Source organism: Chromobacterium haemolyticum DSM 19808 (assembly GCF_000711885.1).
Lineage (GTDB): Bacteria > Pseudomonadota > Gammaproteobacteria > Burkholderiales > Chromobacteriaceae > Chromobacterium > Chromobacterium haemolyticum.
Window position 1 is genome coordinate 57672 of the sequence record NZ_JONK01000016.1, and the last position, 57635, is coordinate 115306.

48 protein-coding genes and 1 tRNA gene (1 of these 49 only partly in view) are annotated in these 57635 nt (G+C 63.7%); 22 read left to right on the top strand and 27 right to left on the bottom strand.

What is annotated here, in order from left to right; genetic code table 11:
* Together BR71_RS11195 and BR71_RS11200 are read right to left on the bottom strand one after the other, a co-directional pair.
* Nucleotides 1-1194: the 5' portion of an MBOAT family O-acyltransferase gene (locus tag BR71_RS11195; protein WP_043637052.1), read on the bottom strand. 207 nt of this gene lie to the left of the window's left edge; the window shows 1194 of its 1401 coding nt (coding positions 1-1194); the start codon lies at nucleotides 1192-1194; its stop codon lies off the left edge, out of view.
* Between the two features lie 105 nt (nucleotides 1195-1299).
* Nucleotides 1300-2121, bottom strand: a complete 822-nt coding sequence (locus BR71_RS11200) for a symmetrical bis(5'-nucleosyl)-tetraphosphatase (protein ID WP_043637055.1) — start codon at nucleotides 2119-2121, stop codon at nucleotides 1300-1302.
* A gap of 129 nt (nucleotides 2122-2250) precedes the next feature.
* On the opposite strand from BR71_RS11200, the gene BR71_RS11205 reads away from it, so the two are divergent.
* A complete protein-coding gene (locus BR71_RS11205) occupies nucleotides 2251-4266 on the top strand; it encodes a UvrD-helicase domain-containing protein (RefSeq protein ID WP_043637059.1) in 2016 nt (671 codons plus the stop codon).
* 372 nt (nucleotides 4267-4638) lie between these two features.
* Here the strand turns inward: BR71_RS11205 and BR71_RS11210 are convergent, their stop codons facing one another.
* Complete coding sequence (locus BR71_RS11210) at nucleotides 4639-5382, bottom strand: c-type cytochrome (RefSeq protein ID WP_043637062.1); 744 nt, start codon at nucleotides 5380-5382, stop codon at nucleotides 4639-4641.
* A gap of 137 nt (nucleotides 5383-5519) precedes the next feature.
* On the opposite strand from BR71_RS11210, the gene BR71_RS11215 reads away from it, so the two are divergent.
* A tRNA-Arg gene (locus BR71_RS11215) sits at nucleotides 5520-5596 on the top strand.
* A gap of 169 nt (nucleotides 5597-5765) precedes the next feature.
* Here the strand turns inward: BR71_RS11215 and BR71_RS11220 are convergent.
* The 8 genes from BR71_RS11220 to BR71_RS11255 form a co-directional block, all read right to left on the bottom strand.
* A complete protein-coding gene (locus BR71_RS11220; protein ID WP_043637065.1) occupies nucleotides 5766-7628 on the bottom strand; it encodes an ABC transporter ATP-binding protein in 1863 nt (620 codons plus the stop codon).
* Nucleotides 7629-7820: 192 nt separating this feature from the next.
* Nucleotides 7821-8003, bottom strand: a complete 183-nt coding sequence (locus tag BR71_RS11225) for a hypothetical protein (RefSeq protein WP_141111266.1) — start codon at nucleotides 8001-8003, stop codon at nucleotides 7821-7823.
* A 387-nt stretch (nucleotides 8004-8390) separates the two neighbouring features.
* On the bottom strand, nucleotides 8391-9275 hold the full coding sequence (locus BR71_RS11230) for an NUDIX hydrolase (protein ID WP_052370506.1): 885 nt from the start codon (nucleotides 9273-9275) through the stop codon (nucleotides 8391-8393).
* Nucleotides 9276-9451: 176 nt separating this feature from the next.
* Nucleotides 9452-11149, bottom strand: coding sequence for an exodeoxyribonuclease V subunit alpha (gene recD, locus BR71_RS11235; protein ID WP_043637067.1), 1698 nt, complete (start codon nucleotides 11147-11149; stop codon nucleotides 9452-9454).
* Between the two features lie 66 nt (nucleotides 11150-11215).
* Nucleotides 11216-11950, bottom strand: coding sequence for a substrate-binding periplasmic protein (locus BR71_RS11240; protein ID WP_043637070.1), 735 nt, complete (start codon nucleotides 11948-11950; stop codon nucleotides 11216-11218).
* Nucleotides 11925-13409: a polyphosphate:AMP phosphotransferase gene (gene pap / locus BR71_RS11245; protein ID WP_043637073.1), complete on the bottom strand. Its 1485-nt coding sequence runs from the start codon at nucleotides 13407-13409 to the stop codon at nucleotides 11925-11927. Before pap ends, BR71_RS11240 begins: the two co-directional genes overlap by 26 nt.
* 262 nt (nucleotides 13410-13671) lie before the next feature.
* Nucleotides 13672-17265, bottom strand: a complete 3594-nt coding sequence (gene recB / locus BR71_RS11250; RefSeq protein WP_043637076.1) for an exodeoxyribonuclease V subunit beta — start codon at nucleotides 17263-17265, stop codon at nucleotides 13672-13674.
* Nucleotides 17266-17350: 85 nt separating this feature from the next.
* The gene (locus BR71_RS11255; protein ID WP_043637079.1) at nucleotides 17351-18067 is read right to left on the bottom strand and encodes an SDR family NAD(P)-dependent oxidoreductase; all 717 of its coding nucleotides are present in this window, start codon (nucleotides 18065-18067) and stop codon (nucleotides 17351-17353) included.
* Nucleotides 18068-18204: 137 nt separating this feature from the next.
* Here BR71_RS11255 and BR71_RS11260 point away from each other — a divergent pair, with 137 nt between their 5' ends.
* Complete coding sequence (locus BR71_RS11260; protein ID WP_043637081.1) at nucleotides 18205-18900, top strand: S4 domain-containing protein; 696 nt, start codon at nucleotides 18205-18207, stop codon at nucleotides 18898-18900.
* Here BR71_RS11260 and BR71_RS11265 read toward each other — a convergent pair.
* Both BR71_RS11265 and BR71_RS11270 read right to left on the bottom strand, forming a co-directional pair.
* Nucleotides 18873-20039 (bottom strand): glycerate kinase, encoded by a 1167-nt coding sequence (locus BR71_RS11265; RefSeq protein ID WP_043637084.1) that lies wholly within the window; start codon nucleotides 20037-20039, stop codon nucleotides 18873-18875. The genes BR71_RS11260 and BR71_RS11265 overlap by 28 nt on opposite strands.
* A 37-nt stretch (nucleotides 20040-20076) precedes the next feature.
* The gene (locus BR71_RS11270; protein ID WP_244269615.1) at nucleotides 20077-21396 is read right to left on the bottom strand and encodes an MFS transporter; all 1320 of its coding nucleotides are present in this window, start codon (nucleotides 21394-21396) and stop codon (nucleotides 20077-20079) included.
* 184 nt (nucleotides 21397-21580) lie between these two features.
* Between BR71_RS11270 and BR71_RS11275 the strand changes: the two genes are divergently transcribed.
* Nucleotides 21581-22717 (top strand): sugar diacid recognition domain-containing protein, encoded by a 1137-nt coding sequence (locus tag BR71_RS11275; protein ID WP_043637087.1) that lies wholly within the window; start codon nucleotides 21581-21583, stop codon nucleotides 22715-22717.
* 3 nt (nucleotides 22718-22720) lie between these two features.
* Here the strand turns inward: BR71_RS11275 and BR71_RS11280 are convergent, their stop codons facing one another.
* Together BR71_RS11280 and BR71_RS11285 are read right to left on the bottom strand one after the other, a co-directional pair.
* Nucleotides 22721-22954: a hypothetical protein gene (locus tag BR71_RS11280; RefSeq protein WP_043637090.1), complete on the bottom strand. Its 234-nt coding sequence runs from the start codon at nucleotides 22952-22954 to the stop codon at nucleotides 22721-22723.
* Nucleotides 22954-23238: a hypothetical protein gene (locus tag BR71_RS11285; protein ID WP_043637093.1), complete on the bottom strand. Its 285-nt coding sequence runs from the start codon at nucleotides 23236-23238 to the stop codon at nucleotides 22954-22956. The genes BR71_RS11280 and BR71_RS11285 overlap by 1 nt, the downstream gene beginning before the upstream one ends.
* Nucleotides 23239-23416: 178 nt before the next feature.
* Here BR71_RS11285 and BR71_RS22955 point away from each other — a divergent pair, with 178 nt between their 5' ends.
* The 6 genes from BR71_RS22955 to BR71_RS11310 all read left to right on the top strand — a co-directional run bounded on the left by BR71_RS22955 (nucleotide 23417) and on the right by BR71_RS11310 (nucleotide 30355).
* Nucleotides 23417-25981, top strand: coding sequence for a hypothetical protein (locus tag BR71_RS22955; RefSeq protein ID WP_052370510.1), 2565 nt, complete (start codon nucleotides 23417-23419; stop codon nucleotides 25979-25981).
* Between the two features lie 93 nt (nucleotides 25982-26074).
* Entirely contained in the window at nucleotides 26075-26308 is a 234-nt protein-coding gene (locus tag BR71_RS22960; RefSeq protein WP_052370511.1) for a DUF485 domain-containing protein, read from the top strand.
* Nucleotides 26305-27816: a sodium:solute symporter family transporter gene (locus BR71_RS11295; RefSeq protein ID WP_052370512.1), complete on the top strand. Its 1512-nt coding sequence runs from the start codon at nucleotides 26305-26307 to the stop codon at nucleotides 27814-27816. The genes BR71_RS22960 and BR71_RS11295 overlap by 4 nt, the downstream gene beginning before the upstream one ends.
* Nucleotides 27813-28436 carry a glutathione S-transferase family protein gene (locus BR71_RS11300; protein ID WP_043637096.1) on the top strand — a complete coding sequence of 208 codons (624 nt, stop codon included), beginning with the start codon at nucleotides 27813-27815 and terminating at the stop codon, nucleotides 28434-28436. The genes BR71_RS11295 and BR71_RS11300 overlap by 4 nt, the downstream gene beginning before the upstream one ends.
* A gap of 19 nt (nucleotides 28437-28455) precedes the next feature.
* Nucleotides 28456-28971 (top strand): cupin domain-containing protein, encoded by a 516-nt coding sequence (locus BR71_RS11305; protein ID WP_043589867.1) that lies wholly within the window; start codon nucleotides 28456-28458, stop codon nucleotides 28969-28971.
* A 1-nt stretch (nucleotide 28972) separates the two neighbouring features.
* Entirely contained in the window at nucleotides 28973-30355 is a 1383-nt protein-coding gene (locus BR71_RS11310) for an FAD-binding oxidoreductase (protein ID WP_043637099.1), read from the top strand.
* Between the two features lie 9 nt (nucleotides 30356-30364).
* Here the strand turns inward: BR71_RS11310 and BR71_RS11315 are convergent, their stop codons facing one another.
* Nucleotides 30365-32215 (bottom strand): tetratricopeptide repeat protein, encoded by a 1851-nt coding sequence (locus tag BR71_RS11315; RefSeq protein WP_043637102.1) that lies wholly within the window; start codon nucleotides 32213-32215, stop codon nucleotides 30365-30367.
* 121 nt (nucleotides 32216-32336) lie between these two features.
* On the opposite strand from BR71_RS11315, the gene BR71_RS11320 reads away from it, so the two are divergent.
* Entirely contained in the window at nucleotides 32337-34031 is a 1695-nt protein-coding gene (locus BR71_RS11320; RefSeq protein ID WP_162179211.1) for a type III secretion system effector inositol phosphate phosphatase, read from the top strand.
* Nucleotides 34032-34042: 11 nt separating this feature from the next.
* Nucleotides 34043-34414, top strand: a complete 372-nt coding sequence (locus BR71_RS11325) for a CesT family type III secretion system chaperone (RefSeq protein ID WP_208854864.1) — start codon at nucleotides 34043-34045, stop codon at nucleotides 34412-34414.
* A gap of 210 nt (nucleotides 34415-34624) precedes the next feature.
* Here the strand turns inward: BR71_RS11325 and BR71_RS11330 are convergent, their stop codons facing one another.
* The 4 genes from BR71_RS11330 to BR71_RS11345 all read right to left on the bottom strand — a co-directional run bounded on the left by BR71_RS11330 (nucleotide 34625) and on the right by BR71_RS11345 (nucleotide 40540).
* Nucleotides 34625-36502: a methyl-accepting chemotaxis protein gene (locus tag BR71_RS11330; RefSeq protein ID WP_167604373.1), complete on the bottom strand. Its 1878-nt coding sequence runs from the start codon at nucleotides 36500-36502 to the stop codon at nucleotides 34625-34627.
* Between the two features lie 402 nt (nucleotides 36503-36904).
* Nucleotides 36905-38533 (bottom strand): 3-(methylthio)propionyl-CoA ligase, encoded by a 1629-nt coding sequence (locus BR71_RS11335; protein ID WP_081556599.1) that lies wholly within the window; start codon nucleotides 38531-38533, stop codon nucleotides 36905-36907.
* 205 nt (nucleotides 38534-38738) lie between these two features.
* The gene (locus BR71_RS11340; RefSeq protein WP_043637108.1) at nucleotides 38739-39263 is read right to left on the bottom strand and encodes a response regulator transcription factor; all 525 of its coding nucleotides are present in this window, start codon (nucleotides 39261-39263) and stop codon (nucleotides 38739-38741) included.
* A complete protein-coding gene (locus BR71_RS11345) occupies nucleotides 39263-40540 on the bottom strand; it encodes an ATP-binding protein (RefSeq protein ID WP_043637197.1) in 1278 nt (425 codons plus the stop codon). Before BR71_RS11345 ends, BR71_RS11340 begins: the two co-directional genes overlap by 1 nt.
* Before the next feature lie 120 nt (nucleotides 40541-40660).
* Between BR71_RS11345 and BR71_RS11350 the strand changes: the two genes are divergently transcribed.
* Nucleotides 40661-42637, top strand: coding sequence for a TonB-dependent copper receptor (locus tag BR71_RS11350; protein ID WP_043637111.1), 1977 nt, complete (start codon nucleotides 40661-40663; stop codon nucleotides 42635-42637).
* A gap of 50 nt (nucleotides 42638-42687) precedes the next feature.
* Entirely contained in the window at nucleotides 42688-43113 is a 426-nt protein-coding gene (locus tag BR71_RS11355) for a hypothetical protein (RefSeq protein ID WP_143330345.1), read from the top strand.
* 125 nt (nucleotides 43114-43238) lie between these two features.
* On the opposite strand, the gene BR71_RS11360 is transcribed toward BR71_RS11355, so the two are convergent.
* Together BR71_RS11360 and BR71_RS11365 are read right to left on the bottom strand one after the other, a co-directional pair.
* A complete protein-coding gene (locus BR71_RS11360) occupies nucleotides 43239-44591 on the bottom strand; it encodes an ATP-binding protein (protein WP_043637114.1) in 1353 nt (450 codons plus the stop codon).
* The gene (locus tag BR71_RS11365) at nucleotides 44588-45250 is read right to left on the bottom strand and encodes a response regulator (protein WP_019104203.1); all 663 of its coding nucleotides are present in this window, start codon (nucleotides 45248-45250) and stop codon (nucleotides 44588-44590) included. Before BR71_RS11365 ends, BR71_RS11360 begins: the two co-directional genes overlap by 4 nt.
* 219 nt (nucleotides 45251-45469) lie before the next feature.
* On the opposite strand from BR71_RS11365, the gene BR71_RS11370 reads away from it, so the two are divergent.
* The 3 genes from BR71_RS11370 to BR71_RS11380 all read left to right on the top strand — a co-directional run bounded on the left by BR71_RS11370 (nucleotide 45470) and on the right by BR71_RS11380 (nucleotide 48828).
* Nucleotides 45470-46300 carry a UDP-2,3-diacylglucosamine diphosphatase gene (locus BR71_RS11370; RefSeq protein WP_043637118.1) on the top strand — a complete coding sequence of 277 codons (831 nt, stop codon included), beginning with the start codon at nucleotides 45470-45472 and terminating at the stop codon, nucleotides 46298-46300.
* Nucleotides 46288-47328 carry a glycosyltransferase family 4 protein gene (locus BR71_RS11375; protein WP_043637122.1) on the top strand — a complete coding sequence of 347 codons (1041 nt, stop codon included), beginning with the start codon at nucleotides 46288-46290 and terminating at the stop codon, nucleotides 47326-47328. The genes BR71_RS11370 and BR71_RS11375 overlap by 13 nt, the downstream gene beginning before the upstream one ends.
* Before the next feature lie 717 nt (nucleotides 47329-48045).
* A complete protein-coding gene (locus BR71_RS11380) occupies nucleotides 48046-48828 on the top strand; it encodes a ferredoxin--NADP reductase (protein ID WP_019104206.1) in 783 nt (260 codons plus the stop codon).
* Between the two features lie 112 nt (nucleotides 48829-48940).
* Here the strand turns inward: BR71_RS11380 and BR71_RS11385 are convergent, their stop codons facing one another.
* The 4 genes from BR71_RS11385 to xth form a co-directional block, all read right to left on the bottom strand.
* Complete coding sequence (locus BR71_RS11385) at nucleotides 48941-50068, bottom strand: pyridoxal-phosphate-dependent aminotransferase family protein (protein WP_043637127.1); 1128 nt, start codon at nucleotides 50066-50068, stop codon at nucleotides 48941-48943.
* Between the two features lie 373 nt (nucleotides 50069-50441).
* The gene (locus BR71_RS24805; RefSeq protein ID WP_081862625.1) at nucleotides 50442-51062 is read right to left on the bottom strand and encodes a hypothetical protein; all 621 of its coding nucleotides are present in this window, start codon (nucleotides 51060-51062) and stop codon (nucleotides 50442-50444) included.
* 157 nt (nucleotides 51063-51219) lie between these two features.
* On the bottom strand, nucleotides 51220-51927 hold the full coding sequence (gene rquA / locus BR71_RS11395; RefSeq protein WP_043637131.1) for a rhodoquinone biosynthesis methyltransferase RquA: 708 nt from the start codon (nucleotides 51925-51927) through the stop codon (nucleotides 51220-51222).
* 124 nt (nucleotides 51928-52051) lie between these two features.
* Nucleotides 52052-52825 carry an exodeoxyribonuclease III gene (gene xth / locus BR71_RS11400; RefSeq protein ID WP_043637134.1) on the bottom strand — a complete coding sequence of 258 codons (774 nt, stop codon included), beginning with the start codon at nucleotides 52823-52825 and terminating at the stop codon, nucleotides 52052-52054.
* 220 nt (nucleotides 52826-53045) lie between these two features.
* On the opposite strand from xth, the gene BR71_RS24150 reads away from it, so the two are divergent.
* Nucleotides 53046-53222, top strand: a complete 177-nt coding sequence (locus BR71_RS24150) for a hypothetical protein (protein ID WP_156038958.1) — start codon at nucleotides 53046-53048, stop codon at nucleotides 53220-53222.
* A gap of 209 nt (nucleotides 53223-53431) precedes the next feature.
* On the opposite strand, the gene BR71_RS11405 is transcribed toward BR71_RS24150, so the two are convergent.
* On the bottom strand, nucleotides 53432-55465 hold the full coding sequence (locus tag BR71_RS11405) for a M3 family metallopeptidase (RefSeq protein WP_043637137.1): 2034 nt from the start codon (nucleotides 55463-55465) through the stop codon (nucleotides 53432-53434).
* 59 nt (nucleotides 55466-55524) lie between these two features.
* Here BR71_RS11405 and BR71_RS11410 point away from each other — a divergent pair, with 59 nt between their 5' ends.
* The 4 genes from BR71_RS11410 to BR71_RS23550 all read left to right on the top strand — a co-directional run.
* Nucleotides 55525-56070 (top strand): gamma carbonic anhydrase family protein, encoded by a 546-nt coding sequence (locus BR71_RS11410; RefSeq protein WP_019104212.1) that lies wholly within the window; start codon nucleotides 55525-55527, stop codon nucleotides 56068-56070.
* A gap of 2 nt (nucleotides 56071-56072) precedes the next feature.
* Nucleotides 56073-56600: an RDD family protein gene (locus BR71_RS11415; RefSeq protein ID WP_043637139.1), complete on the top strand. Its 528-nt coding sequence runs from the start codon at nucleotides 56073-56075 to the stop codon at nucleotides 56598-56600.
* 247 nt (nucleotides 56601-56847) lie between these two features.
* Nucleotides 56848-57315 (top strand): DUF1842 domain-containing protein, encoded by a 468-nt coding sequence (locus BR71_RS11420; RefSeq protein WP_043637141.1) that lies wholly within the window; start codon nucleotides 56848-56850, stop codon nucleotides 57313-57315.
* Between the two features lie 36 nt (nucleotides 57316-57351).
* Nucleotides 57352-57635, top strand: a 284-nt coding sequence (locus tag BR71_RS23550) for a transposase (protein ID WP_244269617.1), incomplete at its 3' end; no start/stop codon positions are given.

Here is a 57635-nt window from a genome sequence, read left to right on the forward strand (position 1 = left end):
TTCCTGATCGGTGCCGGCCATGGCTTCCAAGAAACTCCAGGCGTCTTCCAGCGACGCGGCGCGGAAAAACACCCAGGCCAGACAAACGTAATGGAAGGTCAGTAGGCGCGCCAGCCAGGTCAGCCGCCGCGACACAGCCTCCTTGCCAAGCAGCTTGTCTCCCAGATTCAAACCCACCACGCCCAAACCGTGCATGCCGCCCCACGCCAGGTATTTCAGGCTGGCGCCGTGCCACAGGCCGGACAACACCATGGCAAGCAGTAAATTGAGCTGGGCGCGGGCAAAGCCCAGCCTGTTGCCGCCCAAGGGAATATAGATGTAATCGCGAATCCAACTGGACAGCGACATATGCCAGCGCCGCCAGAAATCGCGTAGATTGTGGGCCAGATACGGCGCGTCGAAATTGCGTGGCAACTGGATGCCCAGCAACAACGCCAAGGCGGTGACCAGATCGGTATAGCCGGAGAAATCCAGATAGATCTGGAAGGCGTAGGCGTAGAACGCCGCCCAGACCTCCAGCGCGTGGTAGGTTTCCGGCGCGCTGAACACCGGGTCCACCCAGGCGCTGGCCAGCCAGCCGGCCAGCCACAGTTTTTTGGCCAGGGCCAGCACGATCAGCCCCAACGCGCGGTCCAGTTGCAAGATGTGGCGGCGTTCGCCGCTGCGCAACTGCTCCAGCAGACCGGTGGCCCGGCAGATAGGCCCGGCCAACAAAGTGGGGAAGAAAGCCAGGAACAGCCCCAGTTCCCTGGCCCGGGCGAAACGCAACTCGCCGCGGTACAAGGACACCAGATAACTGACCGATTGAAAAGTGTAAAAGGAGATGCCCACCGGCATCAGGAAATCCACCGCCGGCAATATCGCCGCAATACCCAGCGCATGCAAAGCCGCTTGCGCGCTTTCACGGAAGAAGTCGAAATATTTGAATACCGCCAGATTGCCCACCGCCATCAGCAGCCCCATGCGCAACCAGCGCTTGGGACGGACGGAATCAAGCATCCGCGACGATATCAGGGTCAATAACAGGGTATAAACGGCCAGAATCAGCGCAAAACGCCAATCTAGCTTGGCATAAAAGGCGTAACTGCCCAATAACAGCAAACCATTCTGCCAATCCGTGCGCTTGCGGCACAGCCAATACAGGGCGAAAAAGGCGAGGAATGCCAGTGCGAACTCAATCGAAAGGTAACTCATACAAATAAAAAACGGCTCTGGCAAGAGCCGAGATTATGACAGCCATAGGGCCCGGCTGACTATGGCTTGCCAATATTTTATTTACAGCGCCGCCGCCAATATTCTTTACGCGGTTATTTCGCGATATGCGGAACACGGCAAGGAAAATAAAGCTTGGTCGCCCAAACGCATCGCGGTCAGGCTGCCGCCCCACAAACAACCGGAGTCGATAGCCGCCACATCGTCGGTGATATGCACGCCCAGCGCAGACCAATGGCCGCAGATAATGGGCATCTCGCCTTGCCAGCGTCCCGGCGCCTCGAACCAGGGCGTCAGGCCGGCCGGTGCGTTCTCCAGCTCGCCCTTATAATTAAGATCGATCTCTCCGTCGCGGTTCAAGAAACGCATCCGGGTCATCGCGTTGACGATCACGCGCAAACGGTCCGAACCGCGCAGCTCCTCGTTCCAGCGCGTCGGCCGGTTGCCGTACAAACGCGACAGGAATTCACGATGCCTGGGACCGGACAGCCCGGCTTCCACTTCCTCCGCCAGGTCCAGCGCGCGATCTATGCTCCACTCCGGCAGCAGCCCAGCGTGCACCATCGCGTAGCCCTGGCCGGCTATCATCATTGGCTGACAGCGCAGCCAATCCAGCAGGACCTTGCCATCGGCGGCGTTGAGGATGTCCAGCACCGTATCGCTGCGGTGCAGTTTGCCGAAGCCCTCGGACACCGCCAGCAAATGCAGATCGTGGTTGCCCAACACGATCTCGACATGATCCTGATGCTGGAACACCCAGCGCAGGACTTCCAGCGACTGCGGCCCGCGATTGACCAAATCTCCCGTCAACCACAAAGTATCCTTGCCGGGATTGAAATCGATTTGCCGCAGCAACTGCTGAAACGGCTGGAAACACCCTTGAATGTCGCCAATAGCGTAGATGGCCATATGCACCCCATAAGTGGCGGATCGATCTGAGATGTCATCCGCGGATAGCGCCATGATACCGCATGCTACAATGCACTGGCTGAGTTACCGATTTACTGCGCCCTGCCGGGCCCCTTCCCCCATACCGCCATGTCCGCTCCCTTGCTCAATCCGCCGCAACGCGCGGCGATCCAGTATCTTGACGGCGCCTTGCTGGTGCTTGCCGGCGCAGGTTCCGGCAAAACCCGAGTCATCACCTTCAAGATTTCGCACCTGATCCGCGAAGGCGGCATCAATGCGCGCAATATCGCCGCCATCACCTTCACCAACAAGGCCGCGCGCGAGATGCTGGAACGGGTGGGCAAACTGATGACGCCGGCGGAAATCCGCGGCATCACCGTATCCACTTTCCACTCTCTGGGCATGCAAATGCTGCGCCAGGAAGCGCCGCACCTGGGCTATAAACCGCAATTCTCCATTCTCGACGCCTTTGACGCCGGCAAGATCATCTCCGACATTCTGAAAACCACCTCAAAGGATGAGGTGCGCAAGGTGCAGAGCCAGATCTCACTATGGAAGAACGATCTGAAAACACCGGACCAGATGCTGCTGGAGGCTCAGGGCGAATGGGAAAGCATATGCGCCACCACGTATGTGGCCTATCAAGACACTTTGAGCGCCTACCAGGCGATGGACTTCGACGACCTGATCCGCCTGCCGGTGCAACTGTTCCAGAGTAATGAAGAAGTGCTGCAGAAGTGGCAGCACAAGCTGCGCTACCTGCTGATAGACGAATACCAGGACACCAACACCTGCCAATACCAGCTGGTCAAGCTGCTGACCGGCCTGCGCGGCATGTTCACCGCGGTGGGCGACGACGACCAGTCCATCTACGCTTGGCGCGGCGCCAATATGGAAAACCTGAGGCTGCTGCAAAGCGACTTCCCCAAGCTCAAGGTCATCAAGCTGGAGCAGAACTACCGCTCCACCGCCCGGATCCTGCGCGCGGCCAACTCGGTGATCTCCAACAACCCCAAGCTGTTCGAGAAACAACTGTGGAGCGAACTGGGCCTGGGCGAACCCATCCACGTGGTTCAATGCAAGGACGAAGAGCACGAGGCTGAGACCGTGGTGCAAAGGCTGTTGGCGCATAAATTCGAATACCGCACCGAGTTCAAGGACTACGCCATCCTCTATCGCGGCAACTACCAGGCGCGCATCTTCGAACAAGCCTTGCGCAACCAACGCATTCCTTACCAGATGGCCGGCGGCCAGAGTTTTTTCGACAAGCCGGAAATCAAAGACATGCTGGCTTATATGCGCTTGATCGCCAATCCCAACGACGACCCGGCCTTCATCCGCGCGCTGACCACGCCCAAGCGCGGCGTAGGCGCCACCACGCTGGAACGTCTGGGCGCCTGGGCCGGCGAACGCGGCAAGAGCCTGTTCGCCTGCGCCCATGAAGAGGGTTTCCGCCTGCAAGTGCAAAAAGCCCAACTCGAGCCGTTGGAACAGTTCTGCGACTTCATCGCCAACCTGCAATACCGCGCCACCCGAGAGGACGGCGGCCCGCTGGCGATGGAGATGATGCAGGCCATAGGCTACGAAGCCTGGCTTTACGATAGCGAGGACAGCCCGCGCATCGCCGAAACCAAGTGGAAAAACATCCTGGAAATGGTGAGCTGGCTCAGCCGCAAAGGCGAGGACAGCGGCAAGAATCTGGTGGAGCTGACCCAGACCATCGCGCTGATCACCATGCTGGAAGGCCGCGAGGAAGGCGAGGTGGACGCGGTGAAGATGTCCACGCTGCACGCGTCCAAGGGCCTGGAATACCCTTACGTGTTCCTGGTAGGCACCGAGGAAGGCATCCTGCCCCACAGCGAATCGGTGGACAACGGCATGGTGGAGGAAGAGCGCCGGCTGATGTACGTCGGCATCACCCGCGCACAGCGCATGCTGACGCTCACCTATTGCGTCAAGCGCAAACGCGCCGGCGAATGGCAGTTTGTCGAGCCGTCGCGCTTTATCTCCGAGATCAACGGCGATGATCTGCGCCACTTCGGCAAACCCGGCGCCGAACCCATCGTCAGCAAAACCGAGGGCAAATCGCGGTTGGCCAGCCTCAGCGCCATGCTGGCCAACAAGGAGAAACCGGCGGATTCATGAAGGCGCCGGCGACGCAGGCGAGAACTTGCTTCCGCGCCGACGGTCTATACCGGCCGCCAAAAAGAAAATGGCGCCAGCGGCGCCATATGAAGAATGAGGAACATCTCTGGGTGAAGCGAAAGTGGAAGCCCACTGAATCCCCACACCAAGCCGCGAAGCGCCTGACGCTTCACGACCTAAACAGATGAAGCCATCATGCACTATGCGCCTCCGAAGGGCACCTGTCCCTTCTTACAGCGGGGTTTTGTTGACATAGCACATTGCCATTTCATCCGGCAGAAATTTCCCAAAAAACATAGAAATCCTCGCTTTTAGGCGATAAAAAACGCCTTGCGGTATTGCAAGGCGTTTTTTGCTGCGCTGATCAGCCGATTATTTGGAATTATTCACCATGTACTCGACAGCAGAGCGGAACTCGGCGTCGCTGCCGGTGTAACCGCCTTTGGCCGGCATCGCGTTCAAGCCCTTGATGCCGATCTTGACCACTTCGTCCAGGCCCGGCTTCAGACGCACGGCCCAGGCCGCCTTGTCGCCGAACTTAGGCGCGCCGGCGATGCCTGCCGCGTGGCAGGCCATGCACACGCTGTCGTAGATCTTCTTGCCCACCACGGCCGGATCGGCCGCCGCGGCCGCGCCGCCAGCGCCGCCCACCGGCGGCTCAGTGAACTTTCCGCCCGCGGAGTTGCCCATATAGGCTACCGCGCGCTTCACTTCGTCATCGCTCAAGTCGGTTGCGCCGCCCTTGGCCGGCATCGCGTTGAAGCCCTGCAGCGCGTGCTGGGTCAACATGTCCCAGCCTTTGGCGATGCGCGAGCCCCAAGCGGCGGTGTCGCCAAACTTGGGCGAGCCGGCGAGGCCGGTGCCGTGACAGGAGATACAGATGCCTTTATATACCTGTTCGCCAGTGCGCATTCCCGGAGGCGCGTCGCTGGCCTTGGCTTCGCCGACCGGTTTCAGGCGAGACGCGACGGCCTCCTTGGTCATTACTTCGGCATCCACGTTGTAACCGCTGGTGGCCAGCTTGGCCAGAAGCCAAATTGCCACCACAAGAAAGACAACGACGCCAACCAGCACTTTGATGACCTGGCCGGGAGCCATTCCGTTCTCATTACTCATTACGAGCCTCGCCTGGAATTAATGACATTTAAAATAGGATAATTATACGGTAAGCCTGAAGGCAAGGCAAAACCATACACTGGACTCGGGTAAGGAAGTTGCGCTATGATGCGGGCCTGCCTCAAAGCAAGCACAGCGCACCCGTAGCTCAGTTGGATAGAGTGTCAGTTTCCGAAGCTGAAGGTCACAGGTTCGATCCCTGTCGGGTGCGCCACAACTCCTCGAATTTTTCTGTTTTTCCCGCTTTTCCCTATTATTTCCCACGCTTAACGTCAAAACCATGTTTTCGTCGAAACACGTCCTGCGCGGCCATGCTGCTCTAGCGTCGCCGCAATGAAAAAGCGGGCCGCCCACGCGTCCCGCTTCGCTCCATTCGTCTAGCCTCAGGCCAACGTGGCCATCGGCTCGGCGGCATCGTCGTCCTCTTCGCCGAGAAAGCCTCCGCTCTGGTGCGCCCACAGCCTCGAATACAACCCGCCCTTGGCCAACAGGCTGCGGTGATCGCCCTCTTCCACGATGCGCCCCTTGTCCAGCACGATCAGCCGGTCCATCGCCGCGATGGTGGACAAGCGGTGAGCGATAGCCACCACGGTTTTGCCTTCCATCAGCCGGTACAAGCTGCGCTGGATCGCAGCCTCCACTTCCGAATCCAGCGCGCTGGTGGCTTCATCCAGCAACAGGATGGGCGCATCCTTCAACATCACCCTGGCGATGGCGATGCGCTGGCGCTGCCCGCCGGACAGCTTGACCCCCCGCTCTCCTACATGGGCATCGTAAGCGCTGCGACCTTTCGGATCGGTCAAGGTCAGGATGAAGTCATGCGCCTCGGCGCGGCGCGCGGCCGCCTCCATCTCGGCGTCGCCGGCGTCCGGCCTGCCGTAGAGCAGGTTGTCGCGCACAGAGCGGTGCAACAAGGAAGTATCCTGCGTCACCATCCCCACCTGGGCGCGCAGGCTGTCCTGCGTCACATGAGCGATGTCCTGGCCGTCAATCAAAATGCGGCCGCCGTCCAAATCATAGAAACGCAACAGCAAGTTGACGATGGTGGACTTGCCCGCGCCCGAACGGCCGACCAGGCCGATCTTCTCGCCCGGGCGTATCGTTAGCGACAATTGCTCGATCACGGTCTTGCTGCCGCCGTAACTGAAGTCCACTTGGTCGAAGCGGATTTCTCCCTGCTTCACTTCCAAGGGCTTGGCGTCGGCCCGGTCATTGATCGACACCGGCCGCGACAAGGTGGCGATGCCGTCCTGCACCGTGCCCACTTGTTCGAACAGCGAAGCCATCTCCCACATGATCCAGTGCGAAATGCCGTTCAACCTCAAGGCCATCGCGGTGGCCGCCGCCACCGCGCCGACGCCGACTTCGCCCATGCTCCACAGCCACAAGGTAGCGCCGGCGGTACTGGCGATCAGCAACATGCTCAGGCTGTGGTTGATGATTTCGAAGCCGCTGATCAAACGCATCTGACGATAGGCCGTGGCCAGGAATTCCTGCATCGCGCCGCGGGCGAAGCCGGCCTCCCGCTGGGCGTGCGAGAACAGCTTCACCGTGGCGATATTGGTATAGGCGTCGGTGATGCGGCCGGTCATCAGGCTGCGCGCGTCGGCCTGGGCGGTGGCGGCCAGACCCAGGCGCGGCACAAAGAAATACAGCGTGGCCACGTACAAGGCCAGCCAGGCCAGGAAGGGCCACAGCAAACGGCTGTCGAAACTGCCGACCACGGCGATCATGGTGATGAAGTAAATCACCACGAACACCAGAATGTCGGCGACGATCATCACCGTTTCGCGCACCGCGATCGCGGTTTGCATCACCTTGGCGGATACCCTGCCGGCGAACTCGTCTTGATAAAAGTTCATGCTCTGCCGCAGCAGGTGGCGATGGAAATTCCAGCGCAGCAGCATCGGAAAATTGGCGGAAATGCCCTGATACTTGATCAAGGCCTGCAGGGCGATCAGCAACGGGCTGGCCAGCAGAATGCCCGCCAGCAGCAACAGATTATGGCGCTGCGTGTCCCACAACAGCGCGGGCTTGACCAAGCTTAGCCAGTCCACGACGGAACCGAGCATGGAGAACAGCAAAGCCTCAAAGGCGCCGATGCCGGCGGTCAACAGAATGACGGCCGCAATCAGACCGCGCAAGCCGCGGGTGCAGAACCACAAAAATGGGAAAAAGCCCTTGGGGGGTTGGGCGGGAGACGTGTCGGGATACGGATTGATCCGCTTTTCGAACCAGTTGAACAAAGATCGCTCCAGTGCAGAGGCCGCCGCTTGGGCCGCGCCTGCTTTGGGTTTAATAGGAAGTAGGACAATAGCCAAGGGCTGGAAATCACGCAATGGAAAATTAGCGTCGACCACGACCCCATTTGTCATATTCAGCCAATGAACACGAACGTAGTTTATTTGTCGTCAACTACATTGGCTAAAACGCGACAGTCAGCAAAACTCCTCAAGCTTTTCCGTCTTGCGGCTGCGCAGGTCCACCACTCTGTGAATCTCGATGCGCAGTTGGCCGCGGTAGACGTTCCACATCACCAGTGCGGCCCGCCGCGCCTGCTCCTGGCTGGGATGCAGCGGCCCGCTGTCGTCGACGCCGAACTGCTCCGAGATCAGTTTCAAACGATACATCCCCCTTGAGCCCCCCAAGGCCGCGGCGGCTTCCATCGCCGCCGACAAAAAGTGAGAAATTCGCCATGCCGCCGTTTCGTTAATCCTGCCAAAATGAACCCAATGGCATAAATCAATACAAGCCAAGCGCCGTTTCGTAGATGACGGCGTGTGGTGGCTCGGTGTTTGGCGTGGGAAAACGGCGCGGGCCTTTAGCCCATGGCATTTATTGACGGCTTTTGCCGCTCTTGTGAATGATTCTACCCATTACTAGCAGTATCAGGCAAAGATTCCTGAATTAATTCACGCAGTTGTAACATAAACCAAGGGGAGTTATTCCAATGCCGCGCCGGGCCAGGCGGAACCGCCGCTGAGGCGGCCCGGCGCTTTCGAAACCGGCTAGTGAGCCAGTGCGTGCACGTCGTGCAGCTGCGGACGGCGGATGCGCGCCAAGGCGGCGTCTATCGTCGGGGTGTGCTCTCCCCAATAGCCGTGGCGCGCCAGGCAGTCGGTAGCCACCAGCGCCGCATCTATCATGAAACGCTCTTCCAGCAGCAAACGCTCGACTTCGGCAAACGGCGTCAGGATGTGCTCGGCCACCTCGCCGTCCTGATTACAGGGGATTTCGCCGGACTCCAACCACAGGTCGAAAGCGTAAATCCATTCGCGATGCAGACCTCGCTGCACAGGACGCTCGGCCAGCAGCAAGCTGGATTGCGGCAAGCCCAGCACCTGATCGCGGCGCACGCCGGCTTCCTCCCAGCCCTCGCGCTCCAGAGCCAGTTCAATGGTCTCTCCGGCGGCCACCCCGCCGCCAACCAGATTGTCCATGCGATTGGGGTCCACCGCCTTGTGCGGACTGCGGCGCCCCACCCACATCCGCACTTCGCCGGACGGCAGCCGGGTCAGCCCGTTCAGGTGCACGGCGCGGCTGGTCAGGCCCAGCGGACGGAAGGCGGCCCGCTCCAGCTCAAAATACGGGGATCCATCGTGACGGAAGGCGGTGAAGTTTTCATTGCGCCAGCCATTGAGCCAGCCTGCCTGCTGCCAGCGCCGCGCCGCTTGGGCCAGCGCGTGACTGATGCTGCGGTAACTGCCGTCTAGACGGCAATGCAGTTTCTGGTATTGCTCCTCGAACAGCTGGGATTCGCTGTTCAGCAAACGTTCCTTCCACGCCGCGTTGACCCAACCCAAACGCTCCTTGCCGATATACAAGGGCGTGAATTGCTGACGATCAAAACGGGTGATCTTGTCGAGATAGGCCAGAACCGCATCCACTTGCATTGCCGACTCCGCTGCGATGTGTTTCGGGAAGGCTGCATCTTAGGATGCTTCTTCGGCTTTGACTATATCTGGCGTAACAGCCGGCAAATAAACAGATTATTTTGCGGTAGGATGTTGCGGAATTGTCTCGGTGGCCAATACGAAAACCGCGTCGCCCATTCAATTTAACAACAACGTCATTTCAGTTTGTCGGCCAGCCCGGAGTAACGTTGCGGCGCCGCCTCTGCCGCCTGTTCCCACACCGGCTGCGCGCCGGACACGACGAAGCGCTCCCGCGCCCGGGTGATCGCGGTATACACCAGCGCCCGGTTTAGCAGCGGCCCCGCCGCCTCCGGCAGCTGCAAACAGACTTCGCCGAACTCGGACCCCTGGCTCTTGTGCACCGTCATCGCGTACACGGTATCGTGCTGCGGCAGGCGGCCGGGAGCGAACTCGCGCCAGCCGCCGTCGTCTCCGGGAAAAGCCACCCTCAAACCGGCCTCGCCTTGCACCGTGAAGCCGATGTCGCCGTTGAACAGGCCCAGGCCGTAATCGTTCTCGCTGATCATCACCGGACGCCCCGGATACCAGTCTCGGCCGGCCGGCTTGTCCCCATCGGCTTCCAGTTGTCGCTCAATGCGCAGATTGAAGGCCTCTACCTGCCGCCGCTCCGCCGCCAGCAACATGAAACCGGCGAAGGCTCGCTGGCGCTCGGCCAGGGGCTCGCCGGCGCGCACCGCCCGCCAATACGGCCGCCAGCGCGCCAGCACTTCCGCCGCGTCCAGCGTCGGCACCGCCTCCACATCGCGCCAAGCCGGATCTTGCAACACCGCCCAACTGCCGGTGCCATCGCCGGCGTTCACCCTTCTCGCCAGTTCGCCGATGCCGGAGTCGGCGCCAAAACGATGGCTGTGAGTGAGCAGCGCCACGCAATCGGTGAGTTTGCCTCCCGCGCCCGGCGTGGGCGGCAAAGTTTCGCCGCAGTTCACCCGCAGCCACTCCAGCGTGTCCGGCCGGTAATGGATGTTGGCGCACAGATCGCCCAGCACCGCGCCGGCGTCCACCGAGGCCAACTGATCGCGATCGCCCAGCAGAATCAGCCGCGCTTGGGACGGCAGGGCCTCCACCATGCGCGCCATCAAGGACAGATCTATCATCGACGCCTCGTCCACCACCAGCACGTCCAGCGGCAAAGGGTTGCCTGCGTGGTGGCGCGGCGCCGCCGCGCCCGGACGCAAGCCCAGCAGGCGGTGCAGAGTCTGCGCCTGCTGCGGCAATTGCCGCAGTGTTTCCTCGGCCAAGTCCAGCCGCTCGCGCGCGCCGCGGACCGATTCCGACAGCCGCGCGGCGGCCTTGCCGGTGGGCGCTGCCATCGCCATGACCAGCGGCCGCGGCGACAGTCCGGCCAGCAAGGCCAGCAACTTGAGCACGGTGGTGGTCTTGCCGGTGCCCGGACCGCCGGAAATGACCATCAAGCGCTGGCGCGCCGCCAGAGCCGCCGCCAGCTTCTGCCGGTCCGGCCCCGTCGCGGATGCCGAACCGAACAAGGCCTCCAGCAGCGGACGCAAGCGCGCGCCGTCCAGCGCCGGTCCCGGCTCGGCCAGGGCGGCCAGGCGCTCGGCAAGTCGTGCTTCGTCGAACCAGTGACGGGCAAAATACAAGCGGCCGGCCGCGTCCAGAATCAAGGGAGCGTAATCGCCGGGGCGGCCAACCAGCGCGCTGGCCTGCAAGGCTTTGCGCTCCGGACGCTGCGCCAGCGGCAGGCAGACATGGCCGGCCTGATTGGCGCTGGCCAGTTCATGAATCAGCGCCAACGCGGCCTCGTCCACGCCGGGATCAAGGCGGGCGAACAAGTGAGCCAGTTCGGCGGGCAACAGGGCTTGCTGGACAGACATGGGCGGGAATCCGGATGCTTTGCGCTCCGCGCGGCGCGGAGCCTGAATGGAAAGACTGGAAGCGCTTCAGCGCAATTTGCCGTTATCTTGCAACTGCTGAATCGCCTTGTCCAATTGCGGCAACAGTTGCCGGTATTGCGGATGCAGACGCAACATCACCGGCACGCTGCCCACGGCGTCGCCGGCCGCGCAGGGCTGCGCCTCCGGCGCGCGGTTCAGCAGCGCGTCCAGCTGACGCTGGCTCAGGACGATGGCCTGCATGCTGCCCTGACGCAGGCCGCTGAGCAGATCGCTCTCGCTGGCGGCCTCCATCCGCTTGAGCTGACCGCTTGCGAAACCAGGCTCCAGCACAGGGTAGGTCCTCCCCTGCAGCACGCCCAGACTCAGGCCGTTGAGGCTGGCCGGCGTCGCCCCCTTGCGCCGCTTGCCGGCGGCGAAGCACAGCCGCAGCGTCTGTACGTCGATGGGCCGAGTGTAGAAGCCGGCCACCGGGGACAAGGCGCGCCAGGCCGGATTGACCCCCACCTCCACATCCACCTTGCCCACCTCGAACAATTGCTGCAGCCGCGACGACGGGTAGTACTCCAGTTCGAAGCGGACGCCGCTGTGCCGGCCGATCAGCTCCAGCGCGGCACGGTACTGGGTGGCCAGCGCGCCGTCCTGCGCGCTGTACAGCGGGCCGAAGCTGTCATTGGCCACACCGGCGCGCAGGCTGGGCGCCGCCGCGGGCGCGGCCTGCGCCGCCAGCAGCAAGGCAATCAGGCTGACGCCGCGCTCAAGCAAGCCGGGCTTCCAGCGCATCGCAAATGGTTTTGAGAATTTTGATGCGTGCATAGTATTTATTATTGGCCTCCACCAGCGTCCAGGGCACTTTGCTGGTGCTGGTGCGGTCCACCATATCGCTGACGGCCAGCTTGTAGGCGTCCCACTTGTCGCGATTGCGCCAGTCTTCCTCCGTGATCTTGAAGCGTTTGAAACCGGTTTCCTCGCGTCCTTTGAAGCGCGCCATCTGCTCTTCCTTGCTGATGGCCAGCCAGAATTTAACGATGACGGCGCCGTTTTCGCTCAGTTGATGCTCAAAGTCGTTGATTTCGTAATAGGCGCGCATCCAGTCCGCCTCTTTGGCGAAGCCTTCCACCCGCTCCACCAGCACCCGGCCGTACCAGGTACGGTCGAAAATGGTGATGCCGCCCTTGCCCGGCACATGACGCCAGAAGCGCCACAACCAGGGCTTGGCCTTTTCTTCCTGGGTGGGCGCGGCGATGGGCACCACTCGGTAGCGGCGCGCGTCCAGCGCCTGGGTGATGCGGCGTATGCTCCCGCCCTTGCCGGCGGCGTCGTTGCCTTCGAAAGCCAGGACCAACGAATGCTGGGCGAAGCGCGGATGTCGGGTCAGCCGGTGCAGCCGGCCCTGCAATTGCTCCAGTTCGGCCTTGTACTTGACCTTGTCCATGGATTGGTCCAGTTGCAGGGTGTCCAGCAACAGCTTGTTGTCTATCGGCGCCAGCAACGGCGGCGCGTCTATCAGCTCGGCCTTAGAACCCTGCGCCTGCGCCAGCCGGTTGCGAATGGCGTTGAGCAGGGTGTTGCCCACCGTCAGGCTGCGGTAATTGGCGTCCTCGCCGTCCACCACCACCCAGGGCGCGGCGGCGGTATTGGTCAGCCGCAAAATGTGCTCGGCGGACTTGCGTATCTTGTCGTAGCGCTCGTAATGCTCCCAATCGGTCTTGGTCACGCGCCAACTGCTGGCTGGATCTTTTTCCATCTGCTTGAGCCGCTTGTGCTGCTGCTCCCGAGTCAGATGGAACCAGAATTTCAGCACTAACGCGCCGTCCATGGTCAGCATGCGTTCAAAGCGCAGGATGTCGAATATCTGCTTGTCCAGCGCGTCGCGGTCGCTGCGGGCGAACACCCGGTCGAACAAGGCGTCGGAGTAATAGGAGCCGAAGAACATGCCGATGCGGCCCTTGGCCGGCAATTGCATCCAGTAGCGCCACATCCAGGGACGAGCGCGGGCGTCGTCGTTGGCCTCGGCGAAAGCCACGGTGTCGATCAGGCGCGGGTCCAGCCATTCGTTGATCAGATTCATGGTTTCGCCGCGACCGGCGCCGTCGAAGCCGTGAATCAGGATCAGCACTGGAAAGTCGGCCTTTTCCTTTAAATCGTATTGCAGGTCCAGCAAGGCCTCGCGCAATTTGGGCATGGCTTCGCGGAATGTCTTTTTATCGATGCTGTGGCCGATTTCGGCGGATTCAAACATGATGCGTCCTTGGTTTTAACCTGCTCCAAAGTCTCGCGAGCAAGAACGAGACAAGGCGAAAACAGCTGAGAAAGCGGAATGCACAGGTGGTACATGAGCATTCCGAAGCTGTACTCACCGTGTGACGTCTCACGACGCTCAGCGGACTTTGAACAGGTTCTTATTGTCGGCCCGCGCCCGGTGCCACTTTCCCCTTCCGGCCGCGTTCCACTCCAGATAGTTCAGCTTAGTCCTATGACCGCGGCTTGCGCACTCCGCATTCCTACGCATGCCCGGCGAACCATTGGTCCAGCGCCTCCAGCAGGGCCGGCGCGGGTTGGTCGCTCCATATCCCGCAAGCCTCGACGCCGACGCCGCGCAGATAAAGATAACGCACGCCGCCGAAGCGGGCGGCGAAGTCCACGCCGCGGACGCTGAAATAGCGCCGCAGTGCCACGCAGTAAATCAGGTATTGCAGGTAATAATGTTCTTGGGCGATGGATTCCGCCAGCCGCTCGGCGCGATAGTCTTCGTGCCGCCCTCCCAGGTGGTTGGATTTATAGTCCACTAAATAGATGCGGCCGCCGGACTCGAACACCAAGTCCATGAAGCCCTTGAGAAAACCGCGCACGGTGGAAAAATCCAACTGCGCCGCCGCCGCGCGCAAAGGGGCGGCCAAGCCGTGCTCCGGCGCGGACAGGATGGCGGCCAGCTTCGCCACTTCCAACCTGGGCGCCGGCAACATGAACTCCATTTCCACCAGCCGCTTGCCGTCCGGCACTTCAGCCAGCCTCACGCCCGGGTCCAGTTCCGCGTTCAGCGTCGCCGTCACCATTTCGCAAGCGGCGTCGCCCCACTCCGGCGCGAAGCCGTGCTTGGCCAGAGCCAGTTCCACCGCCTGCCGCAGCCCGGCCGCATCGACGCCGAAGCTGATGGTTTCAAAAATCTCGTGCAGGCAGGTACCGGCCTTGGCGCCGCGCGGAAAACCGAAACGATCCAAGACCGGGGGCGCTTGCAGTTCCGCCGCCACCGCCGACTGACCCGCGTCGTGGTCCGGGCTTTCCTGCCATTTGCCCGCCGCCTGCGCATGGGTCAACGAGGTGAAACTGGCTACCCGCCACGGCGCGGCCAGCCGGCGCGAGAATGTCTGGGCCAGATAATTCCGTCCTGTTTCGCGCCGCGCGGCCAAGGCCGGCCCCACGCCGCTCTCCTCCAGCACCGCGCACGCGCCCGACGCCTGGGCGTTGGCCGCGGCCGCGAAAGCGCCCAGCTCTCGCCTTAGCACCTCGGCGTCCAACTCCAGCGCCTCCAGTTCCGGCAGCGCGCGCGCGCCGCGGCCATGCAGCAGCCAGCTCAAAGCCGCCGTCTCCATGCCCCGCACCCAGCCCCAGCACAGGTATTGGCGATACTGCGCCCGAGTCAGCGCCACATAGAGCAGGCGCAGCTTCTCCGCCAACAACTCGCTGCGCGCCGCCAGTTTCACCCCGGCGTCGGCCGCGGCGTCCGGCGCCAGCCAGGATTGATCTTCAGCGTGGTAGCGCCAGAACGCGGCGTCGCACCGTTCCAGCGCCCCGCCCCACAGAAAGGGACAGAAGGCCACTGGATACTGAAGGCCCTTGGCGGTGTGGATGGTGACGATCTTGACCAGGGCCGCGTCGCTCTCCAACCTCAACACCGCCTCCTCTCCGCCCGGCGGCTGCGCCACTCGCGTTTCCAGCCAGCCCAGCAGCGGCGCCATGCCCTGACGCTGGTCGCTCTCTTGTTGCAACAATTCAGCCAGGTGCGACAAGTTGGTCAACCGTCGCTCGCCGTCCGGCAGCGGCAACAAGCGTTCCGCCACCCGTTCCCGAGCGAAGAAATGCCGCCAAGCCGCCATGAATCCGCGCTCGCGCCAAAGCAGATGGTCTGCGGCGTTGGCCTGCAGTTGCGCTTCCCAGCGCGTCTCGTCCTCCACCCTGGCCAGCAATTCGCCGGCGTCGACCCCGGCCAGTTCCGTCACCAGCGCCGCGCGCAGACGCGCCTCGCTGGCCGGCTCCGCCCAAGCGCGCAGCAAGGCCAGCATCTCGCCGGCCTCGCGGCTGGCGAACACGCTTTCCTGGGTCAGCGCCACGCTGGCCACGCCGCGCTCCGCCAAGGCCTGGCGCACCCGGTCACCCTGACGGTGGGTGGACACCAGTACCGCGATATCGCCGCCGGCCAAAGGCCGTCGGGCATCGCCGGCGACGATGGCGGCGCGGCCGTCGGCGGCCAGCGCCAGCAAGCGCGCGATCTCGTCGGCGCTGGCGTTGGCCGCCAGTTCGGCGGCGTTCTCGCCGCTGGCGGCCTTGTCCGCCTTCTCCGGCTGCAGCCATTGGAAGCAGAACGGCGGCCTGTCGTCGTCGACCTCCAGCCGGCCGCCGGAGGCCGGTTGCGCCGCCACCGGCTGATAGGCGATGCCTTCGATCAGAAACGGCAGCTCGCGCGCGAACAAGGCGTTGACGGTGCTCACCAGCGGCGCCTCGGACCGACGGTTGGTGTCCAGCGTGTAATGATGTTGCGCGTCTCCGCGCGCCGCCAGGTAGGCGAAGATGTCTGCGCCGCGAAAGCTGTAGATGGCCTGTTTCGGGTCGCCCACCAAGAAGACAGGCCGCTGCTGCGCGACGAAGCAATGTCGGAAGATCGAGTACTGGATGGGGTCCGTGTCCTGAAACTCGTCGATCAGCGCCACCTGAAAGCTGCGGGCCACGTGAGCAGCCAGCAGCGGGCCGCTGATCGGATCGGCCAGGGCCGCCCCCAGGTCGGTCAGCAAATCGTCGAAGCTGCGGCTGCGCTCGCCCGCCCGGCGCGCGCTCAGTTGCTGGTTGGTCCAGGCGATCAGTTCCAACTTGAGCTGGGCCACGGACAGCGCCACTTCGTCCAGATAGGCGTCCCAGGCCCCCAGCCAGGCCTCCGCCAGCCCGAACAAGGGATGTTCCGGCGCGGCGTGGCCTTTTTTCATTCCCTTGGCCAGCGAAGCCGGCAGCAGCTTGTCCAACTGGCGACGGCTTTCCTTATCCAGCACCGGCGTGGTTTCCGGCGCCGCCAGCAGGCCGTCCAAAGCGCCTATGGCGCGCTCGATGATGGCGGGGCTGTAGCTGCGCGCGTTGAAACCGGCGGCGGAGCGCAGCAAATCGGCCGCCTCCGCCGCGTATTCCGGCCGCGCCGCCAGCGCCCGCCAGCCTTGCTCCACCGCGAGCAAGGCGCGCTCCAGGCCGGCGGTGTGCGGCGCGCGCATGCGCAGATAAGGTTTGGACAGATAGGGCCGGATGTCGGCCAACCAACCGTCCGGGGTCTCCCCGTTGTCCACCAGCACTTGGGCAAGCAAGGGGTCGTCCACCACCCGTCGACGCCAAAAATCGTCGACGATTTCGATCAGGCGATCCTCGTCGTCGCTGACCAGTTCGGCGTCGAAGGTCTGGCTGCTTTCAAAAGCGGCGTCGGTCAGCACCCGCTGGCAGAAGCCGTGGATGGTGTAGATGGCGGCGGCGTCGAAGCCGGTGATCGCGGCGTTAAGCCGCTGCGACGCCTGCTCCCGCGCCGAGCCGGGCGGAAAGCGCGCCGCCAGCGCCGACAGGAAGGGATCTCCGCCAACCTCGCCGTCTCCCGCCAGCGTCTGGGCCAGCTCGCTCAGCCGTCGGCGCAGGCGCTCGCGCAGCTCGGCGGTGGCGGCCTTGGTATAGGTAACCACCAGCACTTGATCGACAGTGGGCGGCGGCTGGCCGTCGCGCTCTTCCAGCAATAGCCGGGCGAACAGGGCCGCGATGGTCCACGTCTTGCCGGTGCCGGCCGAAGCCTCGATCAGGTTGATGCCGGTCAGCGGGCAGTTCAGCGCATCCAGCGCTTGGGGAAGCAGGCTCATAATGGCGACACTTTAATGCGATTTGAGCATTTAAACGACCCGGAAAACGAGATTAGATGCGCTTGTCCACACCGCGCGCCCACGTTCAGAAGCGCTCGTCCAAGATCGCGGGCAGGACGATTTCCCGCGCGAAGGAAGCATCGGACAAATTCAGCAAAGCCCGCGTCAAGCTCACTACGTCATGCAGCGGGATCAGATGACCGGCTCCTCGTTCGGCGGCTTGCTCGCGGGACACGGACAAATCGTCCTCCGTGTTAAGGTAGCCCAATTGCAGGCACGTCACGGCCAGCCGCTGTTCGCGGTACTCCTCTCGCAGCGCGTCGGCCATGCCGCTCAAGGCGAACTTGCTAGCGGCGAAAGCCACTTCGGGGCGGCCGCTGCGCGGAAGGCCCGATGTCGACCCGGTCAGGAACAACTGCGGTTTGGCCGCGCCCGACATGCGCGGCAACACATGCTTGAGCAAGAGAATGGTCGAAGCGATATTGACCTGGACCACTTCCATCAGCTCCAGATCCGAACAACGGGAAAACGCATAAGACGGCTCGAACGCCTCCCGCTCCCAAATGCCCACATTGCACATCACCACGTCCAAGTGTTCCGGAAGCGCGCTAATGACCTGTTGCACGGCCAGGGCCGGATTGGACAAGTCGGCTTCGATCCAGTCCACGCCAACGCCGGTTGGCGGCTTCAAGCCCTCCGGCCTGCGCCTGGAAACGCCGATCACCCGGTCCCCTTTTGTCCCCAGCCCTTCGACAAAAGCCTTGCCAAGCCCCCGGCTCGCTCCAATGATCAGTATATTCACGGCTTCTCCAAAATGAATCCGCGCGGCGGTCCCGCGGCAGTACCAAACGAGAAGGATACTCGATTCGTCGAATTTGTCGGCTGCGCCGACAAAGGGGATAATCGCCGCCCGACCACCCGCACTCAAGGCCAGACACAATGAGCGACGCCGCAATCCGACTTTCAAAACGCATGGTCGAGCTGGGCCTGTGCACGCGGCGCGAAGCCGACGCCTGTATCGAACAAGGACTGGTGAAAGTGGACGGCCAGACCGTGACCGCGCTGGGCAGCCGGGTGGAACCGCAACAGCGCGTCGAACTCATGGGCCGGCCCGACGCACAGCGCGAAGCGGCGGTCACCCTGCTGCTGCACAAGCCCGCCGGCGCCGAGCCGCTGGCGCTGCTGGGGCCGGACAGCCAGTTGCCGGGCGACATCAGCGGGCTGAACTGGCTGCCGCGGCATCGCCAGCATCTGCAAGGTTTCGGCGCCATCGCCGACCACGCTCACGGCCTGGTGGCGCTGACCCAGGACCGCAAGCTGGCGCAGCGGCTGGCCGATTGCCAGCTGGAGTTCCTGATCAATGTCGACGCCGCGCCCGCCGCCGGCGACCTGCAGCAGCGTCAAAAAGGCTTGCGCCCCGGCGGCAAGCCGCCGCGCGACCTCAAGGTTTCGCGCCAAAGCGACCGTCAGCTGCGCCTGGTGCTCGCGGCGCGCGACGCGCGCTGGCTGGACGATATCTGCGCCGGCCTGGGCGTCAGCCCTCTGGCGCTGCGCTGCATCCGCATCGGCCGGCTGGCCATTGGCCAGTTGACCGCGGGGCAGTGGCGTTATGTGCCGGACTTCGAGCGTTTCTGAGAGCTTAGTTTCATGCCCAGGGCCAATGCCGCCGCCGCGTTGCGCGCGGCGCGGCTCACATTGTCCGCGGCCTCGGCCAAAGCCTGTTCCTGACTGCACGGGCGGCTGACCGCGGCGAACACGGCGTCCAGCCCGTGTGCGTGGGTCAGTTCGCTGCCCGCGCCCAAACACCCCCCTATCGCCAGCACCGGCACGCCATATCGCTGAGCGACGCGGGCGACGCCAATCGGCGTCTTGCCTTGCACGCTCTGGCTATCGATGCGGCCTTCGCCGGTCAGCGCCAGATCGGCGTCGGCCAGCGCCGCGTCCAGGCCGACGGCCTCCGCGACGATGGCGCTGCCGGAACGCAGACGGCCGCCCAGGCAAACCAGCAGCGCGGCGCCCATGCCGCCGGCCGCGCCAGCGCCGGCCTCCCCTGCCGCGGCCACTCCCGACGCGGCCTCCATCAACACCGCGAAATGCGCCAGCGCCGCGTCCAGTTCCGCCACCATCTCCGGCGTCGCGCCCTTCTGCGGCCCGAAAACCGCCGACGCGCCGCGTGGGCCAATCAGGGGGTTGTCGACATCGCAAGCCACATCGATGCGGCAGGCGGCCAAACGCGGGTCCAGTCCGGACAGGTCCAGCCGCGCCAGTCTCGCCAAGGCCGCGCCGCCGGCCGGCAGGTCTCGTCCTTCCGCGTCCAGCAGCCTGGCGCCCAAGGCCTGCAACATGCCGGCGCCGCCGTCGTTGGTGGCGCTGCCGCCTATGCCCAACACGAAGCGACGCGCCCCCGCGTCCAGCGCGTCGCGAATCATGTCGCCGGTGCCGTGGCTGCCAGTCAGCAAGGGGTTGCGTCGCGCCGGCGGCAACAGCGCCAGACCGCTGGCGGCGGCCATTTCAATCACCGCCACGCCGTCCGCGGTCAAACCGTAGCTCGCGGACAGCGTCTCGCCCAGCGGGCCTCGCGCCGTGGCCTCGCGCCGCTGGCCGCCCAGCGCGTCCAACATGGCCTGCACCGTGCCCTCGCCTCCGTCCGCCATCGGCAGCTTGTGGTAGAGAGCGGCGGGGAATACCTGGCGGAAGCCGTCCTCTATCGCCTGAGCCACCTGCAGCGCGCTCAGGCTTTCCTTGTAGGAGTCCGGGGCAATCACGATTTTCATGCGGTTTTCAATCACAAAAGATGACAAGAGCAAGATATTAGCGATTGACCAGCCGCGGCGGAATCCTCAGCACCAGCAGCGCGCCGGCCAGCATCACTCCGGACAGAATGTACAGCGCCGGGTCCGTGCTATGGGTCAGGTCCTTGATCCAGCCCACCAGGAAGGGGCTGACGAAACCGGCCACCTGTCCCAGCGAATTGATCAAGGCCAGCCCGCCGGCGGCGGCGGCGCTGCCAAGAAAGGCGGTGGGCAGCGGCCAGAACATGGACAGGCCGGCCAACGCGCCCATGGTGGCCAGGGTCAGACCCAGCATGGACAGCCAGACCGCGCCGCCGCTATTGGCCGCCAACAGCAGGCCAAGCACGCCCATCAGCAGCGGCAGCACCACGTGCCAGCGGCGCTCCCCGCGCCGGTCGCCGGAACGGCCGACCCAGACCATGAAGAAACAAGCGGCCAAGTAGGGCAAGGCGCTAAGCCAGCCGATAACGCCTGCACTCTGGAACCCCAGGCCCTTGATGATGGACGGCAGCCAGAAGTTGATGGCGTACACCCCCATCTGGATGGCGAAGTAAATCGCGCCCAGCATCCAGACGTTGGCGTTGCGCAACACGCTGGCGAAAGACTGCTCCATTGGACGCTGCGCCGCGCGCCGCGCCTCATCGTCGATCAGAGCCTGTTGCATCGCCGCCTTTTCTTCCGCGCTCAGCCAGCGCGCCTGGGCGATGCCGTCGTTCAGATAGAAATACACGCCCAGGCCCAACAGCACCGTGGGCAGGCCCTGTAACAGAAACAGCCATTGCCAGCCGGCCAGGCCGCCTTGTCCGGCGGCGAAATGTTGCAGCATCCAGCCGGACAAAGGCCCGCCCAGCACGCCGGACACCGGGATCGCCGACATGAACAACGCCATCACCTGACCGCGTTTGTCGGCCGGGAACCAACGGGTGAAGTACAGCACGATGCCGGGGAAGAAACCGGCCTCGGCCACGCCGGTGAAAAAACGCAGCACATAAAAAGATTGCGGCGTGGAAACAAACATCAGGCAGGCGGACAGCGTGCCCCACACCAGCATCAGCAGCGCGATCCAGCGCCGCGCGCCCACCTTGTGCAGCATCAGGTTGCTGGGCACGCCGCACAACACATAGCCGATGAAGAAAATGCCGGCGCCCAAGCCGTAGACGGTTTCGCTCAAACCCAACGCGTCCAGCATCTCCAGCTTGGCGAAGCCGACGTTGACGCGGTCCAGGTAGTTGAACAGGTAACAGACAAAAATAAAGGGAATCAGCCGCCACACGGCTTTCTTGTAAGCGCCGGCCAGAATGTCTTGCCGCAGCGCGCTCAGGGTGTCGCTAGGGTTCAAATCCATCTCCTCTGCGCACGGGGGCCGTCCCTCCGGCGCGTCTCCTTGGTTCTGATGAATATTGTTTTTGTATTGTGCCGCCCATTCTGGTCAGCGCGCTCGGAAAATGCTTCATGCAAACGCACTATTTATATCGGATCAATCCACGGATATATTGGGCAAAAGCACATCAACAGGAGTGTTCATGTCCATTCTGACCACGGAACTGGCGCAAGACATCGTCAGCCGCACCATGCGCATCATCCCTTTCAACGTGAATGTAATGGATGCCCAAGGCGCAATCCTGGGCAGCGGCGACTCCGACAGGCTGGGGCAATTGCACGATGGCGCGCTGCTGGCGCTGGCGCAGCGGCGCACGGTGGAAATCGACGACGTCACCGCCGGCAAACTGCACGGTTCCCGCCCCGGCATCAACCTGCCCTTGCATGTGGACGGTCGTATCGCGGGCGTGGTCGGCCTTACCGGCCAGCCGGAGCAGGTGCGCCAGTTTGGCGAATTGGTACGGCTCACCGCCGAGATGATTCTGGAGCAGGCCCAGTTGCAGCGGGCGCTGCAACACGATGCGCGCCAGCGCGAAGCCTTTGTGCTGGAATGGATACGAGGCGAACCCGGCCCGGCGCTGGACGCTTGGGCGCAGCGGCTGGGGCTGAGGCTGGAACAACCTCATGTGGTGCTGAGCCTGCAACTGGACGAAGATAACTTGGCCGCCGATCAGGCCCAGGCAACGCTGCAGCAGTTGCAATCAGCGTTGGCCACACGCTGGCCGCGACTGCTTAGCGCGGCCACCGGCCCTTACGAACTGGTGCTGGTGGAGGCCTGCGAGGAAGACGGCGAAGCCGAGCGCGAAGCGCTGCTGCAACGCCGGCTGAGCGCGCTGGCAGGCTGGCTGGAGGAGATGGACACTCCCGGCTTCCGCCTGGGCATGGGCATTGCGCTACCCGGCCGGGACGGCGCGGCCCAATCCTGCCTCAGCGCGCGCGCCGCCGTGCGCATCGGCCGGCAACGGCAGCCCAAAAAGCGGGCTCACAGCTATTACGAACTGGCGCTGCCCGTGTTGCTGTCCGGCCTCGACCACGGCTGGCAGGCCCAACAATTGCGCCAGCCGCTGCAACGGCTGGAGCAAGCCGGCAAGAGCGGGCTGCGCCGCACCGCCGAAGCCTGGTTCGCCCATCAATCGCATCCCGGCGCCACCGCGCGGGCGCTGCACATCCACCGCAACACGCTGGACTACCGGCTGGACCGCATCGCCGAAATCACCGGCCTGGATCTGGAGCGCCACGAGGACCGTTTCCGGCTCTACGTCGCGCTGCTGCTGGGCTGAAACTCACTCGCCGCCGGCATCGGCTTCAGGCTGCCGGCCTATGCGCTTGAGCCGCGCCGGCTTGGCCCCCTGCTGCGCCAGCGCGATTTCCAGCAGAGTCTCCAAGCGGATCACGCGCTCGGTCAGGCTTTCAATCTTAGCCTGCTGGCTTTTCATCGCGCCGGCCATGCGCTCCACCTTGTCGTTCATCTTGATCACGGTGGTCAGCGCGTCCCACATCTTGTCGCCCACGCCCATCACGCCACCCGCTTGCCGCTGGCGCGCGCTTCCATCGCGGCGATGCGGCGGTTGGAAGCTTCTACATAGTTCAAGGCCTCATCGATGGCAGCACCGGCCTGGGCGGTGGTTTTCTCCATCTGCGCCATCATGCCGGCCAGCAAGGCGTCGTCGTCCCCGGGCCGGAAGGCATCTGCGGCGCGACGCATGAATTCGCCCACCGGCAGGCCTGCGGCCTCGGCCAGCGCCTTGTAGCGCTTCTTGTCCTCCGCGGTGACCAGCACCGGAATCCGCTCCATTGTCATTGCCCAAGCTCCCTGATAGATGGTCATGTGCAGCACATGACCATGGTAGGCATCCTGCTGTGACGAAACAAGACCAAGGCTGCATATGGACACTTTTTGAGAGGCGGGCTTCCAGCCTGTCTCTAATATTGCCCCTGTCGCGATGCCCAAGATCGCCCTCATTGCTCAGGACTGCCATATGCCTTCCATTCCCTTTTTCTCAAGTCGCCCCTCCCAACAGCCAAGCCCGATTGAAGCTCAACTGCTCGCCAACGCGAAAACCCTGGCGGAACGCCGTGAAGCGGAAAATCTGTTTGCTCAGGTGAAACAGATACGCAATACATCCGATTCGTCAGCATCCATGCCGCCGCCCGCCGCCTTTCCACTCACCTTGAAAAACGTTCTGCTGAGCAGCCTGTATGTCCAGGCCGGGGTCCAGCCGCTGCTCAACCGAGAATCAGGGTTGCTTCCAGCGTCTTCCGCGCCGTCCGCCTTCCCCTCGGCGCTGGTCCAGGCCCACAGCCAGCCCTCTCCCCTTTCCGCGCCTCCGCAGCCGGAAACGCCGCTGCTCCGCCAAGCGCGCCATGTCGTTCCCAAACCCAAGACCACGACCACAACCGCCGCGCCTGACGACGTCAAGATCGTGAAGATGTTTGATTTTTCCTGCATGAACGAAGGCGAGAATCTGTCCTTCGCCCAAGTTCTGCGCCAAATCGGCAAAACCTTGCGCAATCCCATCACCGCGCTGGCCACGGAAAGCAAGCATGTCGACAGCTGGAGACACGGCCGCAGCTGCGCCACGTCCGAGGAGATCTCGGCCATCACCGACATCACAGAGAAAGTCGATGCCATCACCTCTCAAGTCCTGACTCTGCTGCCAGGCAGCCAGCCCTTGGCCATAGCCCAATACATCGTCGGTCCTCTGCTAGAGCATGCCGCCAATGACCTGGAGGGCAAACCCACCTCGCGGGAAGAAGAGCTTAACCTGCTGCAGCAAGTGACCCAACAAGCCCGCTTCAGCATTGAAGGGATGAGCCATGCCGAGCGGCAGCGCTTGCAAACCGCGCCTCAGCCTGCCAACAAGGCGTCAGGAATAAACCTGCCGGTATTTCATCTCAAAAATGGTCGTAACCACATCAAACTCAAAGCCAACGGCAAGCACCATGACGTGGCCTTGTTGGAGAAAGATGGCCGCAGCTTTGCGCAAATCCCGGCCAAGCAGCAGGGCAAGTTCGCAAACCGCGAAGTCTACTTCAACCATCTCGCACAGGAATGGCGCTTGCTGGGTGATGGCAAATTCCGGCATTTCAGCAAACAGGAACAATTAGCCGCCCATACACTGGCACTGGGTCCGCATCACTTGCATCGCTCCAGCAGTGCGGGCACGCCTCACGTCTATAACGTTCACAACTCCTTAGGGGCGCAACCGGCGCGGCTAGAAGCCATTGAGCTGTTTGGCCGCCTGGTGCCCTACCGTCACGAGCTCGCCACCGGCAAGGAGTACATCTACGATGCCCGCCGACCGGACGCCGCGCCCCAGGAAGTGGAAAACCGCCTAGGCGAGTGGCATCTCAAGCACGAGCTCACTCGACAGGCCACCCCCGAACTGCGCGCGGCCATCGCCAAGCACGATATCGCGCCGCTCGCCCTGGACGAGCGCCAACTCTCCACACCCAATCACTTTGGCATCCAGCGCACCGGCGATGGCCAATATGTCCTGGCCATCGACCAGCGGTACTACCCCGTTCAACGACACGGCAAGCACATTCAGCTTGGGGGCGCCCGCAATCTGCACATAGAGCTGAGCGCCCACGGTAAGCGCATCGAGGTGGGGCTGACCAAATCAGCCAACCTGGACAATCCCGCATTCAAACTGGTTGATATGCCCATCATCGGCAAGCCGCTTAAAATCCGGGCCGCGCGTAAAGCCATAAACAAAGCGCTGCCGATTGCGCAAACCAAAATCGCCAATGCGATCCAAGCTTTGAACCGCTCCGACCTTCGCCCCCAGGTCCAGTTGGCGGAAGAGGCCTATTTTGGCAAAACCTTCCATCAGGAGCCGAAACGCTTGGCTCAGCTGACCAAGTATCTGGACCAGATCCGGAACGATCTGGCACGCATCGACACCGCCAACTTCAATTTCGATAGCCGGGTCGGCTCTCCCACCACGGTGGCGGAACTATCCAGGGAGCAATACCAGATGCTGGGCCGCAAACCCAATTCAAAAATCATCAATGTTGGCCGCGATGGCTTCTACGCCTATTACGAACGGATGGGCAAAAACCCGAGCGCGGTCGCTGATGTACTGATCCATGAACTGTCACATGGCGGCCCCAACACGCTGGACTTCGCTTATGTCGGCACACAAAAACAGGCCCGGGTCGGTGATGTCGATGTATTCGAACTGATCAATCTGGCGAATAAGCATATCGAGAAGGATAGCCGCTACGGCGGCGCCGATCTGGCGCAGATCAACAACATCAACATTGAGTTCAAAGGACTCAAGAACGCCGACTCCATCGCCCAGTTCGTCTCCTTTCTGGGCAAGGCGGATAGCGACCCTGAGGGTTTCGAGCGCGACTACCAAACGCTGAAGGACGCCGCCGAGCGCTCTGACCATTTTCAGCAACGCCTGCCTGAAGGCGTGCCGGTAAGCCGCAACCGCCGCGCCATCGATACCTCGGCCCCGTCACTACCCCCGCTGCTGCTGTTGGCGGAACGGCAAAGCGGCCGTTATCACTTGTATCGTCCGCTAGCAGGCTGATTCACGTGGCCCGCCGCCGGGCATGGTCTGATGTCCCTGCCCGGCCCGCCGATACGCTAAACTGCTCGGTTTAGACTTCTGGCGTAATCCCACATGGGCCAGCCCTCTGCTCCCCTCTCTCTCTCCCGCCGGCTGGCCTGGACCGCCGCCGCAGGCTGCCTCGGCTACTATTTGCTGCTGGCGCTGCGCCCGTCCTGGCTCGGCGCCAAGTTCGCCGGCTGGCCGGCGTCCGTTCTGCTGGCGCTAGCCATGTTCCTGCTGTTCTTCCTGCTGGCCGCCGGTTACGCGCTGGCCGCCGGCCGCGCCGACGACTCGGAGCGCCGATGAACCACGCCTCCGCCTTTTTCCTTTTTTTTGTGTTGCTGACCCTGGCCATCACCGCCGCCGCCGCGCGGCGCACCGCATCGGCCGGCGATTTCTACACCGCAGGCGGCCGTATCCGCGGCTGGCAGAACGGGCTGGCGCTGGCCGGAGACTATCTATCCGCGGCGGCCTTTCTTGGCGCCGCCGGCATGTATCTGTCCCAGGGCTACGATTCGCTGGCCTACGCCGTCGGCACCCTGGCCGGCTGGCCGCTCTTGCTGTTATTGCTGGCAGAAAAACTGCGCGGCAGCGGCTGCTACACCGCCGCCGCGGTGCTGGGCCGACGCTTCGACCACGACGGGGTGCGGCTGGCCGCCAGCGTCAACTCGCTGACGGTGACGCTGTTTTATCTGATCGTGCAGATGGTGGGCGCAGGCAAGCTGATCGAACTGCTGTTCGGCCTGCCCTATCTGGCCGCCGTGAGCCTGGTGGGGGCGCTGATGGTGCTTTACGTGGCGCTGGGCGGCATGCTGGCCACCACTTGGGTACAAATGGTCAAAGCGGTGCTGATGTTCGGCTGCGCGCTGCTGCTGGCCGGCGGCGTGCTGGCGCGCTTCGGCGGCGACCCGGCGCGGCTGTTCGCCGCCGCCGAGGCGCTGCGCGGACCGCAAGTCTTCCTGCCCAGCCCGGCGCTGAGCGATCCGCTGGAAGTGCTGTCGCTGGGCCTGGGCCTGTGTCTGGGCCTGCTGGGCTTGCCCCATGTGCTGATGCGCTTCTTCACCGTGCCGGACCACCGCGCCGCGCGGCAGTCCGCCTGCTTCGCCACCGGCCTGATCGCGCTGTTCTTCGCCGTCAACATCGTCATTGGCTACGGCGCCCTGGCCTTGGTGACGCCGGAGCCCGGCTTCCACGACGCCGCCGGCAAGCTGCTGGGCGGCGGCAATATGGCCGCCATCCATCTGGCCACCCTGCTGGGCGGGCCGGCCTGGCAGGGCCTGGTGGCGGCGGTGGCTTTCGCCACCATCCTGGCGGTGGTGGCCGGCCTGGCCATGGCCGGCGCCAGCGCCATCAGTCACGACCTCTACGCCGCCTGGTGGCGGCGCGGCCGCGCCGATGCCAACGCCGAACTACGGGTATCGCGATGGGCCACCGTCGGCCTGGGTCTGCTGGCGCTGCTGCTGTCCACGCTGTTCCAGCAGCAAAACATCGCTTTCCTGATGGGCCTGGCCTTCGCCATCGCCGCCTCCGCCAATTTCCCGGTGCTGCTGCTCGCCCTGCACTGGCCCGGCCTCAGCGCGCGCGGCGCGCTGTGGGGCAGCCTGGGCGGGCTTGTCGCTGCGGCGGCGCTGATCGTGGCCGGCCCGGCTGTGTGGGTGGGCGCGCTGGGCCACGCCAAGCCGCTATTCCCTTACGCCAACCCGGCGCTGTTCTCGGTGCCGCTGGCCTTTGCGCTGGCTTGGCTGGGTTCGCGCCGCGGCGCAACGGCGGTATCATCGGCTAGCCAAACTTCGAATCGATCCCAACGCTCATGACCACACTGACTCTTTACGGCAACCGCCTGTCCGGCCACAGTTACAAGGTGCGCCTGGCGCTAATGCTGGCCGATGTTTCCCATGATTACGTTCACGTGGACCTGACCGTGCCGCGCGAGCAGCGGCCAGAGGATTTTCGCGCCGCCAGCCGCTTCGGCGAAGTCCCTGTATTGGTGGCCGACGGCACCGCGCTGTGCCAGTCCAACGCCATTCTGCAATGGCTGGCCAATAATTTCGGCCAGCTCAGCGGCGAGCACGGCAGCCGGGAAACCGTGCGCGAATGGCTAAGCTGGGAAGCCAACCGCATTGGCCTGTCGGTGCCCAATCTGCGCTGGTCGCGGCTGAATCGCCTCCCGCAGCCGGAGGTGGAGGCCTGGCTGGAACAGCGCGCGCGCGCCGATCTGGACACTCTGGACGCCGCGCTGGCCGAACAACCCTATCTCGCCGGCCAGCGGCCGAGCATCGCCGACCTGTCCGCCAGCGCCTATCTATGGTGGCTGGCCGACGCCGGCCTCGACATCGCCGGCTGGCCGCGGGTCCAGGCCTGGCTGGAACGCATCGCCCAACAGCCTGGCTGGCAGCACCCAGACGTGCTGATGGCCCCGGATATTCCCGACTGAGCGCCCACGGAGCCCCGCCATGTCCCCCCGTCCCGATTGCATCCGACACTGGAGCGAGTTGATCGAAGCCGACTCCCAAAGCTACCCCGACAGCCGGGAGCCGCTGGCGCGGGGTGCGGCGCTGGGCAAGCATTACGGTTTCGCCCGGCTGGGCATCCATCACGAACTCTTGGCACCGGGCCAGCGCACCAGTTGGCCGCACGCCGAAAAAACCGAGGATGAATTCGTCCATGTGCTGGAGGGCGAGCCCGACGTCTGGCTGGACGGCGCGCTGCACCGGCTGCGGCCGGGCGATTCAGTCGGCTTCAAGGCCGGCACCGGCCTGGCTCACACCTTCATCAACAACACCGCGCAGCCCGTGCGCCTGCTCTGCGTCGGCGACGTCAACCGCGCCGACAACCAGGTGCACTACCCGCTGCACCCGGCGCGCAACGCCGCCATCGGCCCTCTGCACTGGAGCGACGCGCCGGAGCGGCCCTTGGGCGACCACGACGGCTTGCCCGACCTGCTGCGCGCAGCCGGAGGCCCTTTCTGACATGCACGATTTTCTCCAGGCCGTCGCGGCTCTGATCGGCCCGGCCCATCTGCTGACCGACGCCGCCGACACCGCGCCTTATACCCTGGACTGGCGCCGCCGCTACCAGGGCCTCCCGCTGGCGGTGGCGCTGCCCGGCAGCACAGCCGAGGCCGCCGAGCTGGTCAAGCTCTGCCGCCGCCATCAGGTGGCCATCGTGCCGCAAGGCGGCAACACCTCCACCTGCGGCGCGGCCACGCCTGACGCCAGCGGCCGCCAATTGGTGGTGGCGATGCGGCGCCTGCGCGCCGTGCGCAGGCTGGACGCGGACAACAACGCCATCACCGTGGAGGCCGGCACCACCCTACGCGAAGTGCAACTGGCGGCGGAGCAGGCCGGCCGGCTGTTTCCTCTGTCGCTGGCCTCGGAAGGCAGTTGCCAGATCGGCGGCAACCTGTCCACCAACGCCGGCGGCGTGGCCGTGCTGCGCTACGGCACCATGCGCGAACTGACGCTGGGCCTGGAAGTGGTACTGCCGGACGGCAGAGTGCTGGACGCGCTGGCCGGCCTGCGCAAAGACACCACCGGCCTGGATCTGAAGCAATGGTTCATCGGCGCAGAGGGACAACTGGGCCTGATCACCGCCGCCACGCTCAAGCTGTTCCCGCTGCCCAGCGCCCGCGCCACGGCGCTGATCGGCGTCGACGACATCGAAACCGCCATTCGCTGGCTCAACGGCCTGCGCCAACGCTTCGACGACCGCCTTACCGCCTTCGAGGTGATCGAGGCCGATTGCCAACAAGCGATAGCACGCCACCGGCCCGGCCAGTTGCCGTTCACCGCGCCGTGGCTACTGTTGATCGAGTTGTCCGACGGCGGCGACGACGCCGCGCTGAACGAGGCGCTGCTGGACTGGCTGGCCGGGCAGACCCCGCGCGATGGGGTGGTGGCGCAAAGCGAGGCCGAGCGACGCAAGCTGTGGCTGCTGCGCGAGGAGATTTCGGAAATCCAAAAACAGGACGGCCCCAGCATCAAGCACGACATCGCAGTGCCCACCTCGGCCTTGCCGCAACTGGTGCGCGACTGCGGCGCCGCCCTGCGCCAGGCTTACCCCGGCGTGCGCATCGTCGCCTTTGGTCACGCCGGCGACGGCAATCTGCATTACAACATCAGCTACACCCGGCCCGGCAACGTCGATCTGTTCGACGACGAGCCCGCGGTCAACGCCATCGTCTACGACCACGTCTACCGGCTGGGCGGCACGCTGGCGGCCGAACACGGCATAGGCCAGCTCAAACCGCAATGGCTGGAACGCTACAAGGACCCGCTGGCGCTGGAGTTGATGCGCACGCTCAAAGCCGCGCTGGACCCGGAGCGCTTGATGAATCCGGGCAAATGGCTGTAAGCCGCCGGCTCAGGCGCTAGCGCCGAAGCCCGCCGACAGAACCCGCGCCAACGGCTCGGTCCAATCGCCCGGCTCGCTTTGGCGGAACAAGCGATGCTCCGGATACCAGGGCGTGGTTTCGCTGTCCAGCCCCCAGCGCCAGTCGGTGTGATCAGCCGACAGCAACAAGGCGCAGGGCAGTCCCAAGGCGCCAGCCAGGTGGCCGAAGGCGGTGTCCACCGTCACCAGCCCGTCCAATTCCGCCAGCAAGGCGGCGCTGGCGGCGAAGTCCGTCAGTTCATCTCCCAGTGCCTCCACGCCGCGCGCGCGCAGCCAGTCGCGCTCCTTCTCGTTCAACTCCGGCTGCAAGGCCAGCCAGGTGATCCCTGGCGCTGTCAGCAAGGGATTCAGCGTTTCCAGATCCGGTAAAGAGCGGCAATGGTCGAATTCATGCTCCGGTCTGCCGCGCCACACCAGCCCCACTTTGCGTCCGCCGGCCGGCAAGCGCGCGCGCCAGGCGGCGCGGCCGGCGGCGTCGGCGCGCAGATACGCCGGCTCCGGCATCGGCTCCGGTTGCAACAAGCCGGGCAAGCTCATCGAAAATACATGACAATCGTGCTCGGGCCACGGCCCGTCCAGGTCGGATATCGGCAAGCACTCCACCGGCCAGCCCTGAGCCGCCAACAAGGGCAGCAAGGCCGGCCGGCAGGCGGCGACCACGCACCCTGGCGAACGCTGCAACAGCTGCGGCAAGTAACGCGCCATCTGCAAGGCGTCGCCGTAGCCCTGCTCGAACCACAGCAGCAGACGACGTCCGGTCAATGCCTCGCCGCGCCAGCGCGGCGACGTCAAAGCCGGAGACGGCGCGTTTTCCAGCCGGGCCTCGTGCAAGGGCCAGCCTTCTCCCCAGCGCCGCAGGGTCAGCAGCAGATAGCCCAGATTGCGACGCAGCCCGGCGTGCAGCGGCTGAGCGTCCAAACCGGCTCGCAACGTCGCCTCGGCCTCATCCCAAGCGCCTTGCTGCGCCAGAGCCAGCGCCAATTGCTGATGCGCTTCCGCGCCGGCCGGTTCCAGCGCCAAGGCCCGGCGCGCCAGCGGCTCCGCCTCAGCGCTGCGCCCTTGGCGCCACAGGCACAAGGCCAGATTGCCCAGCACCTGCGCCTGTTCCGGTGTTCGCTCCGCCGCCGCGCTCAAGCAGGCTTCCGCCTCGGCCCAACGCCGCTGAGCCTGTAACAGCAAACCCAGATTGGTCAGCGCCCCGGCATGGCTCGCCTCCAGCGCCAACGCCCGGCGCAACAGCGTTTCCGCCTCGCCCCGCTCGCCGCGCTCCGCCAGCAGCTGTCCCAGCAGATTGAGCGCGTCGACATCGTCCGGCGCGCAGGCCAATGCCCGGCGCAAGCAGTCCTCGGCCTCTTCCGGTTGCTGCCGGTACAATAAACGGCCCAGGTTGAAACAATGAGCGGCGGACTGCGGCCGCAAGCGCAAGGCCTGCCGATATTGGGCCTCGGCCTCATCCAGCCGCCCCGCCTCCTCCAACAACACCCCCAGATTGCCTTGGCAGGCGGCGTGCTCCGGGCGCTGCGCCAGTTCCGCGCGGTAATGCGCCTCCGCCTGCGCCAGCTGGCCTTGCGCCATCAGACAACGGCCCAGATTGTAATGGGCGTCCGGGGTCCACGGGTCGCATTGCAACGCTTGGCGCCAACACTGCTCCGCCATCGCCAGTTGCTCCAGCCGCGCTGCGCACACACCCAGCAGGTTCCACAATTCGGCGTTGTCCGCCTGTGCCTGTAAACCGCTTTGCGCGGCCAGCAGCGCGCCGTTCAGGTCGCCGGCCGCCAGCAAGGCGCCGGCGCGCAAGGCATAGGAAGTCGATTCGGTCATAAGTTTTCAGCGCCCGAAACACAACCGTCCGGCCCCGTTTCGATAAGCGCTTTTTGAAATCCGCTGAATATCGTCTCCCGCATAGTAACCAGCATCTCTTCTTGATGAAATGTCCTTTATCATGCTCCGCCTGAATTTCCTCCAAGCACTACGCCCCTCTCACTGGATGCACGGCAATAACGCTCAAGCCGCCACCCAAACCCAGACCGGTCCCGTTGCCGGCAATGCGCCGGCGCCGCGCAAACTCAGCGCCGCCGACATCCAACGCGTGGAACCCGCCGGCGGCTGGCTCAGCCACCTGAGCCAGCATGCGCAAACCGCGCAGGCATCCTCCCGTTCCTTGCATGGTTTGTACGCGCTACAAAGTCACAAACTGGAAGCCGCCCACCTGGCCCTGCATGGATTCGGCCTGGGCGACAGCACCGAGGCCAAGACCTTGCACGCGATGGCAGAGCAATTGCAAGCCGCCCGCTTCAAAACCGACCGCGCGGTGCAGCCGCGGGAAATGACCGCCAATGCTAAGCTGAGCCACGATGTGAGGACGGTGATCGCCACGGCCCTGACTCGCGCCGGCCTGCCGGCAAAGCTGGCGCAGCGCGAAGCCAAAGCCTCATTGCAGCAGGCCAGCACCCGCTTATTGAACCAACGTCCATGGCAGACGGTGGAAACCCGACTGCAACACAATGGGCGCGAATACAGCTGCACTCTGATTCCTGCCGGACAGATGAAACTGGGCGCCGCCGACATCTTCCCGCAAGGCTATGACAATAACGGCGTCTGCTCCGCGTCCACGACTGAAACCCGCCACGCGGCCAACCTGTGGTTGTCCGAGCTGAAGGACGAAGCAGACCAGACGCGGTTCAAAGGCATCCGCCACGGCATTCTGTCGCCTTACGGCGTGGAAGACGCACAGCAACGCCAAGCCGGCGCGCTGCTGCGCGCCACCGAAGTCGCCACCGCCGCGCTGTTCTCGCAGCCGGGCACACTGCAACAAGCGCTGGCCGGCGACACCGTCACCCTGCGGCTGACCTCCACCGCGCTGGTGACGCCGGGTCTGGGCGGTGAAAGCGGCATGCTGCGCGACCAGATCGGCGCCTGGCGCGCTTTGACATCGGCGCCGCAACCGCTGACGCTGCACATCAAAAACGCCGATGGCGAGCTGCAATCCGTCAGGGTGAACCTGGAGGTGGCCGCCTTCAATTTCGGCGTCAACGAACTGGCACTCAAGCTGGGCATGGGCCACAAAGAATCCGACAAGCTCAACCTCGAAGCCTTGCATCAATTGTTGGGTCCGGATCTGAAGCCGGGTACAGCCCCCGGCGGCTGGGTGGGCGACTACCTGGCGCAAAACCCGGCCAATAAGAAGCAGGTCGAAATCATGGCCATGCAGCTTCAGGAAATCTGGGCAAAGCAATCCCACCGCAGCGACGGCGGTGAGCCTTACAAGGCTGCGCAACGGGTAGCGATGCTGGCTTTCGAGATCGGCGCGGTGCCGTGCTGGAACTGCAAGAGCGGCAAGGATCGCACCGGCATGCTGGACGCCGAGATCAAGCGCGAAGCGATTGCCCAGCATCAGAGACACGTGCCTAGCCAACCCGAGGCAGCGCTGGACGAGGACATGCGTAAATTGTTCGGCAAGGTGCTGACTCAGGGCGGCAACCTGGAGGTGCAGGCCTACAACACCGGCGCGCCCGGCAACAAGGTAATGAAACAGTTGCCCTTTGGCTCGCTGCTCAATTTGTCCTACAGCCAACGCATCGGCGACGCAAACGCCTGGCTACAGGCGCAGGGCTTGTCCACCCTGCTCAAATCGTGAGGGCTCACACGATGAACACACTCTTGCTCAGCTTGTACGATACCTTGGGGCTGGTTCTGGACGACGAGGCACCGGTGCTATTCTTCGGCGACGAGTTCGCGGTGCACTTCGAGGAAAGCGCCGCCGGACTGGAAATGGCTTGCCCGCTTGGCGTGCTGCCCAGCGACGCCGCCACGCTGCAGCGCCTGCTACAGCACAATTTCGCCAGCCCGGTGACACTGGCGGCGGACGCCGATGGCGAGTTGCTGCTGGCCTTGCTGCGGCTGCCGGACAGCAGCAGCGGCGCCGAACTACAGGCCGGGCTGGAATGTCTGCTTGGCGTCGCCCGCGGCCTGCAAACCGAGCTGGGGCTGGGCGGCCGGCTGGATGCTGAGGCCTACTGAGCCGCCACGCGTGACAACGGCCGGGGAGCATGCTCTCCGGCCGTGTTTTGTTTCCCACGCAACCTTAGAATCTGTTTACGATCTGCTGCGCGTCGTGAGGCACCCCACGGTGGGTAAGGCTTCCAAATGCTCATGCACCACACGTACATCCGGCTTTCTCAGCCGTTTTCGCCTTGTCTCGCTCTTGCTCGCGAGGCTTTGAACAAACTCTTACAGGCGGAACTTGTTGAACTCCGCATTCATCTTGCTGGCATTGAGCGACAAGCCGGTCAGCGTGCTGCTGACATTCTGCAAGGCATCGTCGTTTTCCAGCACATGGCCGTTGATCGCCTCCGAGCTTTGCGCAATCAAGGTCGTCGCCTTGTGCTGTTCGCTGGTGGAATCGGAAATCTCGTTCATCTTGGCCACCACGTCCAGCATAGAAGCGCGGATGTCCTCTATCTTGGCCACGGCCTCGCGGGTCAGTTCCACGCCCTCGTCCACCGCGGCCACGGTCTGGTTGACGTCGTTGACCGCGCGGCCGGTTTCGTCGCGGATCGCGCTGACCATATTGGAGATTTCAAGCGTGGCCTGGGCGGTGCGCTCGGCCAGTTTGCGCACTTCGTCGGCCACCACGGCGAAGCCGCGGCCCTGCTCGCCGGCGCGCGCCGCCTCGATCGCCGCGTTCAAGGCCAACAGGTTGGTCTGGTCCGCGATGTCGCGAATTACATTGGTGATGCCGGAGATTTCCTGAGAGCGCTTGTCCAGCGAGGACAACATGGACTCCAGGCCGCGCACCGACTGCACCGTGCCCTCCATGCCGCTGGACAGGCGCTGCATATTGCTGGCGCTGGCCTCCAGGCTGGCGCCGGTCAGACTGGTCAGTTCATCCGCCTGACGCGCGCTGTCCGCGATGTGAGAGATCGACACCGTGATCTGTTCCAGCGTGGCGGCGTTGGACGAGGACACGTCGGAAATATGGCGCGAGCTGTCCGCCACGCCGGCCACCAATTGACTGGCGTCCTGCACCCCGTTGACCACTCCTGCGGCGTCCTGCTTCAGGCCGCGGAACAACTGTGCCAACTGGGCGACGAAGGTGTTGAAGGCGCGCGCGGTGGCGGCTATCTCATCCTGGCCGTCGTCCTTCAACCGCAAGGTCAGATCGCCTTCGCCGTGGGAAATGTCCTCCATCGCGTTTTTCAGGCGCACCAAACCAGCCAACATGCGGCCGATCACCAGGCTCGCCAACGGAATCATCAGCACAAACACCAGCGCGGAAAGGCCGGCGATGGTGTACAGCAAGGTGGTCAACGGCGCCAGCACGGTGGCGCGGTCCGCAGCCAAGGCCATCACCCAGTTGGTGCCGGGGATTTCCTGCGCGGACAACAGCATGGCCTGGTCGCCGATCTGCACTTCCGACGCCTGGTTGTGGCTAACGATATCGGCCAAGCGCTCCGGCGTCAGTTCCGGCGCCACGCTGGTGATGGACTTCAAGGCCAGGTCGGTTTGCGGGTGGGCGATCACCGTGCCCTTCTTGTCCATGATGAAGGCGTAGCCGTTGCCGCGCACTTTCAAGCCCAGCACCGATTTCACCAGCGCGTCCACCATCACGTCGCCGCCCACCACGCCGGCGAAAGCGCCGTTGTGGTTGAAGGGAGCGGAAATCGTCACCGTCAGTTTCTTGGTGGCTTCGTCCAGGTACGGGTCGGTCACCACGGCCTGGCCGCTATCCTTCGCGCGCTTGTACCAATCGCGGTCGGCTACCTTGTAGTCGGCCGGCGCGGTCCAGTCATCGGAAAACAGCGAGCGGCCGTCGGCGTAACCGGCGTAGTTGACATTGAATCCGCCGGCCTTGGCGCCGGTTTTCAGAAAACGAATGGCGTCGGACTCGGACGCCATTGTGCTTTGCGCGACGATTTGCTGCTTCTTCTCTCCCAGCCAGGTGGTCACCACCGAGCTTTGCCCCTTGAGGCTGGCCTCGAATTCCTGGTCCAGGCCCTGCAGTATTTCTGTGCGCATCTGCACGAAGACGATGACGACGAGCACCAGCCCGAACAAAGCCATCAATAGCGCGTTCAAGGCGATCAGCCGGCTACGAAGAGATTTCATGAACAGTCCTTTTTTTCTCGCGTGATTGACAACCATGGCTCCGATGCCGCGCATTGCCGGCGACACTCCCCATACCGTTGGCAGCCAATTGTTATTGTTGATTTATATCCAGGCAGTTTAACGGAAGTCACCCGTTATAAATATCAAATATGGGTACTGTTGTGACAGATTATGATTTTGTTTGATCAAACACAGGAGGATAGGGACATGGCCAGCCGGTACGACGGGCAAAAAAAACCCCCTGCGGTTTGACAACGGCAGGGGCCAACACGAGGAAGAAACGTCGCCCGGCGGACCGGCCGACATTTCGAGGGGCTAACACCTCAAAACCATACGGTTTTCAGTGCAGCCGCCACTGTAGCGTAATTACTCTATTCAGTCCAGCCTATTCCGCCGCCTGCGTCAGGAACGCCAGCGATAATCGCGGAACTGCTCGCGCAGCCGCACTTTCTGCAATTTGCCGGTGGCGGTGTGCGGCAGTTCCTCAACAAAGACCACATCGTCCGGCGTCCACCATTTGGCTATCTTGCCTTCATAGAAGCCCAGCAATTCTTCCACCGTGGCGCTGGCCTCGGGCTTAAGCACCACCACCATCAACGGCCGCTCGTCCCACTTGGGATGCGGAATGCCGATGGCCGCCGCCTCCGCCACCGCCGGGTGGCCCACCAGAATGTTCTCCAGTTCGATGGAGCTGATCCACTCGCCGCCGGACTTGATCACGTCCTTGGTGCGGTCGGTGATGCGCATAAAACCGTCGGCGTCTATGGTCACCACGTCGCCGGTGTTGAACCAGCCGTCGGCGCTGTGGCTGGCATCCAGTTCGCGGCGGAAATATTGCGACAATACCCACAGGCCGCGCACTTGCAGATTACCGAAAGCCACGCCGTCGTGCGGCAGCGGTTTGCCGGCGTCGTCGACAATGCGAAGCTCGATGCCGTAGATCGGCCGCCCTTGCTTGCTGAGCAAGGCGTTGAGTCCGGCCTGGTCCAGGCCTTCATGCTTGAGCTTGGGCGTGCCGGTGGTGCCGCATGGCGACAGCTCGGTCATGCCCCATAGTTGACGCATTTCCACGCCGTGCTCGGCCAGTTGTTCGATCATGCTTTCCGGCACCGCCGAGCCGCCCGCGATCACCCGCTTCAGGGAATGCAGTTTCAGATGATTCTTCTGACAATGCTGCAACAGCATCATCCACACCGTCGGTACCCCGGCTGTCACGGTCACCTGCTCGCTTTCGATCAGTTCGTACAGATTGACCCCGTCCAACTTGGGCCCCGGCAGCACCAACTTGCTGCCGTTCATGGTGCAACTGTAAGGCAGGCCCCAGGCGTTGACATGGAACATCGGCACCACCGGCATCACGCAGGCGCGCGCCGAGATGTCGAAGCTGTCCGGCAAGGCGCTGCCGTAGGCGTGCAGCACAGTGGAGCGATGCGAGAACAGCACGCCCTTGGGATTGCCGGTGGTGCCTGAGGTGTAGCACAGGCTGGATGCTGCGTTTTCGTCCAGCAACGGCCACTGGTACTGGTCGCTGTGGCTGTTGACCAGGTCTTCGTAGCACAGCAAGTTGGCCAGCGGCGTCTGCGTCGGCATATGCGCCTTGTCCGTCATCAGCACAAAGGTTTCCACCGTGCCCAGCTGCGACGCGATCTGCTCCACCAGCGGCAGGAAGCTCAGGTCGAACATCAGCACCTTGTCTTCCGCGTGGTTGACGATCCAAGCGATCTGCTCCGCGAACAGCCGCGGATTCACCGTGTGGCACACCGCTCCGTAACCGGACACGGCGAAATAGGTTTCGTAATGGCGGTAGCCGTTCCAGGCCAGGGTGCCCACGCAATCGCCCTGGCGCACGCCCAGCGCCGCCAGCGCGTTGGCCAGCTGGCGCGCGCGCCGCGCCGCTTCGCGATAGGTATAGCGATGGATGGGGCCCTCAACGGTACGCGATACGATGGGCGTGTCGCCGTGATAGGTTTCGGCGTGGCGCAGCAAATCGGAAATCAGCAAAGGCCGGTCCATCATCTGTCCGTGAAGCATGGTTATCCCCTCCATTGGCATGGTTATGGACATTCACCATACGGCGGCTAGAGTGGACGCTCCAATCAATTTTTCTGATGGCGCGGCCAAGCCGGATTTATACCCTTGTCATTGATAGGTAATTGAGAAACAAAGACCGCTACAGTCCGCATCCAGCCAATTGCCGGCAGCCGGGCGAGGCTGTAGCAATACAACAGGCCTGTCTTCAACTCTTCACCGGCTTTTTCGCCAGCATCCGTTGTAAAGTGCGCCGGTGCATGTTCAAGGCCCGCGCGGTGGCGGAGATATTGCCGTCGTTCTCGCTAAGCACCCGTTGCAGATGCTCCCAGGTCACCCGTCGCAATGACATAGGCTGCGGCGTAAGAGGCAGTTCCGGATTGGCCTGCTGTTGTTCGAAAGCGGCCAGGATTTCATCCACCGTCGCCGGCTTGGCCAGGTATTGCACCGCGCCCAGCTTGGTGGCCTCCACCGCGGTGGCGATGCTGGCGTAGCCGGTCAGGATCAGAATGGCGCTGCGCGGACAGGCGGCATGCAGCGCCGGCAGCAAGCGCAGCCCGCTGTCGCCGTCCAGATTCAGGTCCAGCACGATGCGCGCCGGGGCTTCGCCGGCCAGCTCCAGAGCCTGCGAGGCGGTTTGCGCCGCTGCCACCTGAAAACCGCGCCGGCTAAGCGAGCGCGCCAAAATGGCGACAAAGGCCTCGTCGTCGTCCACCAAAAGAAAGTCCAACATCAGGCTCCGTCCTTATCATTCACCAGCAAGGGCAGGCGCACCTGTGCGTGCACGCCGCCCTCCGGCCGGTTCAGCAAGCGCAGCGAACCGCCCAGCCGCGCCAGCGTGGCGTGGCTCAGCATCACACCCAGCCCCATGCCCACCGGCTTGTCGGACGGCAACGGGGTCAGACCGGCGCGCTCCAGCTGCTGGTCTGTCAAACAGCCCTGATGGTTGACGATGTCCAGGAGCAAGGCCCCCTGCTCCAGCCGCGCCGCCACCGTCAGTTCGCCGCCGCCGGCCTCGGCCGCGTTGTTGATCAGATTGAAAAACGCCGGCCAGAACGCCGGGTCCAACGCCACCAGCGGGTCCGGTCCCCGTGGCGCCTGCCAATCCAGCCGTACGTCCGGCCGCAGCGAACGCCAGCCGGCCAGCTGCTCGGCCAGCGCGGCAAACAGCCCGCTCTCCCCCGGCGCGGACTCAGACCCCAACTTCAAGCGCGCCAACGCGCTGCCGCAATTGGCCAGCTGCGCCTTCATCAGCCGCAAGTCCTCCATCAGCTCAGCGTCCTGCTGCCGGGTGGCCAGCAACTCGTCCACCAGCAGGGTCATGGTGTTCAACGGCGTGGACAGCGAGTGGGCGGCTCCGGCCGCCTGCATGCCCACCGCCAATAGTTGCTCGTCGCGCAACTGGGTTTCCCGCGCCGTCGCCAGCGCCGCTTCCCGCAGCGCCAGCTGCCGCGCCAGCCAGGATACGAAGCCGGCGATCAACAGCGCAGACAGCGCAAAGCTCAACCACATCCCGGTCAGATGCATGGAAAAGATATGCAGGGCATTGCCGTGGTCCACCGGCCAGGACAGATGCCACTCGAACAACAGGCCGTAGGCCGCGACGCTGACCAGCGCCAGGGCCCAGGCGAACAGGCCCGGCGACAGCAAGGCGGCGAATAGCACCGGCGGCAGAAACAGCGAAGCCAGCGGATTGGCCGCGCCGCCCGTGAAGGCCAACAGCTCGGTCAACACCAACACGTCGGCGGCCAGTCCCAAGCGCAAAGCCAGCAAAGGATCGCCGCCGTGGCGCAGCCACCACGGCAGGCAGACGTTGACCGCGGCCAGCGTCAGCAGCGCCTGGGAGAGCAAAGGCCAGGGCAGATAGACCTGCTGCCACCAGCAGGCCAAGGCCACCGTAGAGCCCAGCAGCAACATCAGCCAGCGCAGCCAGCCTATCAGCCGCGCCGAGCGCGCGATGTCCGCAGTCAGGCCCAGACGGGGGGAAGAAACAGGGAATCCGGCAATCATGGCCAACACTTTATCACCATGGAACGCCCAGGGGCGCTGCGACACTTTGCCGCATTGGGGCGGGACATCATGCAATTTAGAATTGTCATTCTCAAATTTGTTAATGTTAGTTTCTAAAAAATGTCTAAAAAACACTATTTGCTGCCTATCCCGCTGGCGCTCGCCGTCGGCCACGCCTTTGCCCAGGAGCTGCCGGAATTCCGCGGCGAGGAAGTCCTCGTCGCCGCCGCCAAGGAGGAACAGCCGCTGAAAATGTCGGTGGACCCGCGCGCGCCGCGCCAGCCGCTGCCGTCCGCCGACGGCGCCGGCTTGCTCAAAGGCCTGCCCGGTTTCAACGTCATCCGCAAGGGCGGCGCCTCCGGCGATCCGCTGCTGCGCGGCCTGGGCGGTTCGCGACTGGCCATCCTCGCCGACGGCAATTTCGTGTTCGGCGGCTGCGGCGGCCGCATGGACCCGCCCACCGCCTATCTTTACCCGGACGCCTATGACGAAGTGAACGTGGTCAAGGGTCCGCAAAGCGTCAAACTCGGGCCCGGCCTGATCAGCGGCGGCGTCAACTTCGAACGCAAGACCAAGCGCTTTGACGAGGCCGGCGTGCGCTTCAACGGCAGCCTGACCGGCGGCAACGCCGACCGCAACGACGTCTACGCCGATGCCGCCTTCGGCTCCAGCCTGGGCTATGTGCGAGCCATCGCCAGCCGCAATCACGGCGGCGACTACAAGGACGGCAACGGCGCCAAGGTCCACTCCAGCTTCGACCGCGACAGCCAGACCCTGATCGCCGGCCTGACCCCGGACCGGGACACCACGCTGGAACTGGCGCTGGACCGAAGCCGCGGCCAGGCCGCCTACGCGGACCGAGGCATGGACGGCAGCAAGTTCGACCGCGACGCCTGGAGCTTCAAAGCCGAGCGCCGCAACCTCAGCGGCTGGCTGGACGCGCTGCGGCTGCAACTGGGTCATAGCTATGTCGACCACGTGATGGACAACTACTCCCTGCGCCCGCAGACCGCCCCGGCGAGCCGTTCCGCGATGAACCCGGACCGCAGCGCCGACACCGGCCGCCTGGCCGCCGACATGGCGTTTGGCGACTGGGAAGTGAGCGCCGGGTTCGACTGGCTCAGCGACCGCCACCGCAGCCGCATGGGCAAAGGCGTCAATGCCGGCCAATACGTGGACCAGCCGCGCGCGCCCAACCAAAGCTTCGACAATCACGGCGTCTACGCCGAAGCCAGCCACCCGCTGGGCGCCGGCGGCAAGCTGATTGCCGGTCTGCGCCGCGACCAGACCCAGGCGGTTTACGAGGCCAAGGCCGCCACGCACATGATGCCGGCCCAAGCGCGCCAGGAAACCCAGTACCAGCTCAACGCCGGCTTCCTTCGCTATGAGCACACGGCGGGCAATTGGACCCGCTACGTCGGCCTGGGCCAAGCCGAACGCGCGCCTGACTTCTGGGAGCGCAACAAGAGCTCGACGCTGAACAGCGAAACCAACCGTCAGCTGGACGCCGGCCTGCTCTACCGCGACGACAAACTGCAAGGTTCGCTATCCGCCTACGCCAGCCGCGTGCAGAACTTTATCCTGGTGGAAGGCGAGCCCGGCGCAATCGGCGGCAAGGCTCGCAATATCGATGCCCGCCGCTACGGCTTCGAAGGCGACCTCAGCTGGCGCTTCGCGCCGGAATGGACGCTGTCCGGCAGCCTGGCCTGGGTTTGGGCCGCCAACCTCGATGAGAACCGCCCGCTGGGCCAGACTCCGCCGCTGGACGCCAAGGCGGCGCTGAAATGGGACAACGGCAAATACGCGGCCGGCCTGACCGTGCGCGGCGTGCAGCGTCAGGACCGCGTGGCTCCGGGCCAGGGCAATATCGTCGGCACCGACATCGGCGCGACGCCGGGCTTCGGCGTGGTGTCGCTGGACGGCGGCCTGCGGCTGAACAAACACGCCAAACTGCTGGTTGGCGTGGACAACCTGTTCAACAAAGCCTACGCCGAAAGCGTCAGCAAGGGAGGCGCGATGGTGGCCGGTTACGAACGCACCCTGCAGGTCAACGAGCCGGGCCGCACCGTGTGGGGCCGCGTGCAATTACAGTTCTGATTCCTCGCCCTCTCGCCGCCGTGCCTCCAGTCTGCTAGGCTGGAGGCCTTTTGCCACCGCCCTCTCCCCGCCGGATGAAAACGCCCTATCTGAAAATCCTCGCTTGCGGCCTGACCCTGTTCATCCTGCTCGGCCCGCTGGTGGCCTTGCTGGCCAGCGGCGTGGTGCCGATGATGGCTTATTTGATGGGTGCGATCCCGGCACTGGGATTCGGTCTGCTGCTCTGCCTGCTGCGCATGTTGCTGGCCCGTCCCATCGCTGGCTGGCAGCAGGGATGGCCGCGCTGGCTGTTGGCCTTGGTCGCCTTCCTGCCCGGCGCTTTCAGCGGCAGCGCGGTCACCTTCGTTTACGCCAGACTGGCCGAACCGCTGCTGTACAACGACCTGATGAACCTCTACCTTGGCGCCATGGCAGGCGGCGTCTGCAACGCGCTGTTCTGGCTGATGCGCTTTGGCGCGCCTTCCCGACCCGACTAGGCAAAAAGAAAGCCCGCCGAAACCGGCGAGCTGCAACCAAATGTAGAACGCTGGCTGCGTCAGGGCCAGCGCAGCCAGCATAGCCGGATTCCCCCGGCGTTCCCATGCGGCGAATTGCCGCAGCCTCAGCGCCGACGCAAACTGGCTTCCAGCCCGCCGCCGTCGCGGTTGGCCAGGCTCAGCCTCAGGCCGTGCAGCTCCGCCACCCGCTCGACGATGGACAGCCCCAGCCCGCTGCCGGCCACGTCCTGGCCCGGCGGGCGGAAGAAGCGCTCGCGTATCCGTGCCAGCCATTCCGCCGCTACGCCCGGACCACGGTCCAGCACGCTAACCGCGTCCTCGGCCAGCACCAGCCGCGCCTCGCCGCCCTCGGCGCCGTAGCGGATGGCGTTCTCCAGCAGATTGCGCAGCATCAGCCCCACCAGGGTTTCATCGCCGCTCAAAGGCAAGGCCCGCTCCGGTACGCAACGCCATTCCGTCTCCAGCTTCACCCCCTTGAGCGCAGCCTCCGCCGCCATCTCCGCCAGCAAGCGCTCCGCCAGCGTCGCCCAGGCGATGGGCTGCCCCTGTCCCGGCCGGCTAAGCGGGTCCAGCCGCGACAGAGCCAGCAACTGCTCCACCAGCCGCGTGGCGCGGTCTATGCCCAGCATCAGCTGCCGCAACGCGTGCTTGCGCCGTTCCTCGTCCGGCAACAGCTCCAACACCTCGGCCTGCACTTTCAGCGCCGCCAGCGGCGTGCGCAGTTCATGCGCGGCGTCGGCGGTGAAGCGGCGCTCATGTTCCAGCGTGGAGGCAATGCGGGCGAACAAGGCGTTGAGCGCGTCCACCAACGGCATCACCTCCCGCGGCACCTCGCGCGACACCGGCTCGCTGTCGTCCGGCGCGCGCTGGGCAATGCCGGCGGCCAGACGCTTGAGCGGCCCCAGTTCGCGACGCACCGCCAGCAGGATCAGCAACAGCATCACCGGCAGACCCAACAGCCACGGCAGCAGCTGGGCGGACACCACCTTCAGCACCATGTCGTGCCGCAAGCCCTGCTTCTGCCCCACCGCCACCAGCCGCGAACCGTCCGGCGCGGCCAGATAGATCAGTCGCCAGTTGTGATCGCTGTCCTTGCCGCGATAATCGTGGAAGCCGCGCCGTTCCGGCTCGAAATCGAAGCGACGGCCGCGGCCGTCGCTGAGCAGCAACCGGCCGTGGCGGTCCCATACCGCCAAGCCGAAATCGTCGTTGTCCAACTGCCCCTTGTCCGCGTGTTTGAGCAGATGCTTGAGCTTGGGCAGATCAATCACCTCTTCGTCGCCGACATCCACCAGCAGCAGCTGCCGAGCAAACTGGCCCATCTGGGTGTCGAACAGCTCGTCCACCTCCTCGTGCGCCAGCCAGGCCGCGGCGGCGGAAGCCACCAGCCAGATCGCCGGCACAATCAACAACAGCAGCAGCAATAGCCGCGCCTGCAGGCTGCGCGGTCCTCTCATGCCGGATCTCCCAAGGTATAGCCGACGCCGCGCAGCGTGCGGATGAAGGCGCTGCCCAGCTTCTTGCGCAAATGATGCACATGTACCTCCACCGCATTGCTTTCCAGCTCCTGTCCCCAACCGTAGAGCTTGTCCTCGATCAGCTCGCGCGGCAGCACTCGTCCCTTGTGGCTGAGCAGCAGCTCAAGCAGCGCCAGCTCGCGCGCGGTCAACTCAAGCGGTGCGCCGTCCAGCGTGGCCGCGCGCGCCACCGGGTCCAGACAGAGACGGCCATGCCGCCATTCCGGATGGCTCTGGCCGTGGCGGCGACGATGGAGCGCGCGCAGCCGCGCCGCCACCTCCGTCAGCGCGAACGGCTTGACCAAATAATCGTCGGCGCCGGCGTCCAGGCCGCCCACGCGGTCTGCCAGCGCGTCGCGCGCGGTCAACACCAGCACCGGCACATCCTGACCGCCGCGCCGCCAGGCGGACAAGATATCCATGCCGTCCATGCCCGGCAGCCCCAGGTCCAGCACCACCGCGTCGTAAGGCGCGGCGCCAAGCGCCGCCAGGCCCTGCTTGCCGTCGCGAAACCAATCCGCGACGAAACCCAGCTGCTCCAGGCCCATCTTCAACCCGTCGCCGATCTGAGCGTCGTCCTCCACCACCAAAACCCGCATATCCGTCTCCCCGCCGCCGGGCGTTCAAGGTCCCGGCAGCCTAGCGCGCTCTCGCCGCCGTAACAAGCGCCGCCGCAAAACCGGATTGCAGCAGCCTGCGCTTAAGACAATCTTAAAGGCTGCGCTCAAGAAATTTCATCGCCTCGTCACTGAAATCTCACGCGACTGTCACCTGCCGCTGGCAGCATCGCCAGCAGTCCACAGGCCGACGGAGCCGCCATGCAGCCAGACCCCGCCCCCGACAGCGCCCGACAACTGCGCGCGATCTGGATTTCCGACGTCCACCTCGGCACCTCCGGCTGCCGCGCCGACCACCTGCTGGATTTCCTTCGCTTTCACGAATCCGAATACCTGTACCTGGTCGGCGACATCGTCGACGGCTGGCAACTGAAAAAATCCTGGTACTGGAAACAAAGCCATAACGACGTGGTGCAGAAAGTGCTGCGCAAGGCTCGCAAGGGCACCAAGGTGATCTACGTGCCCGGCAACCACGACGAGGCGGCGCGCCAATACGCCGGGCTGGACTTCGGCGGCATCGCCATCCGCCAGGAGGCCGAGCACCGCACCGCCGACGGCAAGCGGCTGCTGATCCTGCACGGCGACGAGTTCGACGGCGTGATCCAATACGCCAAATGGCTGGCCTACGTCGGCGACACCCTATACACCCTGATCCTGGAACTGAACCGCGGCTTCAACTGGGCGCGGCTGAAACTGGGCCTGCCGTACTGGTCTCTGTCGCAATATCTGAAACACCGAGTCAAAAACGCGGTCAACTTCATCAGCAACTTCGAAACCATTCTCGCCGGAGAAGCGCGCCGGCGCGGCTTCGACGGCGTGATCTGCGGCCATATCCACAAGGCCGAGGTGCGCGATATCGACGGCATCCTCTACGGCAACAGCGGCGACTGGGTGGAAAGCCTGTCCGCGCTGGTGGAACACCCCGACGGACGGCTGGAAGTGCTGTACTGGACCCAACTGGGCCAGCCGGCCGCCGCGCCGCAACCCCAAGCGGCGCAAGCCGACCACAAGGAACCGACATGCGCATCCTGATCGTCACCGACGCCTGGCTGCCCCAGGTCAACGGCGTGGTCCGCTCGCTGACCGAAACCGCCCGCGAACTGGCCGGCTTCGGACACCAGGTGGAAATGATCACCCCGCAGGCCTTTCGCACTCTGCCCTGCCCCACTTACCCCGACATCCGGCTGTCGCTGTTCCCCTACCGCACAGTAGCCGCGCGCATCTCCGCCTTCGCCCCGGACGCCGTCCACATCGCCACCGAGGGACCGCTGGGCCTGGCCGCGCGCCGCTATTGCCTGCGCCACGGCCTGGCCTTCTCCACCGCCTACCACACCCGCTTTCCGGAATACGTGCACGCCCGCTGCCGGCTGCCGCTGGCGGTCAGTTACGCCTGGATGCGCCGCTTCCACAACGCCGCCCATTGCGTGATGGTGCCCACTCAATCCATCGCCGACGATTTGACCGCCCGCGGCTTCCGCAACGTCAAGCTGTGGAGCCGCGGCGTGGACACCGCGCTATTCAGCCCCGGCCCGCGCGACCGGCTGGACGGCACCGCGCCGCCGCGCTTCGTCTACATCGGCCGGGTGGCGGTGGAAAAAAACATCGAAGCCTTCCTCAAGCTGGAGCTGCCGGGCAGCAAATGGGTGGTGGGCGACGGCCCGCAACTGGCCCGGCTGAAACAGCAATATCAGGACGTTCACTTCGCCGGCATCTTTCCCCAGCATGAACTGGCGCGTTTCTACCGCGCAGCCGACGTCTTCGTGTTCCCCAGCCTGACCGACACCTTCGGCCTGGTGCTGCTGGAGGCGATGGCCTGCGGCACGCCGGTGGCCGCCTATCCAGTGGCAGGCCCGCTGGACGTGGTGGGCGACAGCGGCGCCGGCGTGCTGGACGCGGACCTGCGGGCCGCCTGCCTCAAAGCCCTGGAATTGGACCGCGGCCATGTGCGCGCCGTCGCGGAACGCTATTCCTGGCAAGCGGCCAGCCGCCAGTTCGAACAACATTTGCGCCCCGCGCGGCTGGCGCTGGCCGCCCCGCTGCCAGACCCAAAGGCCGGCTGAGCCCCTCTTGCATTGGGCGCGGCGGAGTCTTATAGTGGAATAGTCAACACGACAGGGAGGGTTCCGAATGCTTTCACGGCAGAATGCCGGCGGCCATCCAGTGATACACGCGTTGAGCATCGGCCAATAACCACGGCCAGCCAAATCGGCACAGTCCGCAACGCCAAGCCAGCCTCCAAGACGGAGCACAAGCAGCCCAGGCCCGGCCGGTCCGCCAAATTCAGAGTTAGCAAACTTGAGATTACCGTTTGTCGATTTGCCAAGTAAGAAAGACGCGGTTGGTCTTTCTGTGATGTCCATCAAGGACACATGCGCGGCAGCCCGTCATGATGATGGCTCCGCCTCAACACGGCAACGTCATTGAGCTGTCTTGGACAGCCCGCTCTTTGGTAACGGCCTTGCGGCAGTAGTAGTGGTAGTGAAGCCAGCAAGGGGAAAGCGCACAGTATTTCTCCGTATGTTGTCTGAGAGGGCGTCCCGCCATGGTGACGCCCTCTTTCGTTGCGCCGCCCACAAATAACGCGCAGCGATAAACACATCAGAAAACAATCGTTCGGCTGTAACGGCAATGTCGGTTAACATGCTGTTCCAATTGAATTTAACGCCGCTCGCGCCGGGTTTGCCCAGCAAGAGCGAGCGGCGAAGCGCCAAACCGGTTAAAATCGGCCCCAATACTTTTCGAGCTTCTACTTCATAAATTAGCGAGCAGCAAACCTTATGTCCTCTCCCAACCTGACCTCCGAAAAGGTCCTGTCCGTCCATCACTGGAACGACACCCTGTTCAGCTTCACCTGCACCCGCGACGCCGGCCTGCGCTTCATCAACGGCCAGTTCGTGATGATAGGTCTGGAAGTCAACGGCAAGCCGCTGATGCGCGCCTACTCCATCGTTAGCTCCAACTACGAAGAGCACATGGAGTTCTACAGCATCAAGGTTCAGGACGGTCCGCTGACCTCCCGCCTGCAGCACCTGAAGGTGGGCGACACCGTGATGATCAGCAAGAAGCCCACCGGCACCCTGGTGCAGGACAATCTGCTGCCCGGCAAGAACCTCTACCTGCTGTCCACCGGCACCGGCCTCGCCCCCTTCATGTCCATCATCAAAGATCCGGACGTGTACGAGCGTTACGACAAGGTGATTTTGACCCACGGCGTGCGCTGGGTCAGCGAGCTGGGCTACCACGACTACATCACCAAAGAACTGCCGGAAAACGAATTCTTCGGCGAGATGGTGCGCGAAAAACTGATCTACTACCCGACCGTGACCCGCGAGCCGTTCCGCAATCAGGGCCGGCTGACCGATCTGATCACCAGCGGCAAACTGTGCGCCGACATCGGCCTGCCGCAAATGAACCCGGAACACGACCGCGCGCTGATCTGCGGCAGCCCGTCCATGCTGCACGACCTGTGCGAGATCCTGAACGGCATGGGCTTCAAGGAATCGCCGCGCATGGGCGAACCGGCCGACTACGCGATCGAACGCGCCTTTGTCGAAAAATAAGCCGTCGCCTGGCTTCCGCCGCAACAAAAACGCCATCCTTCACGGATGGCGTTTTTCCATTCCAACGGCTGACGCGCGGTCTCACCGCGCCCGCTGGGCAGAGAGCGAACGCTTATTTCAGCACGCTCTCCAGCGCTTTCAGACACAAGGCCACGTTCTCGCGGCGCGCGCCGTAACCCATCAGGCCGATGCGCCAGGCCTTGCCGGCCAAATCGCCCAGCCCGCCGCCTATCTCCAAGTTGTACTCCTGCAACAGACGATTGCGCGTGGCGGCATCGTCTATGCCCTCGGGAATATAGACGGCGTTCAACTGCGGCAGCCGCGCGGCGGCGTCCACCACAAACTTCAGCCCCAGCTTTTCCAGGCCGTCGCGCAGAATCAGATGCATGTCGCGATGGCGCTGCCAGGCCGTCTCCAGTCCCTCGACGGCTAGCTGACGCAACGACTCATGCAGCGCGTACAAAGCGTTCACCGGCGCGGTGTGATGGTAGCTGCGCTTGCCGCCGCCCCAATAGGCCATCACCAGAGTCTGATCAAGAAACCAACTGGGCACCAGACTTTGCCGCGCCTGCAACTTATCCACCGCAGCCGGTGAGAACGACAACGGCGACAGGCCGGGCACGCAGGACAGACACTTCTGGCTGCCGGAATACACCGCGTCCACACCCCATTCGTCCACCCGCAGCTCCACCCCGCCCAGCGAAGTCACTGCGTCGACGATGCTCAGGCAGCCGTGACGTTTGGCCAGCGCGCACAGCGTCTTGGCGTCGGACAGCGCGCCAGTGGAGGTTTCGGCGTGGACAAAAGCCAGGAAACGCGCGTCCGGATTGGCTTTCAGCGCGCTCTCCACCGCGTCCGGGTCCACCGGCTGACCCCATGGGCTATCCACCAACACCGGCACCGCGCCCAGCCGCACCACATTCTGGCGCATGCGCTCGCCGAACACGCCGTTGCGGCAGACGATGACTTTCTCCCCCGGCTCAACCAGGTTGACGAAGCAGGCCTCCATGCCGGCGGAGCCTGGCGCCGACAGCGCCACCGTCATCGGGTTTGTAGTTTGGAACGCGTATTGCAGCAGGCTTTTCACCTCGTCCATCATGCCGACGAACAACGGGTCCAGGTGGCCGACAGTGGGACGGGCCTGAGCGGCCAGCACTTCCGGATAAACGTCGGACGGGCCCGGTCCCATCAGAATGCGGCGCGGCGGCAGGAAGGCGGAAACTTGCGGGGCGGCTAACATGGAAGCTCCTTATGCGCAAAATGAACGAAAGCGGTTTCAACGCCGAAGCATGCGGCCGGCATCGAACCACTCGAGTGTAACAGCATACGGTCGCCGGGCTCGCCTGTCCTAGCGGCGGCGGTCGCGCGCCAAGAACCTGTTCAAAGTCTGCTGCGCTTCAGCGACACCCCGCTGAACCCCTCTTCGAAATACTCATCTTCCCTATGTACATTCCGCTTTCTCAGCGGTTTTCGCCTTGTCTCGCTCTCGCTCGCGCGACGTTGAACAGGCTCTTAAGAAGCCATTCAAAAAGAAAAAGGAGGCCGAGGCCTCCTTTGAGTCTTGGCCTCCCTGAGGGGCCTATTTTTTTAGCGAGCCAGACGCGGGGTCCGGTTTATTTGGCAGCCGATGCAGCGGCCTTTTTGGCCTTGCCGGCGTGCTTCTTGTGTTGAGCGGGCTTTTTCTCCGCTTTCTTGGCCGGAGCGGAGGCTTCGGCTTTAGCGGCCTGGGCTTTTTGCGCCGGAGCGGAAGCTACCTTTTTAGCGTGCTTGGCGTGCGGCTTTTTAGCGGCGTGCTTCTTGGCCGGAGCGGAAGCTTCAGCCTTGGCGGCCTGGGCTTTCTGAGCGACGGCGGAAGCGGCCTTCTTCGCATGCGGCTTCTTAGCGGCGTGCTTGGCCTTGGCCGGAGCGGAAGCTTCAGCCTTGGCGGCTTGGGCTTTCTGAGCGGCGGCGGAGGCGGGCTTCTTCGCATGCGGCTTCTTAGCGGCGTGCTTCTTGGCCGGAGCGGAGGCTTCAGCCTTGGCGGCCTGGGCTTTTTGCGCCGGAGCGGAAGCGGCTACCTTTTCGCCTTTCTTGGCGTGGTGGATCTTGGCCGGGTGCTTTTCAGCTTTCTTGGCGGCCGGAGCCATTTTGGCTACCGGAGCGGAAGCGGTCGGCTTGGCGGTTTCGGCGGCGAAACCAGCAGCGGAGCTCAGGCCGAAAGCGGCGGTCAGGGCAAGCAGAGTCAGTTTGTTCATGATGCATCTCCAGTTTCAGGCTTGGGAACCTTGGGCTCCCGTTCACCGATCACATCGCGCCGGATTCGGCGCTTCCTTGAGACGTATCCTAGCCCTGCCCCCGCCCCGGGTCTGTTAGTCGCTTGTAAGCCCGTGTAACGTCAAGTACGGCATGCTCTCACCGCTTCCTCTTCGCGGTCGTCACCTGATACACCCCGCCAAACAAGGTGCGCTTGCTCCAGTCGAAACCATCAGCCTCTTGCGCGTAGTCGCGGATCTCATGATTCCACAACGCCTCGGCGAACGGCTCCAGCACGCGGTTCACCCATTTGAGCAGCCAGCCTATCGGCTGCCACGGCTTGGGCCTATGGTAATCGACGAAGACCGCGCGGCCGCCGGGCGGCACTTGCGACAGCATATTGTCGACGATGGCGCGCTTCAGATGATCCGGCACCTCGTGCAGCAGGAAGAAGCTGCAAATCAAGTTGAAATCGTCGGATTCCAGCCGGTAATTGCCGGCGTTGGCGCGCACCACCGCGGCTTGAGGACGATCTCGCAGCTTGCGCTCGGCGTGTTCTATCTGCACCGGGGTGATGTCGGTAAGCACAAAGCGCCCGTCCCGGCCCGCCCGGTCCGCGGCCCGCTGCACCAGGTCGCCGTAGACATGAGCCACCTGCCACACCTTGTCGCCGGGCCGGATCTGCTCCAGATAGGCGCGCATCAGTCTTTGATCGTTGAAGAACAGCAACACGCGCACAACCAGGTTGCGATCCAGCCAGCCGGCCTTGCGCGGGTTGACGTAAGCCCAGTCGTATACCTGGGTCATATATTCCGGCACGCCCTCGTAATACGGGTCTACCGGCAGCTTGGGGTGGTTTTGGGTCATCGCGCAGCCATCTGAAAGCAAGAAAGCTCCAGACTAGCAAAACCGGCCGGCGATATTTTTGAGGCAAGCCAAGAAAGCTGGCGGATAGGCCGGCTGCCGCCGGCCTTTAGAATGGCGGAGACGCTCAATCCGCCAGCGTCAGCACCACCGGAGTATGGTCCGACGGCCGCTCCCACTTACGCGGCGCCTTGTCGATCACGCAGTCCAGCGCCCGCGGCTTCAACGCGTCGCTGACCAGGATATGGTCGATGCGCACGCCCTTGTTGCGGCGGAACATCATCGCGCGGTAATCCCACCAGCTGTATTGCTTCTCCTCCTGATTGAACAGTCGGAAGCTGTCGCTCAGGCCCAACGCGATCAGACTGCGGAAGGATTCTCGCTCCGGCGTGCTGCACAGCACTTGCTCGTGCCAGCTTTCCGGGTCGTACACATCGCGGTCTTCCGGAGCGATATTGTAGTCGCCCAACAGCAGCAGCTGCGGGTGGCGCTGCAACTCGGCGGCGACATAGCGCTCCAGATTGGCCAGCCATTCCAGCTTGTACGGATACTTGGGCGAATCCACCGCCTCGCCGTTGACGAAATAGCCGCAGATCACCCGAATGCCGTTCACCGTGGCGGCAATCACTCGGCGCTGCTCGTCACCGTAATCCGGGATGCCGCACACCACGTCCTCCAGCTCCAGCGGCGCACGGGCCAGAATGGCCACGCCGTTGTAGGTTTTCTGGCCGAACCAGGCGGCGCGATAGCCGGCCGCTTCGATCTCGGCCAGCGGAAACACATCCTGATCCATTTTCAGTTCTTGCAGGCAGAGCACATCCACCGGGCTGTCGGACAGCCATTGGATCACCTGCGGCAGGCGGACCTTGAGGGAATTGACGTTCCAGGTGGCAAAACGCATCGGCGGGCTCTCCAAATGTTTTTCATGCAAAGGCCGACACCATAACCGCAGCGCGCGGCACTGCCAAGCTTTGGGCGGCGACAGTCGTTGACGTCGATTATTTAATGGTTGATTAAACAAAAGTGTTTAAAAAAATAAACAACAGCCGGACGACGGTAATTTGCCAAGGCCCGGAATGCCGGCCTATGATCGAAAGCGTCGTTGTAACCGGAGCAAGTTCTTGACTATCAAGCACAAGCAGCACGACGCGCAACAAGCATTATGCCCGACGCGCAATCCCAACCGTCCTCGTCTGGCGCCGTTGACGCCGCCCTTCTCGATGCGAACTCCCACCTTCCAGCGCCGCCACATCTTGCAGCCGCTGACGCCGTCCGCCAAACCAGAGCGAGATAGCTGAATCTTTTAGCCGCGCGATCCGCGGCAAAAAAAAGGCGCCTCCGTCTACACGGAGGCGCGCAATAGACACTATATCAATCTACCCTGATATGCGTCTGGCTCGCTTGCTGCTCTGGAGATAACCCACTGAGCAAAAAATTAGAGCCGCGACGCTTCACAAGAGTTCCGGCAAAGACCGGAATATTTTTCCCCCGGCATAAAACGACCGTTTCAAACCGTCTCCACCATGCCGGAATGGCGCAGCAAGGCGTCGATCTGCGGATCGCGGCCACGGAAAGCGCGGAAGGACTCCAGCGCCGGACGGCTGCCGCCCACCGCCAGAATCTCGTCCCAGAAGCGCTTGCCGGTGTCCGGATTGGCGCCGCCTGCCTCCTCGAAAGCCGCATAGGCGTCCGCGGACAGCACTTCCGCCCATTTGTAGCTGTAATAGCCGGCCGAATAGCCGCCGGCGAAGATGTGGCTGAAGCTATTGGGGAAGCGGTTATAGGCCGGCGGGAAGTTCACCGCCACCTCGCGGCGCACCTCGTCCAGCAAGGCCAGCCAGTCGCCCTTGTCGGCGTCGAATACGCTGTACAGCTGCAGGTCGAACAGCGCGAACTCCAGCTGGCGCACCGTAGCCATGCCGCTCTGGAAGTTCTTTGCCGCCAGCATCTTGTCGAACAGCTCGCGCGGTAAAGTCGCCCCGCTGTCCACATGGCTAGTCATACCCTGCACCACGTCCCATTCCCAGGCGAAGTTTTCCAGGAACTGGCTGGGCAACTCCACCGCGTCCCACTCCACGCCGTTGATGCCCGCCACGCCCAGTTCATCGACGCGGGTCAGCATATGGTGCAGACCGTGGCCGAACTCGTGGAACAAGGTGATCACTTCGTCGTGGGTGAACAGCGCCGGCTTGTCGCCCACCGGACGGGTAAAGTTGCAGGTCAGATAGGCGATAGGCGTCTGCACCTGGCCGCTCTTGCTTCGGCGGCCGCGCGCGTCGTCCATCCAGGCGCCGGAACGCTTGCCGTCGCGGGCGTACAAATCGAAATAGAAGCTGCCGATCAGTTGGCCGTCTTTGTGGATGTCGAAGAAGCGCACGTCCGGATGCCAGACCGGCGCGCTGCTTGGACGCACTTCCACGCCAAACAGCGTGGACACCACGCCGAACAGGCCGGGCAGCACCTTGCTTTCCGGGAAGTATTGCTTCACTTCTTGCTCGGAGAAGGCGTAACGCGCCACGCGCAGCTTTTCCGCGGCGTAGGCCAGATCCCAGGCTTCCAGCTTGGCCAGGCCCAGTTCGGCGGCGGCGAAGGCTTCCAGTTCCTGGCGGTCCTTGACCGCGAACGGCTTGGCGCGCGCGGCCAGATCGCGCAGGAAGGCGATCACCTGTTCCGGGCTTTCCGCCATCTTGGTGAACAAGGACAGTTCGGCGAAGTTGGCGAAGCCCAGCAGCTGGGCTTCCTCGCGCGCCAGTTGCAGCTTTTCGCGGATGATGGGGCTGTTGTCGCGTTCGGCCGGGCCGAACTCCGAGGCGCGCTGCACATTGGCCTGATACAGCTTTTCGCGCAGCGCGCGGTTGTCCGCGTACTGCAACACCGGGAAATAGAACGGGAACTGCAGGGTGATCTTGTAGCCGCTCTTATCATCGCCGGCCGCGGCGGCGGCGAACAGTTCCAGCGAATCCTCGGGCACGCCGGACAGCTCGGCCTTGTCCTCGATGTACAGGCTGAAGGCGTCGGTGGCGTCCAGCACGTTCTGCTCGAACTTGGCGGACAGCTCGGCCAGCCGCGTCTGAATGGCGGCAAAACGCTCTTTCTCCGCCTGCGGCAGTTCCGCGCCGGACAGGCGGAAATCACGCAGATCGTTGGAAACGATTTTCTTGCGCGCCGCGCTGTAGCCGTCATGCTCGGGACTGGCCGCCAGCGCCTTGAAGCGAGCGTACAAATCCAGGTTCTGGCCCATCTCGGTCCAGAACTCGGAAATGCGAGGAATATTGGCGTTGTAAGCCTCGCGCAGCTCCGGCGTGTTCACCACCGCGTTCAGATGGCCCACCACGCCCCAGGCGCGGCTGAGATGCTCGGTGGCGTCGGTCAGCGGATCGACGAAGCTTTCCCAGCAGGGCGCGCCCTGCTCCGCGGTCAGCCGCGCCACCGCGGCGCGCGCGGCGGACAGCAATTCGTCGATGGCGGGGGAAATGTGCTCCGGTTTGATCTCCGCGAAACGGGTCAGTCCGGAAAAGTCCAGCAAGGGGTTCTGGCTCATATTGGCATCCTGTGGGGGTATGATGGGAACTTTACCCGATTTCAGATGAGGACAGACCGATGAAAAGCAATATCCGCCCTTATGACGGGCATCAGCCGCAAATCCACGACAGCTGCTACATCGACCCGGCGGCGGTGGTCATCGGCGAAGTCTCGTTGGCGGAAGGCGCGTCGGTCTGGCCCTGTGCCGTGATCCGCGGCGACGTCAACGCCATCAGCATAGGCGAGAACTCCAACATCCAGGACTTCGCCATGCTGCACGTCAGCCACAGAAGCGCCGCGGACCCGGCCGGCGCGCCGCTGGTGATAGGCCGCAACGTCACCATCGGCCACCACGTCACCCTGCACGGCTGCACCATAGGCGACGAAGTGTTGGTCGGCATCGGCAGCATCGTGCTGGACCGCGCGGTGATCGAACCGCGGGTGCTGATCGGCGCCGGCAGCCTGGTGCCGCCGGGCAAGCGGCTGGAGTCCGGCTATCTTTATCTGGGCAACCCGGTCAAACAGGCGCGGCCGCTGACCGAAAAAGAACTGGCCTACTTCCAATACTCCGCCGAACACTACCTGCGCGTGGCGGCCAAGCACAAACCCAATCTGGAGGACTGAAGATGCAAGAGGGCGCGGAAGAACTGGAATACGTCGGCTTCTGGCTGCGGGTGCTGGCCAGCCTGGTCGACACCCTGCTGCTCTGCCTGGCACTGGCGCCGGCGATCTGGCTGCTGGCCGGCGTCAGCGGCGAAACCAACCGCGTGGCGGAAAGCGGCGACGGTTGGATGATGCAGGCCGCCATGATGCAAGGCCGCTTTGAATTGAGCCCGCTGGCCAGCCTGATGATCAACTGGGTGCTGCCCGCGGCGGCGGTGCTGGCCTTCTGGTGGTTCAAGAGCAGCACGCCGGGCAAGATGCTGCTGGGCGCTCGTATCGTGGATGCCAAAACCGGCGCGCCGATGACGCCGGGACAGGCGGCGCTGCGTTATCTAGGCTACTTCGTATCCTGCTTCCCTTTCTTGCTGGGCCTGATCTGGGTGGGCCTGGACGCCCGCAAGCAGGGCTGGCACGACAAGATCGCCGGCACCGTGGTGGTGCGGGCCAAGCGCCTGGGCAAACAGCCTGTGCGCTTTGAGCAACAAGCCTGACTTTCCCTCGCGCCGCCAGCCCTGGCGGCGCGCTTTTCTTCCCCTTCCTTCCCTAGCCCCGCGCGCAAGCCCCACCCCCACTTTATTTCCAACTGCCATTAAGTACGGCTGAAAATAAAATCAAAGGTTATATAACTACAGGGCAGCAGCGGTTACCTCCGCGGCTAGCACATCGCCATTGGGCCTGGACGTCCCACCAGACGCTCCAACTTCTCATCTGATGTTATTGATCTCAAGGAGTCCAAACATGACTATCGATCGCGATCAAAAATCCGGCCTGTTCATCGTCAGCTACAACGTCAACAAACCCGGCCAGGCGGGCGGCCTGAACCTGCGGCTGGACCTGACCGTATACACCCCGTCGCGCCACATCACCGGCCGCGCCACCATCACCCACGCCACGCTGCAGCCGCTGGTGTTCGAGCATCCGATCCAAGGGCGCTACGAAGAGCAGGGCCGCGACATCGAACTGCACCTGATAGGCGCGCCGCGCATGCACGATCAGCACGCGCAAAACCAGGCCCACGCCGCCGGCCACGCGCTGCTGGAACAGTTCTTCTTCGACGGTCAACTGAAAGACGGCTGGCAAGCCGGCAACAACTCCAAGGCGCGCTATGCCTTCTTCCAAAATCAGCAATGGCATGAGCAGCTGGGTCAGGAAGTGCGTCTGGCGGATGAAATCAACAACGCGATCAAAGCGCTGAACCTGCGCTAAGAACCTGTTTACGATCTTTTTGTGAGCGATAATGGGCTGGTGAAGAGAAAATCCTACCCAAGCGACATTAGTCGAGAAAAGTTTGCCCAGATAGAGCCGCTACTACGTGGCGTACGGCGTAACACCAAACCGGTACAGCTGGATCTGTATGAAGTGTTCTGCGCAGTGCTCTATGTTCTACGCACAGGTTGTCAGTGGCGCTATCTACCGCCTGACTTTCCCAAGTGGCAGAACGTCTATGCGTATTGGCGCAAATGGACCGAACCTGACTTGCACGGCGTAAGCGTGTTGGAGCTGGCATTAAAAAAATCAGGTTGGCG

Excerpts from the sequence above, each read along its gene's own strand:
- BR71_RS11365 (WP_019104203.1), bottom strand. The coding sequence starts at position 45,250 with ATGCGGGTTTTGGTGGTGGAGGACGACGCTCAGATCGGCGACGGGTTG.
- BR71_RS11335 (WP_081556599.1), bottom strand. The coding sequence starts at position 38,533 with ATGCTTCACGGACAGATGATGGACCGGCCTTTGCTGATTTCCGATTTG.
- BR71_RS11350 (WP_043637111.1), top strand. The coding sequence starts at position 40,661 with ATGTCTAAAAAACACTATTTGCTGCCTATCCCGCTGGCGCTCGCCGTC.
- BR71_RS11375 (WP_043637122.1), top strand. The coding sequence starts at position 46,288 with ATGCGCATCCTGATCGTCACCGACGCCTGGCTGCCCCAGGTCAACGGC.
- BR71_RS11315 (WP_043637102.1), bottom strand. The coding sequence starts at position 32,215 with ATGACCGAATCGACTTCCTATGCCTTGCGCGCCGGCGCCTTGCTGGCG.
- BR71_RS11275 (WP_043637087.1), top strand. The coding sequence starts at position 21,581 with ATGTCCATTCTGACCACGGAACTGGCGCAAGACATCGTCAGCCGCACC.
- BR71_RS11325 (WP_208854864.1), top strand. The coding sequence starts at position 34,043 with ATGAACACACTCTTGCTCAGCTTGTACGATACCTTGGGGCTGGTTCTG.
- BR71_RS11405 (WP_043637137.1), bottom strand. The coding sequence starts at position 55,465 with ATGAGCCAGAACCCCTTGCTGGACTTTTCCGGACTGACCCGTTTCGCG.
- BR71_RS22955 (WP_052370510.1), top strand. The coding sequence starts at position 23,417 with ATGCCTTCCATTCCCTTTTTCTCAAGTCGCCCCTCCCAACAGCCAAGC.
- BR71_RS11345 (WP_043637197.1), bottom strand. The coding sequence starts at position 40,540 with ATGATTGCCGGATTCCCTGTTTCTTCCCCCCGTCTGGGCCTGACTGCG.
- BR71_RS11280 (WP_043637090.1), bottom strand. The coding sequence starts at position 22,954 with ATGGGCGTGGGCGACAAGATGTGGGACGCGCTGACCACCGTGATCAAG.
- BR71_RS11205 (WP_043637059.1), top strand. The coding sequence starts at position 2,251 with ATGTCCGCTCCCTTGCTCAATCCGCCGCAACGCGCGGCGATCCAGTAT.
- BR71_RS11415 (WP_043637139.1), top strand. The coding sequence starts at position 56,073 with ATGCAAGAGGGCGCGGAAGAACTGGAATACGTCGGCTTCTGGCTGCGG.
- rquA (WP_043637131.1), bottom strand. The coding sequence starts at position 51,927 with ATGACCCAAAACCACCCCAAGCTGCCGGTAGACCCGTATTACGAGGGC.
- BR71_RS11230 (WP_052370506.1), bottom strand. The coding sequence starts at position 9,275 with ATGCAAGTGGATGCGGTTCTGGCCTATCTCGACAAGATCACCCGTTTT.
- BR71_RS11330 (WP_167604373.1), bottom strand. The coding sequence starts at position 36,502 with ATGAAATCTCTTCGTAGCCGGCTGATCGCCTTGAACGCGCTATTGATG.
- BR71_RS11380 (WP_019104206.1), top strand. The coding sequence starts at position 48,046 with ATGTCCTCTCCCAACCTGACCTCCGAAAAGGTCCTGTCCGTCCATCAC.
- BR71_RS24805 (WP_081862625.1), bottom strand. The coding sequence starts at position 51,062 with ATGAACAAACTGACTCTGCTTGCCCTGACCGCCGCTTTCGGCCTGAGC.
- recD (WP_043637067.1), bottom strand. The coding sequence starts at position 11,149 with ATGTCTGTCCAGCAAGCCCTGTTGCCCGCCGAACTGGCTCACTTGTTC.
- BR71_RS11420 (WP_043637141.1), top strand. The coding sequence starts at position 56,848 with ATGACTATCGATCGCGATCAAAAATCCGGCCTGTTCATCGTCAGCTAC.
- BR71_RS11300 (WP_043637096.1), top strand. The coding sequence starts at position 27,813 with ATGACCACACTGACTCTTTACGGCAACCGCCTGTCCGGCCACAGTTAC.
- BR71_RS11320 (WP_162179211.1), top strand. The coding sequence starts at position 32,337 with ATGCTCCGCCTGAATTTCCTCCAAGCACTACGCCCCTCTCACTGGATG.
- BR71_RS11410 (WP_019104212.1), top strand. The coding sequence starts at position 55,525 with ATGAAAAGCAATATCCGCCCTTATGACGGGCATCAGCCGCAAATCCAC.
- BR71_RS11295 (WP_052370512.1), top strand. The coding sequence starts at position 26,305 with ATGAACCACGCCTCCGCCTTTTTCCTTTTTTTTGTGTTGCTGACCCTG.
- BR71_RS11305 (WP_043589867.1), top strand. The coding sequence starts at position 28,456 with ATGTCCCCCCGTCCCGATTGCATCCGACACTGGAGCGAGTTGATCGAA.
- BR71_RS11210 (WP_043637062.1), bottom strand. The coding sequence starts at position 5,382 with ATGAGTAATGAGAACGGAATGGCTCCCGGCCAGGTCATCAAAGTGCTG.
- BR71_RS11385 (WP_043637127.1), bottom strand. The coding sequence starts at position 50,068 with ATGTTAGCCGCCCCGCAAGTTTCCGCCTTCCTGCCGCCGCGCCGCATT.
- BR71_RS11360 (WP_043637114.1), bottom strand. The coding sequence starts at position 44,591 with ATGAGAGGACCGCGCAGCCTGCAGGCGCGGCTATTGCTGCTGCTGTTG.
- BR71_RS22960 (WP_052370511.1), top strand. The coding sequence starts at position 26,075 with ATGGGCCAGCCCTCTGCTCCCCTCTCTCTCTCCCGCCGGCTGGCCTGG.
- pap (WP_043637073.1), bottom strand. The coding sequence starts at position 13,409 with ATGTTTGAATCCGCCGAAATCGGCCACAGCATCGATAAAAAGACATTC.
- BR71_RS11200 (WP_043637055.1), bottom strand. The coding sequence starts at position 2,121 with ATGGCCATCTACGCTATTGGCGACATTCAAGGGTGTTTCCAGCCGTTT.
- BR71_RS11240 (WP_043637070.1), bottom strand. The coding sequence starts at position 11,950 with ATGCGCTGGAAGCCCGGCTTGCTTGAGCGCGGCGTCAGCCTGATTGCC.
- BR71_RS11370 (WP_043637118.1), top strand. The coding sequence starts at position 45,470 with ATGCAGCCAGACCCCGCCCCCGACAGCGCCCGACAACTGCGCGCGATC.
- BR71_RS11265 (WP_043637084.1), bottom strand. The coding sequence starts at position 20,039 with ATGAAAATCGTGATTGCCCCGGACTCCTACAAGGAAAGCCTGAGCGCG.
- BR71_RS11285 (WP_043637093.1), bottom strand. The coding sequence starts at position 23,238 with ATGACAATGGAGCGGATTCCGGTGCTGGTCACCGCGGAGGACAAGAAG.
- recB (WP_043637076.1), bottom strand. The coding sequence starts at position 17,265 with ATGAGCCTGCTTCCCCAAGCGCTGGATGCGCTGAACTGCCCGCTGACC.
- BR71_RS11340 (WP_043637108.1), bottom strand. The coding sequence starts at position 39,263 with ATGTTGGACTTTCTTTTGGTGGACGACGACGAGGCCTTTGTCGCCATT.
- xth (WP_043637134.1), bottom strand. The coding sequence starts at position 52,825 with ATGCGTTTTGCCACCTGGAACGTCAATTCCCTCAAGGTCCGCCTGCCG.
- BR71_RS11260 (WP_043637081.1), top strand. The coding sequence starts at position 18,205 with ATGAGCGACGCCGCAATCCGACTTTCAAAACGCATGGTCGAGCTGGGC.
- BR71_RS11310 (WP_043637099.1), top strand. The coding sequence starts at position 28,973 with ATGCACGATTTTCTCCAGGCCGTCGCGGCTCTGATCGGCCCGGCCCAT.